The sequence below is a fragment of the Anaerotruncus colihominis genome, from assembly GCF_010206195.1.
In the GTDB taxonomy this organism is placed as follows: domain Bacteria; phylum Bacillota; class Clostridia; order Oscillospirales; family Ruminococcaceae; genus Anaerotruncus; species Anaerotruncus colihominis_A.
The window spans coordinates 1-57,671 of sequence record NZ_VIQT01000006.1 but is presented as its reverse complement, the minus strand read 5'-3'; the positions used below and the strand labels follow the sequence as shown (position 1 = coordinate 57,671).

Annotated in this window: 55 protein-coding genes and 1 pseudogene (1 of these 56 running past the window's edge); 44 read left to right on the top strand and 12 right to left on the bottom strand. The window is 57.5% G+C overall.

Annotated elements, in window-relative coordinates:
- The 11 genes and pseudogenes from FMM72_RS02700 to htpG all read right to left on the bottom strand — a co-directional run.
- Nucleotides 1–65: the beginning of a phosphoribosyltransferase domain-containing protein gene (locus tag FMM72_RS02700; RefSeq protein WP_162220505.1), read on the bottom strand. The gene continues 1,186 nt to the left of window position 1, outside the view; the window shows 65 of its 1,251 coding nt (coding positions 1–65); the start codon lies at nucleotides 63–65; its stop codon lies beyond the left edge, outside the window.
- On the bottom strand, nucleotides 62–1,195 hold the full coding sequence (locus tag FMM72_RS02695; RefSeq protein WP_162220504.1) for an HpcH/HpaI aldolase/citrate lyase family protein: 1,134 nt from the start codon (nucleotides 1,193–1,195) through the stop codon (nucleotides 62–64). Before FMM72_RS02695 ends, FMM72_RS02700 begins: the two co-directional genes overlap by 4 nt.
- Nucleotides 1,196–1,248: 53 nt before the next feature.
- Nucleotides 1,249–1,821 carry a TerD family protein gene (locus FMM72_RS02690; RefSeq protein ID WP_160209235.1) on the bottom strand — a complete coding sequence of 191 codons (573 nt, stop codon included), beginning with the start codon at nucleotides 1,819–1,821 and terminating at the stop codon, nucleotides 1,249–1,251.
- Nucleotides 1,822–1,844: 23 nt separating this feature from the next.
- Complete coding sequence (locus tag FMM72_RS02685) at nucleotides 1,845–2,453, bottom strand: TerD family protein (protein ID WP_160209234.1); 609 nt, start codon at nucleotides 2,451–2,453, stop codon at nucleotides 1,845–1,847.
- A 60-nt stretch (nucleotides 2,454–2,513) separates the two neighbouring features.
- Nucleotides 2,514–3,092, bottom strand: a complete 579-nt coding sequence (locus tag FMM72_RS02680) for a TerD family protein (protein ID WP_160209233.1) — start codon at nucleotides 3,090–3,092, stop codon at nucleotides 2,514–2,516.
- A 46-nt stretch (nucleotides 3,093–3,138) separates the two neighbouring features.
- Complete coding sequence (locus tag FMM72_RS02675; RefSeq protein WP_160209232.1) at nucleotides 3,139–4,254, bottom strand: toxic anion resistance protein; 1,116 nt, start codon at nucleotides 4,252–4,254, stop codon at nucleotides 3,139–3,141.
- Nucleotides 4,255–4,294: 40 nt separating this feature from the next.
- A complete protein-coding gene (locus FMM72_RS02670; protein ID WP_162220503.1) occupies nucleotides 4,295–6,565 on the bottom strand; it encodes a YceG family protein in 2,271 nt (756 codons plus the stop codon).
- Nucleotides 6,566–6,658: 93 nt separating this feature from the next.
- Nucleotides 6,659–7,822, bottom strand: coding sequence for a TerD family protein (locus FMM72_RS02665; protein WP_162220502.1), 1,164 nt, complete (start codon nucleotides 7,820–7,822; stop codon nucleotides 6,659–6,661).
- A 751-nt stretch (nucleotides 7,823–8,573) separates the two neighbouring features.
- A pseudogene (locus FMM72_RS17575) lies at nucleotides 8,574–8,879 on the bottom strand (hypothetical protein); the annotation flags it as partial.
- Between the two features lie 353 nt (nucleotides 8,880–9,232).
- Nucleotides 9,233–10,177 carry an L-lactate dehydrogenase gene (locus tag FMM72_RS02655; protein WP_162220501.1) on the bottom strand — a complete coding sequence of 315 codons (945 nt, stop codon included), beginning with the start codon at nucleotides 10,175–10,177 and terminating at the stop codon, nucleotides 9,233–9,235.
- A 229-nt stretch (nucleotides 10,178–10,406) separates the two neighbouring features.
- Nucleotides 10,407–12,317 (bottom strand): molecular chaperone HtpG, encoded by a 1,911-nt coding sequence (gene htpG, locus FMM72_RS02650; protein WP_162220500.1) that lies wholly within the window; start codon nucleotides 12,315–12,317, stop codon nucleotides 10,407–10,409.
- A 184-nt stretch (nucleotides 12,318–12,501) separates the two neighbouring features.
- On the opposite strand from htpG, the gene FMM72_RS02645 reads away from it, so the two are divergent.
- Complete coding sequence (locus FMM72_RS02645) at nucleotides 12,502–13,209, top strand: HAD hydrolase-like protein (protein ID WP_162220499.1); 708 nt, start codon at nucleotides 12,502–12,504, stop codon at nucleotides 13,207–13,209.
- 16 nt (nucleotides 13,210–13,225) lie between these two features.
- A complete protein-coding gene (locus tag FMM72_RS02640; RefSeq protein WP_160209225.1) occupies nucleotides 13,226–13,858 on the top strand; it encodes a lactate utilization protein in 633 nt (210 codons plus the stop codon).
- 62 nt (nucleotides 13,859–13,920) lie between these two features.
- On the opposite strand, the gene putP is transcribed toward FMM72_RS02640, so the two are convergent.
- Nucleotides 13,921–15,411 carry a sodium/proline symporter PutP gene (gene putP / locus FMM72_RS02635; protein ID WP_162220498.1) on the bottom strand — a complete coding sequence of 497 codons (1,491 nt, stop codon included), beginning with the start codon at nucleotides 15,409–15,411 and terminating at the stop codon, nucleotides 13,921–13,923.
- Nucleotides 15,412–15,767: 356 nt separating this feature from the next.
- Between putP and FMM72_RS02630 the strand changes: the two genes are divergently transcribed.
- The 42 genes from FMM72_RS02630 (at nucleotide 15,768) to FMM72_RS02425 (ending at nucleotide 57,611) form a co-directional block, all read left to right on the top strand.
- On the top strand, nucleotides 15,768–15,935 hold the full coding sequence (locus tag FMM72_RS02630) for a hypothetical protein (protein ID WP_162220497.1): 168 nt from the start codon (nucleotides 15,768–15,770) through the stop codon (nucleotides 15,933–15,935).
- A 201-nt stretch (nucleotides 15,936–16,136) separates the two neighbouring features.
- Nucleotides 16,137–16,340, top strand: a complete 204-nt coding sequence (locus tag FMM72_RS02625; RefSeq protein ID WP_006875919.1) for a hypothetical protein — start codon at nucleotides 16,137–16,139, stop codon at nucleotides 16,338–16,340.
- Nucleotides 16,341–16,530: 190 nt separating this feature from the next.
- The gene (locus FMM72_RS02620) at nucleotides 16,531–17,220 is read left to right on the top strand and encodes a P-loop NTPase (protein ID WP_257431287.1); all 690 of its coding nucleotides are present in this window, start codon (nucleotides 16,531–16,533) and stop codon (nucleotides 17,218–17,220) included.
- Between the two features lie 262 nt (nucleotides 17,221–17,482).
- Nucleotides 17,483–17,689 (top strand): 4Fe-4S binding protein, encoded by a 207-nt coding sequence (locus FMM72_RS02615; RefSeq protein WP_160209222.1) that lies wholly within the window; start codon nucleotides 17,483–17,485, stop codon nucleotides 17,687–17,689.
- Nucleotides 17,690–17,758: 69 nt separating this feature from the next.
- Nucleotides 17,759–18,823, top strand: a complete 1,065-nt coding sequence (locus FMM72_RS02610; RefSeq protein ID WP_160209304.1) for a 3-methyl-2-oxobutanoate dehydrogenase subunit VorB — start codon at nucleotides 17,759–17,761, stop codon at nucleotides 18,821–18,823.
- Complete coding sequence (locus FMM72_RS02605) at nucleotides 18,823–19,578, top strand: thiamine pyrophosphate-dependent enzyme (protein WP_160209221.1); 756 nt, start codon at nucleotides 18,823–18,825, stop codon at nucleotides 19,576–19,578. Before FMM72_RS02610 ends, FMM72_RS02605 begins: the two co-directional genes overlap by 1 nt.
- A complete protein-coding gene (locus tag FMM72_RS02600) occupies nucleotides 19,578–20,105 on the top strand; it encodes a 2-oxoacid:acceptor oxidoreductase family protein (RefSeq protein WP_160209303.1) in 528 nt (175 codons plus the stop codon). Before FMM72_RS02605 ends, FMM72_RS02600 begins: the two co-directional genes overlap by 1 nt.
- A 133-nt stretch (nucleotides 20,106–20,238) precedes the next feature.
- On the top strand, nucleotides 20,239–23,559 hold the full coding sequence (locus FMM72_RS02595; RefSeq protein WP_162220496.1) for a PD-(D/E)XK nuclease family protein: 3,321 nt from the start codon (nucleotides 20,239–20,241) through the stop codon (nucleotides 23,557–23,559).
- The gene (gene addA / locus FMM72_RS02590; RefSeq protein ID WP_160209219.1) at nucleotides 23,552–27,076 is read left to right on the top strand and encodes a helicase-exonuclease AddAB subunit AddA; all 3,525 of its coding nucleotides are present in this window, start codon (nucleotides 23,552–23,554) and stop codon (nucleotides 27,074–27,076) included. The genes FMM72_RS02595 and addA overlap by 8 nt, the downstream gene beginning before the upstream one ends.
- Before the next feature lie 13 nt (nucleotides 27,077–27,089).
- Nucleotides 27,090–27,773, top strand: a complete 684-nt coding sequence (locus FMM72_RS02585) for a hypothetical protein (RefSeq protein ID WP_162220495.1) — start codon at nucleotides 27,090–27,092, stop codon at nucleotides 27,771–27,773.
- A 185-nt stretch (nucleotides 27,774–27,958) separates the two neighbouring features.
- On the top strand, nucleotides 27,959–28,489 hold the full coding sequence (gene infC / locus FMM72_RS02580) for a translation initiation factor IF-3 (protein WP_243151578.1): 531 nt from the start codon (nucleotides 27,959–27,961) through the stop codon (nucleotides 28,487–28,489).
- Nucleotides 28,482–28,679 carry a 50S ribosomal protein L35 gene (gene rpmI / locus FMM72_RS02575; protein WP_006875909.1) on the top strand — a complete coding sequence of 66 codons (198 nt, stop codon included), beginning with the start codon at nucleotides 28,482–28,484 and terminating at the stop codon, nucleotides 28,677–28,679. The genes infC and rpmI overlap by 8 nt, the downstream gene beginning before the upstream one ends.
- Before the next feature lie 26 nt (nucleotides 28,680–28,705).
- Nucleotides 28,706–29,059 (top strand): 50S ribosomal protein L20, encoded by a 354-nt coding sequence (gene rplT / locus FMM72_RS02570; RefSeq protein WP_006875908.1) that lies wholly within the window; start codon nucleotides 28,706–28,708, stop codon nucleotides 29,057–29,059.
- 124 nt (nucleotides 29,060–29,183) lie between these two features.
- Entirely contained in the window at nucleotides 29,184–29,978 is a 795-nt protein-coding gene (locus tag FMM72_RS02565; protein WP_160209217.1) for a TrmH family RNA methyltransferase, read from the top strand.
- Between the two features lie 15 nt (nucleotides 29,979–29,993).
- A complete protein-coding gene (dprA, locus tag FMM72_RS02560; protein WP_162220494.1) occupies nucleotides 29,994–31,241 on the top strand; it encodes a DNA-processing protein DprA in 1,248 nt (415 codons plus the stop codon).
- A gap of 86 nt (nucleotides 31,242–31,327) precedes the next feature.
- Nucleotides 31,328–33,448, top strand: a complete 2,121-nt coding sequence (gene topA, locus FMM72_RS02555) for a type I DNA topoisomerase (RefSeq protein ID WP_162220493.1) — start codon at nucleotides 31,328–31,330, stop codon at nucleotides 33,446–33,448.
- Nucleotides 33,445–34,767, top strand: coding sequence for a methylenetetrahydrofolate--tRNA-(uracil(54)-C(5))-methyltransferase (FADH(2)-oxidizing) TrmFO (trmFO, locus tag FMM72_RS02550; protein ID WP_162220492.1), 1,323 nt, complete (start codon nucleotides 33,445–33,447; stop codon nucleotides 34,765–34,767). Before topA ends, trmFO begins: the two co-directional genes overlap by 4 nt.
- A complete protein-coding gene (gene plsX / locus FMM72_RS02545; protein ID WP_160209213.1) occupies nucleotides 34,764–35,777 on the top strand; it encodes a phosphate acyltransferase PlsX in 1,014 nt (337 codons plus the stop codon). The genes trmFO and plsX overlap by 4 nt, the downstream gene beginning before the upstream one ends.
- Complete coding sequence (gene rnc, locus FMM72_RS02540) at nucleotides 35,774–36,472, top strand: ribonuclease III (RefSeq protein ID WP_162220491.1); 699 nt, start codon at nucleotides 35,774–35,776, stop codon at nucleotides 36,470–36,472. Before plsX ends, rnc begins: the two co-directional genes overlap by 4 nt.
- On the top strand, nucleotides 36,469–37,467 hold the full coding sequence (locus tag FMM72_RS02535) for an elongator complex protein 3 (RefSeq protein ID WP_162220490.1): 999 nt from the start codon (nucleotides 36,469–36,471) through the stop codon (nucleotides 37,465–37,467). Before rnc ends, FMM72_RS02535 begins: the two co-directional genes overlap by 4 nt.
- A 1-nt stretch (nucleotide 37,468) precedes the next feature.
- The gene (gene smc, locus FMM72_RS02530) at nucleotides 37,469–41,038 is read left to right on the top strand and encodes a chromosome segregation protein SMC (RefSeq protein ID WP_162220489.1); all 3,570 of its coding nucleotides are present in this window, start codon (nucleotides 37,469–37,471) and stop codon (nucleotides 41,036–41,038) included.
- A 21-nt stretch (nucleotides 41,039–41,059) separates the two neighbouring features.
- Complete coding sequence (gene ftsY / locus FMM72_RS02525; protein WP_160209209.1) at nucleotides 41,060–41,989, top strand: signal recognition particle-docking protein FtsY; 930 nt, start codon at nucleotides 41,060–41,062, stop codon at nucleotides 41,987–41,989.
- Nucleotides 41,989–42,582 carry an RdgB/HAM1 family non-canonical purine NTP pyrophosphatase gene (gene rdgB / locus FMM72_RS02520; RefSeq protein ID WP_160209302.1) on the top strand — a complete coding sequence of 198 codons (594 nt, stop codon included), beginning with the start codon at nucleotides 41,989–41,991 and terminating at the stop codon, nucleotides 42,580–42,582. Before ftsY ends, rdgB begins: the two co-directional genes overlap by 1 nt.
- An 18-nt stretch (nucleotides 42,583–42,600) precedes the next feature.
- Complete coding sequence (gene yhbY, locus FMM72_RS02515; protein ID WP_162220488.1) at nucleotides 42,601–42,891, top strand: ribosome assembly RNA-binding protein YhbY; 291 nt, start codon at nucleotides 42,601–42,603, stop codon at nucleotides 42,889–42,891.
- Nucleotides 42,891–43,505 (top strand): nicotinate (nicotinamide) nucleotide adenylyltransferase, encoded by a 615-nt coding sequence (gene nadD, locus FMM72_RS02510; RefSeq protein WP_162220487.1) that lies wholly within the window; start codon nucleotides 42,891–42,893, stop codon nucleotides 43,503–43,505. Before yhbY ends, nadD begins: the two co-directional genes overlap by 1 nt.
- A 60-nt stretch (nucleotides 43,506–43,565) precedes the next feature.
- Nucleotides 43,566–44,132: a bis(5'-nucleosyl)-tetraphosphatase (symmetrical) YqeK gene (yqeK, locus tag FMM72_RS02505; protein ID WP_160209206.1), complete on the top strand. Its 567-nt coding sequence runs from the start codon at nucleotides 43,566–43,568 to the stop codon at nucleotides 44,130–44,132.
- A gap of 88 nt (nucleotides 44,133–44,220) precedes the next feature.
- Nucleotides 44,221–44,568 (top strand): ribosome silencing factor, encoded by a 348-nt coding sequence (gene rsfS, locus FMM72_RS02500; protein ID WP_160209205.1) that lies wholly within the window; start codon nucleotides 44,221–44,223, stop codon nucleotides 44,566–44,568.
- A gap of 95 nt (nucleotides 44,569–44,663) precedes the next feature.
- On the top strand, nucleotides 44,664–47,069 hold the full coding sequence (gene leuS / locus FMM72_RS02495) for a leucine--tRNA ligase (protein WP_162220563.1): 2,406 nt from the start codon (nucleotides 44,664–44,666) through the stop codon (nucleotides 47,067–47,069).
- A gap of 154 nt (nucleotides 47,070–47,223) precedes the next feature.
- Nucleotides 47,224–47,400, top strand: coding sequence for a 30S ribosomal protein S21 (gene rpsU / locus FMM72_RS02490; protein WP_006875892.1), 177 nt, complete (start codon nucleotides 47,224–47,226; stop codon nucleotides 47,398–47,400).
- 90 nt (nucleotides 47,401–47,490) lie between these two features.
- A complete protein-coding gene (locus tag FMM72_RS02485) occupies nucleotides 47,491–47,991 on the top strand; it encodes a YqeG family HAD IIIA-type phosphatase (RefSeq protein WP_162220486.1) in 501 nt (166 codons plus the stop codon).
- A 52-nt stretch (nucleotides 47,992–48,043) separates the two neighbouring features.
- Nucleotides 48,044–48,499 (top strand): type II 3-dehydroquinate dehydratase, encoded by a 456-nt coding sequence (gene aroQ, locus FMM72_RS02480; protein WP_162220485.1) that lies wholly within the window; start codon nucleotides 48,044–48,046, stop codon nucleotides 48,497–48,499.
- Nucleotides 48,483–49,556 (top strand): M24 family metallopeptidase, encoded by a 1,074-nt coding sequence (locus FMM72_RS02475; RefSeq protein ID WP_162220484.1) that lies wholly within the window; start codon nucleotides 48,483–48,485, stop codon nucleotides 49,554–49,556. Before aroQ ends, FMM72_RS02475 begins: the two co-directional genes overlap by 17 nt.
- Before the next feature lie 121 nt (nucleotides 49,557–49,677).
- Nucleotides 49,678–50,235, top strand: a complete 558-nt coding sequence (gene efp, locus FMM72_RS02470) for an elongation factor P (protein ID WP_006875888.1) — start codon at nucleotides 49,678–49,680, stop codon at nucleotides 50,233–50,235.
- Between the two features lie 46 nt (nucleotides 50,236–50,281).
- Entirely contained in the window at nucleotides 50,282–50,737 is a 456-nt protein-coding gene (locus tag FMM72_RS02465; RefSeq protein ID WP_160209200.1) for a CD1247 N-terminal domain-containing protein, read from the top strand.
- Nucleotides 50,738–50,832: 95 nt separating this feature from the next.
- A complete protein-coding gene (locus FMM72_RS02460; RefSeq protein ID WP_162220483.1) occupies nucleotides 50,833–51,948 on the top strand; it encodes an FAD:protein FMN transferase in 1,116 nt (371 codons plus the stop codon).
- Complete coding sequence (locus FMM72_RS02455) at nucleotides 51,945–52,445, top strand: Gx transporter family protein (protein ID WP_162220482.1); 501 nt, start codon at nucleotides 51,945–51,947, stop codon at nucleotides 52,443–52,445. Before FMM72_RS02460 ends, FMM72_RS02455 begins: the two co-directional genes overlap by 4 nt.
- Nucleotides 52,446–52,607: 162 nt before the next feature.
- Nucleotides 52,608–53,921, top strand: a complete 1,314-nt coding sequence (rsxC, locus tag FMM72_RS02450; RefSeq protein WP_160209197.1) for an electron transport complex subunit RsxC — start codon at nucleotides 52,608–52,610, stop codon at nucleotides 53,919–53,921.
- 33 nt (nucleotides 53,922–53,954) lie between these two features.
- Nucleotides 53,955–54,917 (top strand): RnfABCDGE type electron transport complex subunit D, encoded by a 963-nt coding sequence (locus FMM72_RS02445; RefSeq protein WP_160209301.1) that lies wholly within the window; start codon nucleotides 53,955–53,957, stop codon nucleotides 54,915–54,917.
- A gap of 14 nt (nucleotides 54,918–54,931) precedes the next feature.
- Nucleotides 54,932–55,486 carry an FMN-binding protein gene (locus tag FMM72_RS02440; protein WP_160209196.1) on the top strand — a complete coding sequence of 185 codons (555 nt, stop codon included), beginning with the start codon at nucleotides 54,932–54,934 and terminating at the stop codon, nucleotides 55,484–55,486.
- 3 nt (nucleotides 55,487–55,489) lie between these two features.
- The gene (gene rsxE, locus FMM72_RS02435) at nucleotides 55,490–56,182 is read left to right on the top strand and encodes an electron transport complex subunit RsxE (protein ID WP_162220481.1); all 693 of its coding nucleotides are present in this window, start codon (nucleotides 55,490–55,492) and stop codon (nucleotides 56,180–56,182) included.
- On the top strand, nucleotides 56,179–56,775 hold the full coding sequence (rsxA, locus tag FMM72_RS02430; protein ID WP_160209194.1) for an electron transport complex subunit RsxA: 597 nt from the start codon (nucleotides 56,179–56,181) through the stop codon (nucleotides 56,773–56,775). Before rsxE ends, rsxA begins: the two co-directional genes overlap by 4 nt.
- A gap of 11 nt (nucleotides 56,776–56,786) precedes the next feature.
- The gene (locus tag FMM72_RS02425; RefSeq protein WP_160209193.1) at nucleotides 56,787–57,611 is read left to right on the top strand and encodes an RnfABCDGE type electron transport complex subunit B; all 825 of its coding nucleotides are present in this window, start codon (nucleotides 56,787–56,789) and stop codon (nucleotides 57,609–57,611) included.
- Nucleotides 57,612–57,671: the final 60 nt, after the last annotated feature.

The following is a 57,671-nucleotide window of genomic DNA, read 5'->3' as shown; positions in this document are numbered from 1 at the left end:
AAGCGCGGTGTATCCAATTCCAGCGTAAGCTGGAGGTTATTTTCAAGTGTAAAAGAAGTAATCATGCTTTAAATTCTCCGCCATATACCGCACGCAGGAAGCCGGCGGCATCGGTGTTCTCCTGATAAACCCCATAGATATGCGCGCGCTGTAGCAGTTTGCGCGCCCAGAGCATATGGGGCTTGAGTTCATTCATCTTATTCTGCCGGACACTTGCCAACACGCCGGCAGCGCCCTGGTCACCGCCGAGAATGCCCAAGGCGTCCTGATATTGCTCATAGGGCACGGCATAACTTGCCTGCACAAGCGGAAGCTGTGTCGGATGGACGCAGGTCTTGCCGAGAATGCCGTTTTGCAGATCGAGCCGCACCTCGCGCAGAAGGCCGTCGATCTCATCGCTGCGGCGCAGCGCACAGGCGCGCGCGAAGGTGCTGAAATATTCCCATACCGGTCCGCTGACGGTATACCGGTCGTCGATAGCAAAAATACGCACGACATCCGCGATGACGCCGGCTGTCACAGCGATGCTGTAAATTGGCGTGTCCACACTGCGGCGGATACCGTAGAGTCCGCAGAGGTCTGTGGCGCCGATGCGGATATTCAGAATTTGATTACTGCCGTCCGCAGTTTTGCGCAGTTCGCGCAGAAACGCGATGCGGTCGTCGCGTTCCATCAGATCGCGCGACTCCAGGATCGGCATGACATAAAAGGGATCGGAGGCGCGCCGCCCGATATCCGCAGCCAACGCCAGCGCACGGCGTAGGGCGTCCGGCGATGCTTTAGGCAGGATGACACCGGTGATTAACCGGCTGTGTGAAGCAAAGAAATCAGCCAGATCCTCGAGCATGGCGCAGTCTTTCACGCGGATAAACAACAATGGGAGCCTGTTTTCAGGCAGGCTCCCATTGTCGAGCGCGGCGGCCAACTGCTCAAACTGCCTTTGCGTATTTTCCACACACATCACACGGTCGTCATCCCCGACAGAGTCCTCCAGGCAGACAGCCATTGAAGTAAGCTCTGGTATGTTCCCATTGATGATGGAACGGGCGATCTGACGGTTGGAGGCAGGGGTGTATAAAAGTCCGCCCACAGCCAACCGCAGCGTTTCACGTTCTGTAGTTTTAAAAAACGCTTCCGACGGTTTAAAGAACAGACTGTTCAAATCACAGTCGGACAGATAGTCGAAATACAGCATAAGTTTGTATCAGCCTTTTTGTGTAGTTTGTCAGCTGCTGGGGCGTTCATTCATCAGACGTTCAAGCCGTACTGCCTGCAAAGCGCCTCGAGTCCGCCGTTGAAGCCGGAACCAACTGCGGAGAATTTCCACTCGCCGTTGTGACGGTAGATTTCCGCAAATACGATCGCCGTTTCGGTCGAATAGTCCTCGCCCAAATCGAAGCGGAGCAGCTCGGAACCGGTCTGCTTGTCCACCAGACGGACGAACGCGTTTTGTACCTGGCCGAAATTCTGTCCGCGCGCAGGCGCATCATAGATCGTGACCGTGACGGCGATTTTCTGGATGTAGTCGGGGACCTTATCGAATTCGATGGTGATGGCCTCGTCGTCGCCGTCCCCTTCGCCGGTGCGGTTGTCGCCGGAATGCGTCACCCCATTGGCCGACAGGTTGTTATAGAAAATAAAATCGGATTCATGCGCGCATTTGCCATTTGCATCGAGCAGGAAGATGGAAGCGTCCAGATCGTAATCCGCGCCGCTGTCATACTGCTTGATATCCCATCCAAGCCCCACCAAGGCAACCTTCAGGTTGGGCGCTTCCTTGCTCAGGCTGATCTTTTGTCCTTTGGAAAGATTGATTGCCATGTTAAAACTCCTCTCATGCCCGCTTATCTGTATTTCGCAACGATTTCGCTCAAGCCCGGCTCATAACCGGGCTGGCCAACGGCGTTGAATTTCCATGCCCCGTCCTTGTGATAAATCTCGCCGACGATCATCGACGTTTTTCCGGAGTAGTCCTCAGTCAGATTATAGCTGGCGATCGTCTCCTGCGAACCCTGGTCGACGATACGGATATACGCGTTTTCGACCATACCGAAATGCTGCTTGCGTTTGACGCAGTCGTAGATGTTGACAACAAAAACAATCCGTTCAATGCCCTGCGGTACTTTGGTCAGATCGACCTGGATCTGTTCGGAATCGTCCATACCGCCCATTTTGCCGCCGACAAGGTTGTCGCCGCAGTGGTGGATGCAGCCGGCCGCATGATCCTTGTGGTTAAAGAAAATGACCTCCTCGGGGCTTGGGATTTTGCCGCTCGCATCGAGCATCAGGACAGACGCGTCGATATCGACGTCGACCTTCTGCTTAAACAGGCCAAACAAGCCGCCGCTCGCCTGAACTTCCTTCCAGCCAAGACCGACAAGGATATTGGTAAGCTGTGAGCCGTCCGCCTTGCTCAGATTGATCTTTTGACCCTTTGCCAGTGATATCGCCATATTTGATGGCCTCGCTTTCCGTTATGAGTTATGCGGCAATACGGCCGCGACAGGGTGGGATCAGACGCTCAGACCAAAGTTGCGGCACAGAGCCTCAAGCCCGCCCTGGAAGCCGGAACCGATGGCCGCAAATTTCCATTCACCGCCGTGACGGTACAGCTCGGCCACGACAATAGCCGTCTCAATCGAATAGTCCTCGCCGAGGTCGTAGCGGAGAAGCTCCTCATTTTTAGCTGTATCGACGATGCGGATGTACGCGTTTGACACCTGTCCGAAGTTCTGTCCGCGCGCCTGCGCCTCATGGATCGTGACGGTGAAGGAAATTTTGGCAACATTGGCCGGAACCTTGCTGAGCGTGATATTGGCCGTTTCATCATCGCCCTCACCCTCGCCGGTACGGTTGTCGCCGGAATAGACGACGCTGCCCGCCGCGTCCCTGGGGTTATTATAGAATACAAAGTTGGTGTCGGTATCTACCTTTCCCTGTTCGTTTGTCATAAAAACGGAAACGTCAAGGTCAAAGTCGTGACCGCCGTCGTAACGGTTGGTATCCCACCCAAGACCGGCAAGGATGCTGTCAAGACCAGGATTTCCTTTGGTCAGATCTACTTTTTGTCCTTTGGAAAGATTGATCGGCATTCAAATACACTCCTTTATATAATAGGTATTTTGCCATGGGGTTCAATCACTGGTGCAGGCGATTTTGAAAATCCTGCTTGAGGGCTTCCAGCTTGACCGCGTCCTCGCGGCGTTTCACGCTGGCTTCATCCTGGATACGGCGTGTTTGCTCAATTCCCTCAACAATCGTGTGCCAGGTCTGTTCAAGCGTTTCCACCTTGATAGAGCTTGAGGAAGCAAGCTGTGCGGTCAGCTTGGCCTGCTCGGCTGTGTTGCGGGCATTTTTGAGGAGCATCTCATTTGTACGCTCGTCAAGCGCCTGCATCGCCTCGGCCTGAATCTTCTGACGTTTGAGCAGGACAGCCTGTGTCAAAGCCTGCTTAAAGACCGGAAGCGTGATGATAAACGCCGAATTGATTTTGCGGATCAGGTTGAGGTTGCTGAACTGCATCGACTGGAGCATCGGGATCGACTGCATAGCTACGTTTTCTGCGATGCGCAGGTCCTGGATGCGCTGTTCAAGGATCGTGCGCGCCTGCTGCATGGCGCTAAAATCGAGCTGGAGCATATGGTCGCCCGGACGCGCGGCGATATCGGCCTGCATCTGGGAAAGGTACTGGTCCATCTCCGCAAGTCCCTGCTCGCCAGCCAGGATGTATTTGATCAGGTCCTGATAAAAGCCCACATTGGCCGTAAAGATCGCCTGAAGCTTTTTGTTCGATTCATCGATCTCCGCCTCGTATTTTTTCAGCTCGATATAGATCTTGTCGACTTCTTCGCCCATGGTGTGATACTTGGCAAGGATCTGATCAAGCTGCTTTTGCATCCCGCCGAAAATCTTTGCAAGCACGCCCTTTTTCTCGTCGGAGGCAATTTCCTCTATGTCAAATTTATCCATGATTTTACCGAGAGTTGTAAGCAGCGCCCCCGATTCGTTGATCTGGTTCATGTTGATGCTGTTCAGAATTGTGTCGGAGCATTTTGCAATTTCCGCTGCGACCTCACCGCCAAAAGTGACAATTGTTTGCGGGTCATGCACGGCGATCTGACTGACAAGCCGGTCGATCTCCTGCGAACCCTTGAGCGTGAGGGCCAGCTCCTCGCGCTTTGCGGCGGCGTCATAGACCTGCGGCGCGCCGCCATCCTGCGGGGCGCTCTGCTGCGGGGTGAACTGTAGGGCCATGGGATACTCCTCCTTTTTAGATGCGGTGCGAACCGCCGTTTTATGATGATTTGCCCGGGCCGAACAAACGGCCTAAAAGCGTGTCGGACCTCTGCAGCTTTGGAACCGTGAGGTTGAATTCATACTCGCCGGCAATCAGCGTGTCAAAGCAGTCCGCACGCAAATGATGTTCAATATTTTTGTAGCCGGTTGGGGTGAAGATTGCAATATCGAAGCCGACGAGGTTTAAAAACGCCAAAACAATACAGTTGCTCAGCGAAAACATTTTTTCGTCGACATCAACGGAGACGACCTTCGGAATCTCACGTGTGAAATCAAAATTCTGGATCAGCCGTACCAGTTCCACATTGATCCCGGAAAGAACGGATACAATGTTGGCGGGCAGATTGCTCTGACCGCCGGCAAGCATCTGAAAGTCGATCAGGTCCTGGATTTTTTCCAGAATATAATCCTGTAAATCGTCCGGCAAATGGCTGTACGCATAAGCAGATTCCTTTTTGACCGCGACCGGGTCCAGCTTATCCCCATGCAGGCAACGCTTTTGCACGTCGTCTGCCGGTATCCCGGAGGATTTGTCAGCGGCGATATCCGTCAACAGGTAGGTATCCTCGCCGACCAGGCCGCGGATCTGCCTCCAATAGGCGTTGATATCGCCCCTTTCCACACCGCAGATCTTTACAAACAGGTTTGGAACATATACAACGCCGTCCTTCGCCTCAAACGACGGGCGAAACTGTGCGTTTTCGTGCCAGAGCTGCCACACCTCGTCGTAGGTGGCGCGCAGCGTAACAGCGCGCGAACGGGTAAACTGCCGGTCGCGGAACATGCCGGTATCGTTGTAAAGAAGCTGGTCCAGCTCACGGGAGGCGTTGTATGCCGCCGTTGAGGCGCGCACACGTTCCTCACGCGTCGGAAACGGCTCAACCGGAAGGCGGCTTTTGAACAGAGTCTCTGTCCAGATGATGGGCAAAAATGCACTGGTAAATACATCCCGGACAGACGGATCGGGAAAGAAGCAGAGCACATCGATTCCAGCCTGCGCCAGCACCCAGAAAAGGGGAAGCTCCGTTTCCGTGATGCTGCCATAACGGACGACAGCGGGCGTTTCATCCGGGGTTTTGCCGGCGCAGAGCCTGTCCATATAACGTGTGATCCAGCAGGCCAGCCGCACGCCGTAATTAAAAAGACGAACAAGGTCCTGGATGGGAACGCGCTCCATAGCCTGCGCAAAAGCGCGCTGCACAGACAGACGCCGTACCTGCCCGCAGGAGGGCGCGAGTCGCTCAGCCAGTCTGCGGATCAAATCGCCGCGCGCGCCGCGCTTATCGATACCGCGAAAGGGCGCCGTTTCCTCGACAGACGGCGCGGACAAATTCTGATCAAGCAGCAGCCATTGTTTGGCAGAGCCGTCAAGCGCGGCTTTCAGATGAAACAGCCGGTTGCGGTATTCGGCGCGCTCGTCGGCGCCAAACCAGACTGCAAAGAGGCTGTACAGCCCGCCGCCACGCCGTGAGGCGGGACGCATGACAGCTTCCGTCGGGGGCGTGCCGCCGGCCCATGTGTTGACACACGGCTGATCGGCCATATGCTCCCACGGACACGGCTCGCTTTTGGGCGGCTCTGGCCTTTGACGCGCAGAGGGCGGGGCGTTCCCGCCTGCACAGGCGGCAAAATGAAGCGGGGGCATGGACAAAATCGCGCCGCGTACCAGTTCGGAATATGTGCCGGTGGGGTCGGCCTTTTGATAGGACGCGTCTGAACAGAAGTCGACATAAACGACATCGCAGCCGGCAAGATGCAACGCGTGCAGCAGCAGCGCTTCGTATTTGGAAATATCTCCCTCAAACAGAATTTTGGGCGGGGAGGGTTTGCCGATCTTGATGAGCACTGGGCCGAAGCGGGACCGCAGCCAGCACATGAACTTGATATAGGCGTTTCTGATGATGTTGTCGTTGCTGCCCTGTTTTTTGAGCAGCGACAAAGACTCTGCCAGCGCCGCGGCCAGGAGGTCGCGCTGCGCGGGACGCACCTGACCAAGCCACATGGTAATGTGACGTGAAATAAATTCTCTGGTGAAAGCAAACCGCTCCCCCACGGTGCTGTAAAAGCGGGTGATCTCGCTTTCAACGGGATTGTCAATCCCGTCGGGTATATAAAGCCCTTCGCTGCGGGTCAGTTGATAAAAGGCTTGCAGGTCCGCGAGTACGGCGCCCCCGGCGTCACGCCCGATCACACAATAGAACCGGGCCGACTGGGGGACGCGCTGCTCAACAGGCAAAAAACACTGGCCCAAAGGATGGCTGCTGCTCATAGATTACGAACTCCCATTCACTGGATTTGTATGAAAAAATATGATCTTACTTTTTCAAACAGCCTCCAAGCTTGCAGATCATCGACCGGCGCATTATTTGCGTCCGGCGACCCATCGGAATCCAAAACGGTAGAAATCGTCTACTTCCTTGTGTCCCTGGAAAAAGCGTTCCTCGCGCTTTACCTCCAGCTCGCCGCTTTTTCCCGACAGGCTGGCAAAAACGCAGAAACGGTTTCGACTGTCAGGGCTGTCGATCTGGATTTCTATATCGGGCGCGCCTGACTGCTTGATCGTAACGGATGCATTCGTACCACGCCAATTTGGCGTACCTTCATAAATAAATGCGAACACGACAGCGAAATCGATCAGCTCGGGCCGCTTAAAGTACATATTCTCCCCGTTGGCGCTTGTCCCGGAACGGTCGTCCTGATCCAGCAGGATAAACGGGATCTGCGTGGCGCTGCCAAACGAATTGCCAAGCGCCTGGATAACGCCCTGTTCACCCGATTTCAAGCGGAACATGCAGGCAAGGTCGAGATCGATCGCGCCGCCGCCTCCAAACAGCTTTTTACGTCCCGTGTTCCAGTTCAGATTGACGTGCAATTCACCGCTGTTCTTGGACAAATTGATCCTGTGGCTGTCGCCGCTCTTTTTCAGGCTGATCTTGCTCAGGTTAACTTTGGGAACGGGCGCAGGCACGGGGGAGGGAGCAGGCGCAGGAGACGGAGCGGGAGCGGTCTGCTGCGGATTGGCAACCTGTCCGCCGAAATGTGTGAGGAGCGCGTCCAGGCCGCCGTTAAAACCGCTGGAAACAACCGTATAACGCCAAATTCCGTCCTTGCGGTACAGCTCGCAGAGGATCAAAGCGCGTTCCTGGCTGAAGCTCTGCCCGGAGAAACGGTAATCGGCCGAATTGCCGCCGCTGCGCAATGAAATAAGCCCCTCGGAAACGTCACGGATCAGGCCGCCGTCGGTTGAAACAGCGATGACCAGCTTTTGAATCTGCTCCGGCAGACGATCCGTTTGCACAGTAAAGGCGGTCTGCGCGCCGGATGTCATGACAATGGCGTTGTCGGGGGAGCTGTTTTGATTATAGAAGATGAAGTAGCGGTCGTCTGAAATTTTGCCGGCGGCGTCCACACCAAAGCAGGTGAAATCCGCCTCGCCCGCGCCGATTTGCGCGGACACAACGATTTCAACCTGTGTGGAGGATGAAAAATCGGACAGCTTTAGCTTTTGTCCCTTTTGCAGTTCCATACGTTCCTTTTCTCCTTTCGAGGACGCTGACAAAACAGCTTTCGTTTGCTGGGGGATGTTTGTCAACGCTCCTCTTTTGACCTTGTTGAGCGCGGTTGAAATCGTTTCAGGCGGCCGTTTTTTTAGATTGGCCTATGTACTTGTAACAATCAACAGTCTCTGAAAGGGCCATTATACTTATCAACTATAATACATCCATATTTCGACAAATGCAATGCAAATTTGTGAACAAATGGTGTAAAATTACGATCATTTTATGGAAATAAAACAAATCGATAAAAACCCGGCGGTTGTTCCCGCCGGGTTCGCCAAAAGATATTTACCCAATCTGAAAAACTGTCATCGACGCATTGCACGCCTGTAGCGGAGACGCTGGAAGCAGCACCGTTTTTGGCGAATATACGCCCAAAAAAATTTGCTCCCCTTCTTTAAAAGGATATAGAAAGCTCCCGCTCACACAGGCCTCATTGATCAGCATCGGCTTTACAGAACCCGTAATGGCCGAAGGCACGGCGCCGTTTTGCAGGAGAACGCCAACACCGGCGTTGGTATTGGTTCCGTTGATTGGCGTGATGGAGTAGACGACTGCGTAAAATCCCGTCCGCAGAAGTGTGACCGTATGCCCATCGTTTTCCAATCTCATATAATAGGGCGCGTCCGTCTGGATCTGTATGGGGGTAAAATATCCAGTGGGGTCCAGGCTTTGAGCCGTGCGGGAATAAAAATTGCCGGATGCGGGGAAGGGGAGCGTTCCGCAGGCGCCGGTGGGACCAGTGGCTCCAGTCGGACCAGTTGCGCCAGTCGGACCAGTTGCTCCAGGGATTCCGGCTGGTCCGGTCGCGCCCGCCTGACCGATTGGTCCCTGTGGTCCCTGCGGCCCAACAACCCCTTGCGGTCCGACCGGACCGGTTGCGCCGGTCGCGCCAGCGGCGCCCGCCGGACCTTGAATTCCAGCCTGCCCCATGGGGCCCATCGGTCCGGTCGGCCCCGCTGGTCCTTGGATTCCGGCAGGCCCGGTCGGCCCCACCGGTCCCGGAATCGGGACGACGCAGCAGCAACCCGGCGGACAGCAGGGCGGCCTGGGCACAAAGCGTTGGTCGTTCATGGATATAACCTCCCGTTTCAAGAGAATGTGAACTGAAAATGTGCGCTTTCGGTTTCGATGAATTTCCGCTTTGACCGGCGGCCGGTTCAGCTGTGGGATAGGCGGCGGCCGGGAAGATGCGGTTCCCTATCAATTATTTTATGGCTGAATGTGAAAAAGCGTTCTTTTTTGCGGTGAAACATTACAATTTCTCATATGAAACGGGGCACATAAGCAATATGCGCGCCGGAATTTTCCAGCGCGCATACTGCTTCGATATCCTGTTGGAAAGAGATTATGCATCCAGGTTTTTACTGGGGAGATTTTTATAAATCCTTGACATAGCTGCGGATCACATCGGTGGAGGCGTGGAACCTTGCCTGTTCCTGCTCTGTTAAGGGGAGCTGAACAATCTCCTTGACGCCGCTGCGTCCGATGATGGCTGGCACGCCGCAAAAGACGCCGTGTTCCCCGTATTCGCCCTCAAGCAGTGTGGAAACGGGAATGATGCGGTTTTCATCGTGCAGGATACACTTGATGATGCAGGTTACAGTTGTGGCGATGCCGTAGTAGGTGGTTCCCTTGCGGCGCAGGATTTCCCAGCCGGCCTTGACCGTGTCGTGCGCGAGCTTGTCGAGGTCGACCCCTTCGAAGCGGCCGGGATTGTCGCGCAGAACCTCCGCAAAGGTTTTGCCGCCCACCGTAACGCGTGACCAGGGGACGGTCTGGCTGTCGCCGTGCTCGCCGAGCGCATAGGCGTGAACGCTGCGCGGGTCGATGCCGACAAGTTCGCCAATCATCGCCTTGAGCCGCGCGGAATCGAGCGCCGTACCGGTTCCAAGGACCTGATTTTTTGGCAGGCCGGACAGCTTCCAGACATATTGCGCGATGATGTCAACCGGATTGGAGATGATCAGGAACACCCCGGAAAAACCGGCGTCCATGATCGGGCCGACGAGAGAATCGATGATTTTTTTGGAAAGATCAAGCGAATCGAGACGCGTCTGCCCCTCCTTCGGCGGCGGACCGGCAGTAATCACGATGATGTCGGCGTCGCCGCAGTCCTTGTAATCGCCGACGGAAACCTTTACGTTGCGGCCCAGATAGTCGATGCCATCGCGCAGATCCATCATCTCGCCGTGCGCGCGTTCCTGATTGATGTCGACCAGCAGAATTTCATCGCAGACGCCCTGCGTCAGCAGGCTGAACGCGGTGGACGATCCGACCAATCCCGCCCCAATGACAGCGACCTTGCTTGCATTCATTCTCATAAGGCTGCCTCCCTTTGTTTTCGAACAAGTCCTAATAGTATTTCCGCGCTGCTGCATCAAAATCCAGCCAGCGTGGATCGCTTACCAAAAGGCGGACGGCAAACCTGCCGCCCGCCTTTTGGTGTGGTTTCATAATGGAAATGTTACACCAAAAATGCAAGTGCTTTTTGGATTATGATTTTAGGGGCTGTTTGAAAAATCAAAATACCCGTCTTTTTTCAAGCAAGCCCTAGTTTTCCTCTGCCATCAGGCTGCATACAGAATTTGAAAAGGCAACCGGATCGTCAATCGACATGCCCTCGATCAGAAGCGCCTGCGCATACAAAAGCGATGCGTATTCCTTCAGACGGTCGCGCTTGTTTTCATCGGCATACAGCTTTTGGATTGCGGTAAACACAGGGTGTGACGCGTTGATCTCCAGCACGCGCTCCGCCTTGACCTTGTTGTCGTTCGGCATGGCGTTGAGCACGCGCTCCATTTCCAGCGAGAGCATCCCGTCGCTGGCCAGACAGACCGGATGCGATTTTAAGCGTCCGGACAGACGCACCTCCTTGACCTTACCGCCGAGCGATTCGCATAAAAAGGCCAGCAGATCATTATTTTCCTCGTTTTGCTTCTTCGTTTCCTCCTGTTCGGCCGTATCCTCCAACCCGAGGTCCTTATCCGATACGGACTTGAACTGCTTTTCCTGGAAACTGTAAAGCATCTTGAGCGCGAATTCGTCCACGTCGTCCGTCAGATACAGAATTTCATATCCCTGGTCGCGCAGAAGCTCCGTCTGCGGCAGCAGGCCGATCTTGTCGACAGTTTCGCCGCAGGCATAATAGATATATTTCTGCGATTCCTTCATACGGCCCACATACTCCTCGAGCGTGACCATCTTCTGTTCGCTCGATGAATAAAAGAGCAGCAAATCCTGTAGCAAATCCTTCTTCGCGCCATAAGCGTCGTAAACGCCGTATTTAAGCTGGAGTCCGAAATTTTTAAAGAAGGCTTCGTACTGTTCGCGCTTATTGCGCAGCATCGAAAGCAGCTCGGAATGGATTTTTTTCTCCAGCCGTCCGGCGATCAGCTTGAGCTGGCGGTCGTGCTGGAGCATCTCGCGCGAGATATTGAGGGAGAGGTCCTGCGAATCGACTAGGCCGCGCACAAAGCTGAAACAGTCCGGCAGCAAATCGGCGCATCTATCCATGATGAGCACGCCGCTTGCATAGAGCTGAAGCCCTTTTTCATAGTCGCGGCTGTAATAGTTAAAGGGCGCGCGCGCCGGGATAAACAGCAGCGCGTTATAGGTCGCGGACCCTTCGGTATTGCTGTGGATAACAAGCGCGGGGTCCTCGAAATCGCCGAATTTTTCCTTGTAAAAACTGTTGTAATCCTCATCCGTCAGCTCGGAACGATTTTTGCGCCAGATCGGGACCATGCTGTTGAGCGTTTCGTTTTCGGTATAATCTTCATATTCCGGCTTGTCCTCCGGGCAGCCTTCCTTCAGGCGGCGTTTGGGCATATCCATGCGGATCGGATAGCGGATATAGTCGGAGTAGCGGCGCACAAGCGCGGCGATGCGGTGCGCGTCGAGAAATTCGTCGTAATTGTCCTCGCCCTCGTTGTCCTTGATGCGCAGGACAATTTTTGTTCCGCGCTCGGACATGTCGCACGGCTCGATCGTGTAGCCTTCGACGCCGCGGCTTTCCCACTTCCAGGCTTCGCCGGCGCCATGCTGACGGCTGTAAACGGTGACGCAGGAGCTGACCATGAACGCTGAATAGAACCCGACGCCAAACTGCCCGATGATATCGATGTCGTCCTTATGTTCGCCGGTTTCCTCCTGCTTGAAGGCGAGCGACCCGCTTTTTGCGATCGTACCGAGATTGCTTTCAAGCTCGTCGCGGCTCATGCCGATACCGTTGTCAACGACTGTCAGCGTGCGGTTTTCCTGATCGATGGACAGATTGATCGCGAAATCGTCGCGCGACAGGCCCGTGATATTTTCGTTGAGCGAGTGGTAGTAAAGCTTATCGATCGCGTCGGAGGCGTTTGAGATCAATTCGCGCAGGAAAATTTCCCGGTGCGTATAAATGGAGTGGATCATCATCTCCAGCAGGCGCTTCGATTCCGCCTTGAATTGCTTTGTTTTCATGGCATCAGAACTCCTTTTATATGAATGTTTTAAATCCAATGAAATTAGCACTCTTTTTGTATGAGTGCTAACCATACTATAATATACCTGTCCTGAAAAATCAAGTATAAATTGTGAACAATTTGGGATCGGCCTGTGCGCAGGCGCGGTTGAATCGCTTTTATGCATGTGGTATACTGTTATCATGAGTTATCAAAAATCCGAAGGCTTGGTGAGGGACATGCGCTACAAGGTTGTACTGTGGGATTTCGACGGGACGCTCGTCGATACGTCGGAGGGGATTTTTCGTTCGCTGGAATATGCGTTCAGACAGCTTGGGGTGCCGGCGCCAGGCCGTGAGGTGCTGCGCAGGTTCATCGGGCCGCCGCTGCTTTATTCATTTCAGACCTATATTGGCATGTCTTATGAGGAAGCCCAGCGCGCCGTGCTTGTGTTCCGGGACGATTACGAGGCGGGCGGCATGTATCGTTCGCGCGTCTACGACGGCTTGCCGGAGCTGATTGGGCGTCTGCGCCAAAACGGCGTCAAGACGGCCGTTGCGACGCTCAAGCCGGAGGAGACGGCCAAACAGCTTTTGCATCATTTCGGCATAGAGAGCCTCTTTGACGCCTGTACCGGCAATACGCCAGATGAAAACGACCAGACAACCAAGGCCGACATCATCAGAAGGACGATGCGCCGCCTTGATTGGGCGGACCGTTCGTCGATGGTGATGATCGGCGATTCTGTCTATGACGCGCAGGGCGCTCAGGAGGTCGGAATCGATTTTATCGCGGCGGCCTATGGCTTTGGGATCGGCTCCAGGGAACGCGCCGCGCTCGACTGCCGCTTTGTAGCCGAAACGCCGCGCGATTTGGACACTCTTTTTTTGCAGGATAAATGTGGTGTATGAAAAGGAGGGGAAATGGTTGGATCGCAATTTGATGGCGGTGGTTGAAAAACGCATTGACCGCACGATCGGGAATCTGAAAAACAACAAGATGGACGCCTATTACGCTAAAACATGCGCCGATGCGGTGGCGCTGATCCGACAGCTCTGTCCCGAGGGACAGACTGTTTCATGCGGCGGCTCGGTTACGCTGGAAGAATGCGGCGTCAAGGATCTGTTGCGCTCCGGGGGATATACGTTCCTTGACCGCGAGGCGAAAGGCGCCGAGCCAGAGGACATATACCGCCAGACGTTTGGCTGCGACACGTTCTTTTGCAGCAGCAACGCGATTACGGAGGCGGGTGAGCTTTACAACGTCGATGGGCGCGGCAACCGCGTCGCGGCGATGATCTATGGGCCGAAAAGCGTGATTGTTGTGGCCGGCTACAACAAGATTGTGCCTGACCTGGAGGCGGCGCGCGCCCGTCTGCGCGATACGGCGGCGCCTGCGAACGCCATCCGCCTGAGCACGCGCACGCCCTGCGCTGTACTCGGCGCATGCCGGGACTGCCACAGCGACGACCGCATTTGCTGCAATTATGTCGTGATGGGACAGCAGCTTGTCAAGGGGCGCGTCAAGGTGATTATTGTGGGCGAGACGCTCGGATTTTAGCACATATTCAAAAAAGCCAAAAAGGCCCCCGGAGCCATGCCTCCGGGGGCCTTTTGTACAGGTCAGATATTGACGGAACGCGCGCGGTCAAACAGCTCCTGAACCTCTCTGGAAGGCTCCTTATCAGTCAGCGAAACGATGACGATCACCGCCAGAGCGATCACAAAGCCAGGAGCGAGCGAATAAAGGCCGGTGGCCGCGAGCGCGGGAATATTTTCCCACAGCACGACGGTCAGGCCGCCGACAACCATGCCGGCGACACACCCCTTCATGGTCAGGCGCTTCCAGAACAGCGAGAGCAGGATGACCGGTCCGAAGGACGAGCCGAAGCCGGCCCAGGCATAGGAGACAAGGCCCATGACGCTGCTGTTCGGGTCGAGCGCGAGCAGATAGGCGATGACCGCGATAACCATCACAGCGGCGCGCGACACCCACATCAGCTCCTTATTGGAGGCGTTGCGGCGGAAAAGCGCCTTGTAAAAATCATTGGAAACAGCGGACGCGGCGACAAGCAACTGCGAATCGGCTGTACTCATGGCAGCTGCAAGGATGGCTGAGAGCAGCACGCCGGCGATAAAGCCCGGGAACAGGCGCGTGACAAGGTCCATGAAAATGACCTCGGCGGCGCCCGCATCCGCGTAATAGCCGTGATTTCCAAGGAAAGCCAGACCAATCACACCGACGCAGACAGCGGCGATGAGCGTAATCGAAACCCAGATCATCGCGATGATGCGGCTCTTTTTGATCATGGCGCTGTCCTTGATTGCCATAAAGCGAATCAGGATATGCGGCATACCGAAATATCCAAGCCCCCAGACAAGGCCGGAAATAATCGTTACAAGCGCGACTTTTCCGCTGGCGTCGGCGAACAAGTTTAGGAAATTATCGCCGCCGAGGCTCACGATGAAGTCGGATGAAAGGCCGGGCGTATTGAACGCGGCCGCAATCGGTACAATCACAAGCGCCGCGAACATCAGCATACCCTGGATAAAATCGGTCCAACATGCGGCGAGGAAGCCGCCGAGGAAGGTGTATGCGATGATAATAATTGAGCCGATTGTCAGTGCCGTAACATAATCGAGATGGAATACATACTGGAACAGCTTGGCGCCTGTGCTGAATGCAGAAGCCGTATAAACCAGGAAAAATACGAAAATGATGATCGCGCATACGCTGCGGATCGCCGTGGATTTGCTCATAAAGCGGTTTTGCAGGTACTGCGGGATGGTGATGGAATCATCGGCGACAGCCGTGAATTTGCGCAGCCGCACAGCAACAAGCTTCCAGTTGAGATAAGTGCCGATTCCCAACCCAATAGCGATCCATGCGGCGGAAAGCCCGGACCAGAACGCCGCGGCGGGCAGCCCAAGCAGCAGCCAGCCGGACATGTCCGACGCCTGCGCGCTGAGCGCCGTCACCCAACTGCCAAGCTGGCGTCCGCCGAGAAAGTAGTCGGAAATGTTTTTTGATTTCCTGTAGAAGTAGATGCCGATGGCGAGCATCAGACCGAAATAAAGGACAAATGCGATCAGAATGCTGGTGTCAATCTGCATATGAAATCCCTCCTTAAATTTTGCCGCAGCCGTTTACCTCTTTGCTTGCTTTTTATATATAGACACTATTATACATAATACAGTTTTTTTTGCAAGAGCGGATTGCTGCGCTGCATATTTCAAAGGGGACGACCGGAGGCTGGAGGGATGATGAATCTCGGCATGAAGCGGACGCTGGCTCAGTGCGCCGGACCAATCGGCGCGCTGCTGATTTTATATCTGCTTTGCAGATATCTGTTTTTTGACTTGCATGATATGAAATCGTTTCCAGTTTACCTGCTGTGCGCCGGCATTGCTATGCCGGCTGCCGCGGCGTTTTTTCACGCGGGGATCTTGCCCTCTGCAGCGGCGGTGGGATGCATTGCCGTTTTTTCGGTATGGCGTTCGGCAGTGGGGAAACCGAGCTAGGCGGCGGCCGTACCGACGGCGGACGGCTGATTTGCGGAGGAATTTTTCTCGTCTGCCTGCTGATCGGGGCGGTTTTGCAGCTTGTGCGGCGCGGCGGCCGAAGGCTTGACGAATAGGATGAACAGGCGCGTTTGGGGCAAGCGCGGATGGTTCGGCTCAAGTGTGGACGGCCGATGAAAAATATCCACGGGTGACAATTTTTATTGACAGAAGGCTTGGAGCTGTTATAATAGGAATATATTGTCGAAGTATGGCGGAGCGGTGAAGAACCGCTTGACGCTGTGGGCATTTATATAACATTAGGAGGAACTTGGGTGATGTTTGGTAAACGCGGCAAACATTTGATTTCGGTTATGATGACGCTGCTTTGCGCGGCTTTTCTTGGTATGCCTGTATTTGCTGGCATTCCTTCCACGGGCGATGGCAGCGGTATGCTTCTGCCGATTATGGGCGGATTGCTGGTCGTATCCATTATTCTGATTGTCGTATATGTTATTCTCTCCAAGAAGAAAAAACGGTAGCAGTTTGGGGCAGCCGGCCTCCCTGAATTGCGGGGAGGCGTTTTTATTTATTCATCACTTTATCTGGACAATGTGTGAAAGTGCAAGAAATCGCTGGAATCGCTCCCATCCTATTGTACGCGGCCGGGCGCGGTGATATAATTATTTATGATTGCGGCCGCCGCGCCGCGCAAGATGAGAAAACGCAGGGGTGAATGACTTGCTTGAGCAGCTTAACCGGATTGTGATTGTAACAGGTCATTACGGCAGCGGAAAAACGAATCTGTCGGTGAATTTGGCTATGAGCCTGCGCGCCGCCGGGGAGGAAGTTGCGCTTGTCGATCTTGATATTGTGAATCCGTATTTTCGCAGCGCCGATTTCGCGGCGCTGGCGGAGGAAAACGGCATCCGTCTGATCGCGCCTGTTTATGCGCGTTCCAATCTTGACATCCCAGCGCTCGACGGACGGCTTGACGCGGAACTTGACGGCGGCCGGCGCATCGTGATCGATGTCGGCGGCGACGACGCGGGCGCGGCCGCGCTTGGACGCTATAGCGCGCATATTATGGAGAGCGGCGGATGCGACATGCTGTATGTTGTCAATGCCTACCGTTATCTGACACGTACAAGCGGCGAAGCCGCGCAGATTCTCGGTGAAATTGAGCGCGCGGCGCGTCTGACGGCGACGGCTGTCGTCAATAATTCAAATCTTGCGGAGATTACAACGGCGGAGGATATTGCGCGTTCGGTGGCATATGCCCGGGAAACCGCACTGAAATATCAAATCCCGCTTTTATTTACGGCCGCGCGTGAGGATTTGGCGGACGCCGTGCGTGCGTATGCGCCCGGCCAGCCGGTTTATCCGGTGCGGCTTTATGTCAAAAAGCCGTGGGAGGCTTAGGGCTTGTTTGAAAATAGAGAAATTGCCGAATTTTTCGCAAGCGGCAGGAGAACGCAAGGCAAAAAACGCAGGAATCCTTCCGGATTCCGAGGCTTTTCAACGCGGCGTTCGCCGCTGTTTGTAGAAAAAGATGGGTATTTTGATTTTTCAAACAGCCCCCAGGGGCTTGTTTGAAAAAATTCGGAAATCCGTCTGTTTTCAGACAAGCCCAAAAGCCGCCCACGTTCCATAAAGCATGTTTCAATGAAGGAGGTGTTGAGGTATGGCGAAAATGACAGTGAATCGGGACACGTGCAAAGGCTGCGGACTTTGCGTGCAGGTCTGCCCTAAGAAAATTATTTCTCTTGACAAAAAGGCGCTAAACCAGAAGGGGTATCATCCCGCCTGCGTCGAGGACATGAGCAAGTGCATCGGGTGTGCGATGTGCGCTCAGATGTGTCCGGACTGCGCGATTATGGTTGAGAAATAGAACGGGCGCCGCCGGGGCGCAGCGCGCCGGGGCGGACAGTATGCAAGGAAAGGCAGTGAAAACATGGCTTTGACCGAAAAGGTTTTGATGAAGGGAAACGAGGCGCTCGCCGAAGCGGCGATCCGGGCGGGCTGCCGCCATTTTTTCGGATATCCGATCACGCCGCAAACGGAAGTCGCCGCGTATATGGCCAAGCAAATGCCAAAGATCGGCGGTACATATTTGCAGGCTGAATCAGAGGTTGCGGCGATCAACATGGTCTATGGCGCCGCGTCGGCCGGCGTGCGCGCGATGACCTCGTCGTCCTCGCCGGGTATTTCGCTCAAGTCCGAGGGGATTTCCTACATGGCGGGCGCGGACCTGCCGTGCCTGATTATCAATGTGCAGCGCGGCAGCCCGGGGCTTGGCGGGATCCAGCCGTCCCAGGCCGATTACTGGCAGGCGACGCGCGCGCCTGGTCACGGCGACCTGCATGTGCTCGTATTCGCGCCGTCGTCCATCCAGGAGATGGTCGACATGGTGTTTGATGCGTTTGATCTGGCCGACTGTTACCGTGTGCCCGCGATGATTCTCGCGGACGGTATGCTCGGACAGATGATGGAGCCGGTCGTTTTCCCGGAGCGCACGGTCAAGCAGTATGACAAGGGTTCCTGGGCGACCAACGGCCACCAGAATCAGCGTGCGCATAACATTGTCAACTCCCTGTACCTCCAGCCGGACGAGCTGGAAAGCCGCATCCTTGAGCGGTTTGAACGGTATGAGCAGATCAAACAGAAGCATACGCGCAGCGAGGAATATCTGGTTGACGATGCGGATTATATCGTCGTCGCATACGGCGCGACCTCGCGCATTGTGCGCAGCGCCGTCAATACGGCGCGCGACAAGGGGATCAAGGTCGGCATGATCCGCCCGATGACGCTTTGGCCGTTCCCAGCGGAGCCGATTGAGAAGGCGGCCGGACATGCAAAGGCGTTTCTCAGCGTGGAGATGAGCATGGGACAGATGGTCGACGACGTGCGCCTGGCGGTCAACGGCAAGGCGCCGGTCGGTTTCTTCGGACGCACCGGCGGCGTAATCCCAACGCCGGCGGAGGTCCTTTCAGAAATTGAAAAAATGGCGGGAGGTGACAAGTAATGGAAGTTGTTTATCAAAGGCCGCACGCCCTTTTGGACGTGCCCACGCACTATTGCCCCGGCTGTACGCACGGCGTGATCCATAAGCTTGTCGCACAGGCGATTGACGAGCTTGGCTGCGAGGGGCGCACCGTCGGCATCGCGCCTGTCGGCTGTTCGGTTATGGCGTACAATTATTTTGGCTGCGATATGATTGAAGCTGCACATGGGCGCGCGCCTGCGATTGCGACGGGGGTCAAGCGGTCCTTGCCGGACAGCGTCGTATTCACTTACCAGGGCGATGGAGACCTGGCAGCCATTGGCACCGCCGAAACGGTTCACTCTGCGACGCGTGGAGAGAATATTACAGTCATTTTTGTCAACAACGCCATCTACGGCATGACTGGCGGACAGATGGCTCCGACCACCCTGCCGGGCCAGGTGACGCAGACAACGCCGACCGGACGCGACGTCGCTTACGCAGGATTCCCGGTGCGCGTGTGCGAAATGCTCTCAACGCTTTCCGGCGTTGCATACGCCGAGCGCGTGGCGGTCGACAGCGTGCCGAATATCCGCAAGGCTGCCGCCGCAATCAAGAAAGCGTTCACCTGCCAGATCGAAAAGAAGGGCTTTTCAATCGTCGAGATTCTGTCCACCTGTCCGACTAACTGGGGACTTACGCCCGTTGAGGCGCTCCAGTGGCTTCGCGACAATCTGATGCCGTATTATCCGCTCGGCGTCTATGCCGACAAAACGGAAAAGGGGGTCAGGGATTGATGCTGAGTGTGCTTTTAGCCGGCTTCGGCGGCCAGGGAGTCCTGTTCGCCGGGAAAATCATGGCCTATGCCGGTTTGATTGAGGAAAAATATGTTTCCTGGCTGCCATCCTACGGCCCTGAGATGCGCGGCGGTACGGCCAACTGTTCCGTGTGCCTGTCCGACGAGCCGATCGGCTCTCCGCTTGTGCTGAACCCTGATGTACTCGTAGCGATGAATCTGCCATCGTATGATAAATTCATCAATCAAGTGGCTCCGGGCGGCATTGCGGTGATCGACAGCTCGCTGATCTCAAAAAGGAGCGACCGGACCGATATCCGCTGTTTTTATGTCCCAGCGGCTGAAAAGGCGGACACGGAGGGGCTTTCCGGCCTTTCGAACAATATCCTGCTTGGAAAGGCCCTCCAGGAAGCGCGCTTTGCTTCCTTTGAGGCGGTGGAGCAGGCTGTGGCCAAATGCGTGCCGCCTAAAAAGCAGCACCTTTTGGAACCAAATATCCGCGCGATCAAATTGGGCATGAGCCTTTAATGCGGTTGCGCACCATGAAGCGCGGCGCCCCCTGCGTCAAAAACGCAGAGGGGCGCCGCGCTTGTATATTCAGCAGCGATTGGATATAATCAAAAGCATACAGTCAAGCAGCCTTGGAAAGGAGGAAGCGGCGATGCTGCATTTGATTTTTGGCATGGCCGGCGCCGGCAAGACGACGCTGCTGCATGAACGCATCGCCGATTGTGTATCGGGCGGCGGCAGGGCGATCCTGCTGGTGCCGGAGCAGTATTCGTTTGAGAGCGAAAAGGCGCTCTACCGGCGATTGGGCGCGCGCGGCGCTTTACAGGTGGAGGTGCTCAGCTTTACGCGCCTTTGCGACCGGATTTTGCGGGAATATGGCGGGCTTGCGGGCGTGCATTTAGAGGACGCCGCGAAATATCTTTTGATGAGCGTGGCGCTCGGCGAGGTGGGCGGCGCGCTCAAGGCCTATGGAAAAAACGCGGCGAACGCCGCGTTTGCGGCCTCGATGTGCGAACAGATCAGCGAGCTGAAGGCAGCCGGAGCATCTTCTGAGGATCTGCGCGGCGCGGCGCAGGATTTGGGCGGCGCGTTTGGGGACAAGCTTTCAGATATCGCGCTTATTTTTGACGCGTATCAGGCGGTGATCGAACGTGGCTACAGCGATCCGGACGATTGCCTCACACGCGCTTGCAAACGCCTGGAGGGACGAAATTTTTTTGCGGGATATGATGTGTTTATCGATGGCTTTATGGCCTTTATGGGTGCGGAATGGAAGCTTTTGAAATTTGTGCTGGCAGACAGCCCGCATGTATGGGCCGCGCTGACCTGTATGGGCCTTTGGCAGGGCGACGGGACCGGCGCGCTCGCCTGCGCGGCGCATACGGCGGCGCGCCTTGTGCGCGCCGCGCGGGAGGCGGGCGCGGCTGTGGCCGCGCCCGTTTTGCTGGAAACACCGCGCCGCTTCGCATCCGGCGCGCTCGCATGGATTGCGCAGGCGTATCCGCAGGAGACGCCTGCGCCATACGACGGCGCGCCGGACGGCGTGCGGATTGCGGCATGTGAGGACGCATACGACGAAATCGAATATATTGCCGGGGAAATCTGCGCGCTTGTCCGCGAGAAGGGATACCGCTATCGCGACATTGCGCTGATCGGGCGCGGTTTGGAACCGTATCTTGTTCCGCTGGAAACGGTATTCGGCCGGTATGATATTCCATATTTTGCTGACCGCCGCGTTGATATACAGGTCCATCCGCTCGTAAACGGGATCTTCTGCGCACTTGACGCGGCGCGCGGCCGTTTTGACAGCGAGGCGGTGCTTGCGCTTGCAAAAACATGCATTTCCGGGGTTGACGCCGTGGATGCAGGGCTGTTGGAAAATTACTGCTTTACCTGGGGCGTATCCGGTGCAGCGTGGGCCGCGTCGTTTGAAAATAATCCCGACGGCATGGAGGGTGCGTTTTCCGACGAGCAGCGCGAACGCCTTTTGCGGATCAACGCCGCGCGCGCCGCGCTGATCGAGCCGCTGGAACGGCTGGCGGACAGCCTGCGCGGCTGCGATGGGCGCGGCTTTGCGCGCGCAATCTATTCCTATTTGGAACAGGTTGACGCTGCGCGCCGTTTGCAGGACTATGCCGGGGAAATGGAAGAGGGGGAAGCGCGACGTTTTCTCGATTTAAGCGCGCAGGTCTGGGACGCGGTGATCGGTCTGCTCGATGTGTTCGGCGGTGCGCTCGCCGGCGTTTCGCTGCCACTTGCCCGGCTGACAGACCTGCTGCGTTTGGGCGTATCCACGGTTGATATCGGTTCGCTGCCCCAGACAATCGACCAGGTGATCGCCGGTACAGCCGACCGTATCCGTCCGAACGCGCCGCGCGCAGTCTTTGTCATCGGGCTGAACGAGGGCACGTTCCCGCTGTGGAGCAGTCCGTCCGGCATTTTTTCAGCCGCTGAGCGTGAGCGCCTGCGCACACAGGGGGTTGACCTGCTGCGCACACCGGAGCAGACGGCGTTTTTTGAACGGTATTATGTCTATTTTGCCCTGACGCAGGCGTCCGATGCGCTTTGGCTGACCTATCCGCTGCGCGATGCGGCGGGGGCCGCGCGCGCGGCCTCGTCCGCTGTGGACGAGGTGCGCGCCCTTGTGGGCGCGCCGGCGCGCGGCTCTACCGGCGGCGCGCTGGCGCGCGCCGCCGGCGAACGCTCCGCCTTTGACGCAATGATGCGCCATTGGCGCGACGATACGCCGGAAACGGCGGTACTATGCAGCTATTTTGCACAGCGGGACCCGGCGCGTATGCGCATGCTCCAGGCGCTGGGCGCGCCGCGCTCTTTCAGCCTGGAAAGCCGCGGCGCGGCGCGTGCACTGTTCGGAACGCGTATGCGTATCTCTCCGTCGCGTGCTGAATTGTATTATGAGTGTCCGTTTTCCTATTTCTGCCGGGTCGGTCTGCGTCTGCGCCCGCGCCGCCGCGCGGAATTTAATCCGATTGAATCCGGCTCGCTGATTCATCTGGTGCTTGAAAAAATTGTGAAGAAATACGGCGGCCGCGGCCTTTCCCAGCTCGACGGCGACCTGCTGCGCAGCGAGATTACAGCGATCATCGACGCGGATTTAAAGGCGCGCATCGCCAATTACGACGAGATGCCTGCGCGCTTTAAATATCTGTTCCGCCGCCTGGTCGGCACGCTTCAGCGTTTGATTGAGCGGCTGGCGCTTGAGTTTGGCCAAAGCGCGTTTGAACCTGTGGCGTTTGAGCTTCCCATTGGGCTTGACGCGCCGGTGCAGCCGCTCGACCTGCGCGCGCCGGATGGGACGCGTGTGATCGTCGAAGGGATTGTGGACCGCGTCGACGTGCTCGAACAGGATGGGAACAAATATGTGCGTGTCGTCGATTATAAATCGGGCGCGAAAACATTCAGCCTTTCCGATATCTGCTATGGACTGAATATGCAGATGCTGATCTATCTCTTTTCCATCTGTGAGGCAGACGGCGCCGTGCCGGCCGGTGTGCTCTACATGCCCGCGCGCGACAGCGTTATACCAGCAGAGAGAAACGCGTCCGGTGAGGAAATTCAGGCGCAGCGGCTCAAACGGCTGCGGATGAACGGCATTCTGCTGGAGGAGCGCTCTGTGCTCTCGGCCATGGAGCCGAATCTCGCGGGCGTGTTTATCCCGGTCAAAACAAAGAAGGACGGCAGCTTTGACGCGCGCAGTTCTCTGGCGTCGCTGGAACAGATGGGGCTGATCCGGCGCGAGGTGGAACGCCATTTGATCGGGATCGCACAGGGGCTTGCCGATGGGAAAATCGGCGCGGAGCCGGTCGAAGGGCTTTCCGATTACAGGCCGTGCGACTGGTGCGACTATCACGCTGTCTGCGGCCACGAGGACGGCGACGCGGTGCGCCGCCTCGCGGAGCTTGACCGCGCTGAAGCGATGAAACGAATGGAGGAGGGGACGGGCGATGGCTGAACGCCAATGGACGCCGCAGCAGGCGGATGCAATCGCCGCGCGCGGCGGAACCGTGCTTGTGTCGGCCGCGGCGGGAAGCGGCAAAACAGCCGTGCTGGTTGAGCGCGTCGTCGGACGCATCCTCGACGAAAACAATCCGGTCGATGCGGACCGTCTGCTGGTCGTTACGTTTTCAAATGCGGCGGCGCTTGAGATGAAACAGCGCATCATGGCGCGCATGTCCGAGCTGATCGCGGCGCATCCGGAGGACCGCCGCCTGCGCCGGCAGCAGCTTCTGCTTGGGCGCGCACAGATCAGTACGATCCATTCCTTCTGCCTGGAGCTGATCCGCAGCAATTTCCAGGCGCTCGGCATCGCGTCGAACACGCGCGCCGCCGACGAGCGCGAACTGGAAATTATGCGGCGCGACTGCGCGCGCGCGTGTATCGAACAATTTCTGTCCGGCGACGAGGGTGGCAGGTTTTCTCAGCTTGTGGAGCTATTAAGCGCGGGCCGCGACGACCGCCGAGTGTTTGATACGCTGTTTTCACTCTATGATTTTGTGCGCGCGCATCCATTCTATAACGATTGGCTGGACGATAAGCTCGCCTATTACGGCGAAGGTGTGCGCGCGGCCGATTCCATCTGGGGGCGCTGTATTCTCGACTATGCGAAAGGCGCGCTGGCACATGCGACGTCCCTGCTGCGCCGCGCGCTCGCGCTGGCTGCGCAGGACGAGGCTGTACAGGCGGCGTATGGCGCCGCGCTTTCCAGCGATCTGTTGCAGCTTGAACAAACTTTTGCCGCCGTGTCGGCGCGCGACTGGGACCGCGTGCAGGAACGGCTGCGCCTGTTCATATTTGAAAAGCTGCGTCCGCTGCGCGGCGATAGCCCGCAGAAAAGCGCCGTGCAGGCGCTTCGCAAAAGCGTGCGCGCCATTGTGGAGGAGCTGCGCGACCGCCAGTTTTGCGCTTCGTCGGCCGAGTTTTTGGACGATGTGGCGTTTTTACGGCCAATGGTATCGCTGCTGTTTGATCTGACGCGCGCCTTTGACCGCCTGTTCACGGAGCAGAAGCAGCAAAAATATCTGATGGACTTTTCCGATATGGAACAGTATGCAATTTTGCTGCTTGTGAAAAAAGCCGGTCCGGGCTATGCAAAGACGGAGCTTGCGCGGGCGGCGGGCACGCTTTATGACGAGGTGCTCATCGATGAATTTCAGGACACGAACGCCGCGCAGGAGATCATTTTCCGCGCCGTATCGCAGAATGAAAGCAACCTGTTTATGGTCGGCGACGTCAAGCAGAGCATCTACCGGTTCCGGCAGGCGATGCCGGAACTGTTTATGGAAAAGAAGAAACGCTTCGCGCCATACGACGGAACGACGTTCCCGGCCAAAATCGTGCTGGGGAAAAATTTCCGCAGTGCGCCGGCCGTGACCGGCTGCGTCAATTTTTTCTTTTCACAGCTCATGAGCAGTGAAATCGGCGAGGTGGATTATAATCAGGAGGAGGCGCTCTCGCCGGGCGCGTCTTTTCCGGAGGAAATCGAGGCGGGCTGTACGCTGCGCCTAATTGATGCGTCGCAGTATGCCGGGGAGCTGGACCGCACGCAGCTTGAGGCGCGGGATGTCGCGGAACAGATCGCCGGGATGCTGGAGCGCGGCGACCTTGTTGCGGACGGCGGCGTGACAAGGCGCGTGCGGCCGTCGGATATCTGTGTACTTCTGCGTTCGCCCGCACAGAAGGCGCAGGCGTATTTCGACGCGCTCACACGCCGCGGCGTGCCGGTTTGGGCGGAGCCGAAAAGCGGGTTTCTGACGTCGCGTGAAATCGCGCCGGTCATTGCGCTGCTGCGTGTGCTCAGCAATCCGACACTCGATATTGATCTTGCCTCGGCGCTGTTGTCGCCGCTGTTCGGCCTGACAGCCGACGAGCTGACGCAGATCCGCCTGGCAGACCGGCGCGCGCCGCTTTACATCGCGGCCGCAAGGGCCGCCGGGGCAGGCGATCCGCGCGCGGCGAACGCGGTCGATACGATCGCGCGGCTGCGCCGTTTTGCAGCCAACGCCACAGCCGATGCTGTAATCCGCAAAATCTATGAGGAATGCGATTATATGGGCAAGGTGCAGGCGATGCGTATGGGGCAGGCGCGGCGTGCGAATCTGCTGCTGCTTGTCCAATATGCGTGTGATTATCATGCGGGCGGTTACAGGGGATTGAGCGGCTTTGTCGGCTTTGTGGACCGCCTGATCGACCGCGGCGGCGATTTTGCCCCAGCGGCGAGTATGTCCGAGCAGGCCGACGTAGTGCGCGTCATGAGCATCCACCGGTCGAAGGGGTTGGAATTTCCGATCGTATTCCTTTGCGATACGGCCAAGCGGTTTAACCGCGAGGATTTAAACGGCAGCACACTGCTGCATTCGGAGCTTGGGTTTGCATGTGTGCGGCGCGACTTTGAGATGATGAAGCAGTACACAACCGTACCGATGCAGGCGTTGCGTTTGGAGCTTGAGCGGTCGATGCTTTCGGAGGAGCTGCGTGTATTGTATGTGGCGCTCACGCGCGCCAAGCAGCGCATCGTCATCACGGGCGTGGTGACGAAACTGGAGGAACGGCTGTGCGCGCTTGCGTCTGAGAGCGGGATTGAAAGGAAACTGCCGCCATATCAGGTGCGCGGCGCAGCCGCTTACCTTGACTGGATTTTGATGGCGGCGGCGCGCCATCCCGTATTGGCCGCGCGCTTCGATCTGACAGGCGCGCTGGCGGAGGTATCCGGGGCGCCGCTTGCATTCGAGCTGAAAGCGGCGGCCGATGGCGGACCGGAGGCGGAAAAAACCGGCGAAACAAGGTTGGCCGTGCCGGACGGGCCGGCGCTGGAGGCGCTGCGGCGCCAGTTGGCGTTTCGTTATCCGTTTGAGGCGCAGACAAAAATTCCGACAAAGATGGCTGTTTCACAGCTTGCGGGCGGCGCGTATGCGGCGTCCTACCGTTTTCAGGCGCGGCCAACGTTTTTGCAGGGCGACGGGCTGACTGGCGCGCAGCGGGGAAACGCACTGCACAAATTTATGCAGTTCTCCGATTATCATGCCGCCGCGCGTGATGCTTCGGGCGAGATCGCGCGCATGGCGCAGGAGGGATTTCTTTCGCAGCAGGAGGCGGATTCGATCCGCGCGGATCGCGTGCGCGCGTTCTTTTCCTCGCGGCTGGCCGCGCGCATTTTTTCGGCCAAGCAGGTCTGGCGGGAGCTGCGCTTTCTGGTGGAAGCCGGCGAGCGGGAGCTTGGCGCGTACAGCGCGCTGTTTACAAACGGCGGCGAAACAGCGATCCAGGGCGTCGCTGACTGCGTGTTCCTGGAGGAGGACGGCGCGGTCGTCGTCGATTATAAAACGGACCGCGTCAAAACGCCTGACGAGCTGCGCGAGCGGTATCATGTGCAGCTCGCCCTCTATCGAAACGCGCTGACAGAGGCGCTCGGCGTGCCGATTAAGGAATGCGTGCTGTATTCGTTTGCGCTGTCCTGTGAGATCGTATTGTGAAAGGGGAATCGCCATGCAGAGCCAACAACCCGGCGTGCTTGGGCCGGCCATGCCGCAAGCCGGAAGACAAACCCTGAGCCGCGCGGACGCGGCGATGTTTGCAGACGGGTTCCCGAAACAGCTGCGCGCGTCCGTCTGCTGTGTCTGCGGCCGAATCCCAATGCGCACCTATCATAATGCCGGTTCGGCGGCGAGTGAGGAGCCGTTTTCCTGGCTGCTGCCGGACGGGCAGGCGATTGCCTTTCCGTACCGCCTGTATATTCTTGACAGCGTGCCGGCCAGCGTTTTCACACCTGTGCAGCAAACGATTTACCACTGCCTGTTTTCAAGAAGCTGCGATGGCTTTGTCCGGGAACGCCATATTGGCGCGCTTTTGGAGGGGGAACCGCCGCTGTGGGCCATACCTTATATTCTAAAGGTATGCGATGAGTACGTCGTCGAAATTTTGGAGCTGATCTATAGCCGCCTTGCCCAAAGGGATACAAAATGGTACCGGCAGTTGTTCAGCTTAAATCCGCGCGCGCTCCTGTCAGGCTACAGCAGGATGATCAGCTATTGGAATGAGTATTACAGGGAACGTTGGAGCAGCTACCGGCAGTATGTGAGATACCGGCTTTACAGGGAATGCTTCGGGTATACAGACGCCCTGGCCGGAGGGTGCAAAACAGGACTTGACAGGCGGGAACCGGCGTGCTAAAATAGACCAGTAAAGAAAGTGGAGCAGGATCCTGTTCTCACCTCGCCGCCAGCGGGCGGCTGGTCAATACAGCTTGCCGGTTGCGGCAAGGTATGTTTGATTGTTGAGCGTGGGGAAGGTATGCCCCGCGCTTAATTTATTTGTTTGAATCGGTTTTGGAGGTGTTTCGTATTAGCAGCAAGGATTTGCTCATCAACGAGGAGATCAGAGACAAGGAGGTCCGTCTGGTCGGCACGCAGGGCGAGCAGCTCGGCATTGTGCCGTTGGCAACTGCGCAGAACATGGCCATTGAGAAAAATATGGACCTTGTGAAGATTGCTCCTCAGGCCACGCCGCCCGTCTGCAAGATTATGGACTACGGCAAGTTCAAATTCGAGCAGGCCAAGCGCGAGAAGGAAGCCCGCAAAAATCAGAAGGTGATCGAGATCAAGGAGATTCGCCTCTCCTTAAATATCGATACAAACGATTTTAACACCAAGGTCAACCGTGCCATCAAGTTCTTGGAGGGCGGCGACAAGGTAAAGGCTGCCCTGCGCTTCCGCGGACGTGAGATGGCGCATCCGGAGCTGGGTACAAACATTATGAAACGCTTTACCGAGGCTGTAGCCGAGTACGGCAATGTGGAAAAGCTGCCGAAAATGGAAGGCCGCAGCATGGTGATGTTCATTTCGCCCAAGCCCGTAACAACCACCAAGGGAGGAAATAAAAATGCCTAAGCTGAAAACTCATACCGGTGCGAAAAAACGCTTCAAGCTGACCAAAAACGGAAAGGTCAAGCGCGCCCACGCCTATAAGTCCCACATCCTCACCAAGAAGGACACCAAGCGTACACGCCGCCTGCGCCATTCCACCTATGCGGACAAGACGAATGTGGCGACAATCAAACTGCTCGTTCCTTATAAATAATCGGAAGTTGACGGAGGTATACGGATATGGCACGTGTTAAGGGCGCAATGATGACCCGTAAAAGAAGGAAAAAGACACTGAGGCTTGCCAAGGGCTATTTTGGCGCCAAGAGCAAGCTTTTTAAAATGGCAAAACAGCAGGTTATGAAATCCGGAAATTACGCTTTTATCGGCCGCAAGCAGAAAAAGCGCAATTTCCGTAGCCTGTGGATCACCAGGATTTCGGCGGCCTGCCGCACGAACGGCATCAATTACAGCTCGTTCATGAATGGTTTGAAGAAAGCCGGCGTGGAGCTGAACCGGAAGATGCTGTCCGAAATCGCCATCCATGACGCCGCCGCGTTTACGGCGCTTGTTGAAAAGGCAAAGGCCGCCCTTTAATCTTTTAACGCCCGCGTTTTGACCGCGGGCGTGTTTTTATAGCTTTCCCTCCGGCCCGCTCGTGGACGGAGGACAGCGCAATTGTGTGCGCGTTGCTTTTACATGCAAAAAGGGGGGGGGCTGTATGCGCGGGCAGACGATTACTTCGCGTGAAAATCCGGCGGTAAAACAGTATACGGCGCTTGCGTCTTCACGCCGGCGCCGGTACGAGGACGGCTGCTTCACGACCGAAGGCATCAAGCTGACGCTTGAGGCGTTCACAGCGGGTTATACGCCCGAGGCGCTTTTTCTTACACAGGATTTGACGGACAGTGTCAGGCAGCGGCTGGCGCCCGCCGTGTCGGCGTGCCGGCGCATTTATGAGATTTCGCCGTCAGTTGCCGCCAAGCTTGCCGGAGCGGTCAGCCCGCAGGGCGTTTTCGGCGTGTTTGTGATGCTTGACAACAGGGCGCAACCTGTTAAAATAGGCAGTAACGGAAAATATCTCCTGCTTTCCTCGCTACAGGACCCCGGCAACGTGGGGACAATCCTGCGCACCGCGGCCGCGTTTGGGACGGACGGCGTCATTTTGTCGGCGGACTGTCCCGACCTTTACGCGCCCAAGGTGCTGCGCGCATCCATGGGCGGCGTGTTCCGAGCCAGGGCTTGCGTTTCGGACGACCTGGCCGCTTCGATTGCCGCGCTGCGCGCGGCCGGCGTGCCGGTCTGGGCGGCAATGCCGGCGGAAGGCTCTGTTTCGTTGCGGGATGTTTCACTGTATGGCGGCGGCGCAGTTGTCGTTGGAAACGAGGGCGGCGGCATCGCGCCGGAACTTGCGGCGCTCTGCGACGGCGCGCTTACCATCCCGATGGAGCCGGGCTGCGAGTCGCTCAACGCTGCGATGGCCGCCGGTGTGATTCTGTGGGAGATGTACCGTTAGAAAGGAAGGCGCGGTATGACGGACGTGGTTTTCTGGGCTTGGCTACAGGAGGCGATCGGACTTGGCAGCGCCAGGGCGGATAGGGTTATCCGGGAACTTGGTTCACCCGAGGCGCTCTATGGAAAAAGCGCCCGCGAGCTGGAGTCCTTGGAGATGTTCGCGCCAAAGGAGATTGAGCGTCTGCGCGGCACTGCGCTCGACCGGGCGCGGGAGCAGATCAAGACGGCCGAGCGGTTCGGATGTATGGCGATTGGGCCGGATCATCCTGACTATCCCGAAGCTTTGACAAATATCGACGCCATGCCGTGTATATTATATGTTAAGGGTTCTCTGTCCGGCCTTTCGGACGAGCTGGTGATCACAATGGTCGGCACGCGCAGCGCGACCGAATACGGGCTTGCGAGCGCGTATCGCCTTTCCCATGATCTGGCCGCGGCCGGCTGTACGGTTGTGAGCGGCTTGGCGACCGGTATCGACACGGCGTGCCATACGGGCGCTTTGCAGGCGTCTGGACGCACAATCGGGCTGCTGGCCTGCGGGCTTGACGTCGATTATCCGTCAGCCAGCGGCGAACTCAAGCGGCGTATCCTGGACGCGGGCGGCGCGCTTGTCACAGAGTTTCCCTTCGGGACCGGCGTTAACCGCGGCAGCTTCAGCATTCGAAACCGCCTGCTTTCCGGCATCGCCGCGGGTGTTGTGGTGGTCCAGGCCCCGGAACGAAGCGGGGCGCTCATTACGGCGCGTTATGCCCTGCAGCAAAACCGCGATGTATTTGCAGTGCCAGGCGAGATTTTTGATCCGTCGATGGCCGGGTGCAATAAGCTTGCGCGCGATGGCGCCAAGGTGGTTGTCAACGTATACAGCATTCTGGAGGAATATATCGGCCGTTTTCCAAAGCGGATTGACGCGCGCACGGTCGCCGCAAAGATCAAAAGCGCGGACAGGGCCGCCGCGAGGTCGCCGCAAAACGCACCGCGCCGGATAAAAGGCGTCAAGGTCCGCGCGAAGCTGGCCGCCGCGCCAAAGCGGATGGAACCGCCGCGTATGGATGACGGCGAGCTTGCGCAGCAGGGCGTCACCCCGCAGGCGCGCGCCGTTTACGCGCAGCTTGGCGCGCGTGCGCTGGAGCGGGACGAATTGGCCGCGCTGGCTGGTCTGGGCGCGGCTGAGATACTGGCGGCGCTTACAGAGCTGGAATTGGCCGGGTTTGCGCGCGCTGTGGCTGGCGGACGGTATGTTCCGTCAATACCAGACGGCGTTTAAAAAGAATTGAGAAGATACGCGTGTGAGCGCATCATGAATAGAGCGTATTGTTCTGCGGGCGGCTGTTTGCGCGGCCCGGGAAAGGAATGGTTTGTTTGTCCAATCTTGTCATCGTGGAGTCGCCCGCCAAGGCAAAAACGATTAAAAAATACCTAGGCAAGGATTTTGAGGTCGTTGCGTCGATGGGCCATGTCCGCGATCTGCCCAAAAGTAAATTCGGCGTCGATGTCGACCATGATTTTGCGCCGATGTATGTTGATATCAAGGGCAAGGAGGATCTGATCAAGGACCTCAAAAAGGCCGCCAAAAAAAGTGACGCGATTTTTCTTGCAACGGACCCCGACCGCGAAGGCGAGGCGATTTCGTGGCATCTGGCGCAGATGCTTGGCGTCGATATGAACCAGCCTAACCGCGTGACGTTCAACGAGATTACAAAGTCGGGCGTCAAATATGGGATGGATCATCCGCGCACAATCGACGTCAAGCTTGTCGACGCGCAGCAGGCGCGCCGGGTGCTCGACCGGATTGTCGGCTATAAGATCAGCCCGTTTTTGTGGCGCAAGGTGCGAAAGGGCCTGTCAGCCGGGCGCGTGCAGTCTGTGGCGGTGCGCATCATTATGGACCGCGAGGAGGAAATCCGCGCGTTTAAGCAGCAGGAATACTGGAGCATCGACGCAAAACTTGCGGCGAAGGGCCATGCTAAAAAGCCCTTTCCGGCAAAGCTTTACGCCATCGACGGCAAAAAGCTCGAGCTGACGGCGATTCCGGATGAGAAGCGCGCCAGGGAGATTGTCGAGTCGCTTGATGGAGCGGACTATATTGTCAGCAATGTCAAAAAGGGCGTGCGCCGTAAAAGCCCGGCGCCGCCGTTTATCACGTCTACGCTTCAGCAGGAGGCGTCGCGCCGCCTGGGCTACCAGTCGCGGCGCACGATGAAGGTCGCGCAGGAGTTGTACGAGGGCGTCGAGATCGAGGGCATCGGTGCGACGGGCCTGATCACTTATATGCGTACCGATTCGCTGCGTATCTCCGACGAGGCGGCCGAACAGGCGAAAACGTATATAACCGACACATACGGCAAGGAGTACCTGCCTGCGACGCGCCGCGTTTTTAAGACGAAGAAAAACGCGCAGGACGCACACGAGGCGATCCGCCCGTCCGATCCGTCGCTGACGCCCGACCGCGTCAAGAAGGATTTGACGGCCGAACAGTATAAGCTTTATAAGCTGATCTGGGAGCGTTTCATCGCCAGCCAGATGGCCAACGCCTTGCTCGACACGGTGGCGGTCGATATCGAAGCGGCCAATTGTTTGTTTAAAGCGTCCGGCTTCACGGTGAAATTTGACGGCTTTACGGTTCTTTATGAGGAGTCGAAGGACACCGACGATGAAAATACGGCTTCACTGCCGCCGCTGGAGACAGGCAATGCGCTGACGCTCAAGGAGCTGACTCCGAACCAGCACTTCACGCAGCCGCCCGCGCGCTACACGGAGGCGTCGCTGATCAAGACGCTCGAGGAAAACGGCATCGGCCGTCCAAGCACCTATGCGCCGACGATTACGACGATTCTGGCGCGCGGTTATGTTGAGCGCGAAAACAAGTCGCTCAAGCCGACGGCGCTCGGAGAGGTCACAACGAAGCTCATGGAGGAGCAGTTTGCCAAGATCGTCGACGTGACCTTCACCGCGAATATGGAAAAGACGCTCGACGAGGTTGAGGAGGGGAACGTCGATTACCCCAAAATGCTCAGCGGCTTTTACGGCGACTTTATGACGACACTGGAGCAGGCCGAAAAGAATATGGACGGCACGCGCGTCAAGGTGCCCGACGAGGAGACGGACATCGTCTGCGAGCTGTGCGGGCGCAAAATGGTTATCAAGACAGGTCGCTTCGGAAAATTTTTGGCGTGTCCCGGATTTCCCGAGTGCCGCAATACAAAAAAGATCGTCAAGGAAACGGGCGGCCTGTGCCCGGTCTGCGGCGGCAAGGTGCTTGCCAAAAAGTCGAAGAACGGCAAGGGCTACTATGGGTGCGAACACAATCCCCAGTGCCAGTTTATGACATGGGATAAGCCGCTCTCAGAAACGTGTCCAAAGTGCGGGGCCACGCTGTTCCAAAAGACGGGGCGCGGCGCCTTGATCCACTGCCTCAAGGAAGGCTGCGACTATGCGCGTCCGGTCAAACCAAAGAAGGAATCGGACGAATGACGGTCCATGTGATCGGGGCCGGACTGGCCGGGTGCGAAGCCGCGTGGGCGCTGGCAAACCAGGGGATCCGGGTGCGCCTTTACGAGATGAAGCCGCAGCGGTTTTCGCCCGCGCACCACAGTGAACAGTTCGCCGAGCTTGTGTGCTCAAATTCGCTCAAGGCGCGCCGGCTCGGCTCGGCTGCCGGTATGCTCAAGGAGGAAATGCGTATACTCGGCTCGCTGACGGTCGCCTGCGCCGAAGCGACGGGCGTCGCGGCCGGCGGGGCGCTCGCAGTGGACCGCGACGCGTTTTCGGCGCTTGTGACAAAGCATATCCGCGCCCATGCTTTGATCGAGGTTGTGCCCGGCGAAGTGACGGATATCCCGCTCGATCGCCTGACGGTGATCGCGACCGGGCCGCTCACATCGGACGCGCTCGCGGCGCGCATCTGTGAATTGTGCGGCGGGACGCTCAGCTTTTACGACGCGGCCGCGCCGATCGTGACGTATGAATCGCTTGATCTGGACAGGGTGTTTTTCGCCGCGCGCTATGGCCGCGGAGACGACGATTATATCAACTGCCCCTTTAATAAAGAGGAGTACGAGGCGTTTTATGAGGCGCTGCGTACAGCCGAGCCTGCGCCGCTGCACGACTTTGACCAGGCTGAAAAACGTGTGTACGAGGGCTGTATGCCGATTGAAATCATGGCGCGGCGTGGCCCGGATACGATCCGCTACGGCCCGCTCAAGCCGGTCGGCCTGCGCGACCCGCGCACAGGCCATCGCCCGTGGGCAGTTGTGCAGCTGCGCCGCGAGAACAGCGCAGGCACGCTCTATAATCTTGTCGGGTTTCAGACGAACCTGCGCTTTGGCGAGCAAAAGCGCGTCTTTTCCATGATCCCCGGCCTTGCGCACGCGGAATTTATGCGTTACGGCGTGATGCACCGCAATACGTTTATCGGGTCGCCGTGGCTGCTTGATGAAACGATGCGGATGCGCGAGCATGACCGGATTTATTTTGCCGGGCAGATCACCGGCGTGGAGGGATACATGGAATCGGCGATGTCGGGCATCCTAACAGGCAGACAGATTGCGCGGCGCTTACAGGGAAAAGAGCCTCTGAAGCTGCCGCTTGACTGTATGTGCGGCGCGCTGTTGCGGTATGTTTCCGGGCCGGCCTGCGCCGATTTCCAGCCGATGGGCGCGAATATGGGGCTTCTGCCGCCGCTTGACGAGCGGATGAAGGACAAGCAGCAGCGATATTTGCTGATCGCACAGCGGGGGCTTGCTCATCTCAGGCAGACACTGGTTGACAGTCAGGAGGTTATAACGGTATGAGGGTGATTGTGGACGCCTTCGGCGGCGACAACGCGCCGCTTGAAATTTTAAAGGGCTGCGCGATGGCTGTACAGGAGTATGGGGTTGATATCATCGCGTGCGGAAGCGAGCGCGTGATCCGCGATGTATGTGAAAAGAATAAGATTTCGCTCGACCGCATTTCGATCGCTGATGTGGAAAAGGTCATCCCGGTCGAGGTTGAGTCGACGGAGATTGTCAAATCATACGACGACTGTACAATGGCGGTCGGGCTGAAGATGCTTGCCAACGGCGAGGGCGACGCGTTTGTTTCCGCGGGCAGCACCGGGGCGATCGTCGTCGGCGCGTCGCTGTTTGTCAAGCGCATCAAGGGCATCAAGCGCGCGGCGCTTGCGACGGTCATTCCGTCGCAGAACGGCTGTTATATGCTGCTTGACATGGGCGCGAACACGGAATGCCGTCCGGAGATGCTTGTGCAGTTCGGCATTATGGGGAGCGCGTATATGGAGCATGTCATGGGCGTTAAAAATCCGCGCGTCGGCCTGATCAACATCGGCGCGGAGGAAACGAAGGGTATGGAGCTGCAGGTGCAGGCGCATCAGCAGTTTCAAAACGCGCCGGTCAATTTCATCGGGAACATCGAGCCGCGCGACCTTCCGTTTACACGCTGCGACGTAGCGGTGGCCGACGGCTTTACAGGCAACATCGTCCTCAAGCTCACGGAGGGGCTTGGCTCGTGGTTCGCGAAGGAATTGAAGGACGTATTGTTTCGGAATTTTGTTTCAAAAATTGGAACGCTGTTTGTAGCCAAAGGCGTTGTGGCGTTCAAAAAGAAGATGGACTATACCGAATACGGCGGCGCGCCGCTTATGGGCATTACACGACCGGTCATCAAGGCGCACGGCAGTTCGAACGCCAAGGCGTTTAAAAACGCCATCCGCCAGGCCAAGGAATACACCGAGCGTGGCGTAATCACGGAGATCGTCGGTTCGCTCGCGCAGCTCAAGGCGCGCGGGGGCGCCAGCCTGTGAGGCCCGGGCAGGAGGGCGCGTCTGCAAGCGCCTTAGAGGGCCGTATCGGTTATACGTTTCAAAATGGGCGGTATCTCGATATTGCCCTGACGCATTCTTCGTATGCCAATGAAGTAAAAAAGAATATTTCCAGCAACGAGCGGCAGGAATTTTTGGGCGACGCAGTGCTTTCGATCGTCGTGTCGGACTACCTGTTCCACACATATCATCTGGCGGAGGGCGATTTGACGAAGCTGCGCGCCGCACTCGTCTGTGAAAAATCGCTGTGGGAATTTTCACAGGCGCTCGGTCTCGGCGATTTTCTCAAACTCGGCCGCGGCGAGGAGATGATGGGCGGACGGACCCGGCCATCGATTCTGGCCGACGCGTTTGAGGCGCTGATCGCAGCGATTTATCTCGACGGCGGTATCGAGCCTGCGCGCAGGTTTGTGCTGGGCTATATCGTCGACGCGCTGGAAAACCGCGACGATCTGGCGTTCAGCGACTATAAGACGATGCTTCAGGAGATCATCCAGAAAAATCCGGAGGAGAGGCTCTCCTATGTGCTTGTCAACGAGTCGGGACCCGATCACAACAAAAAGTTTATGGTCGAGGTGCGTCTTAACAGCAACGTGATCGGCGTTGGCTGCGGCGGCAGCAAAAAAAGCGCCGAGCAGGCGGCCGCGCGCGAGGCGCTCAAGCTGATGGGCCGATGAAGCATGCCAACGTTTCGGTGTTCGTGCCGCACGCGGGCTGTCCGCATCAATGCAGCTTCTGCGATCAGCGCGCTATTTCAGGCGCGCGGGACGCGCCTGACGGCGCGGCCGTGGCCGCGCTGTGCGCACGTGCCGAAAGGGAGCTTGCGCAGAAGGGCCGCACGGCGCAGATCGCGTTTTTCGGCGGCAGTTTTACGGCAGTCTCACGCCCATATATGATCGAGCTGCTTGAAGCGGCGCGGCCGTTTCTTGGGCGGGGCGTGTTCACGGGCGTGCGCGTTTCCACGCGTCCAGACTGCATCGACGATGAAACGCTTGACACGCTCACGCGTTACGGCGTTACGGCTGTCGAGCTTGGCGCGCAGAGCATGGACGACGCGGTGCTTTCCAAAAACGGGCGCGGCCACACGGCAGACGATACAAATCGCGCGTCCGCGCTTGTGCGGGCGCACGGGCTGGAACTGGGCCTTCAGATGATGACGGGGCTTTACGGCGCAAACGAGGTGTCCGATTTGATGTCCGCGCGTCTGATTGCGGCGCTTATGCCGGCGACGGTGCGCGTCTATCCGACGCTTGTGCTGGAGGGGACACGGCTCGCGGCGCTTTGGCGCGCGGGCCTTTACCGCCCACAGACGCATGAGGAGGCTGCGGCGCTCGGCGCGCGTTTGCTCGAATTTTTCGAGGCGTGCGGCGTGCGGGTCATCCGCATGGGGCTGCACGCACAGCCGTCGCTTGCCGAACATTTGCTCGCCGGGCCGTATCATCCGGCGTTCCGGGAGCTGTGCGAGGGCGCGCTCCTGTACGGATGTGCCGAACGCCTGTTAAGCGGGCGGCCGCCGGGACGGTACCGCCTGCATATCGCGCCGAAAAGCGTATCAAAGCTGTGCGGGCATGGCGCGCGGCCGGCCCAGCGGCTGCGCGCGATGGGATACGATATTATAATCAGGCCGGACGCCGGGGTGTGCGGCCTGGATGTCAAAGTGGAGGATGTGTAGTTTGCGGCTTCGCGGTTTGGAGATACAGGGATTTAAATCGTTCCCGGACAAAACAAGGCTGACCTTTCACGATGGGATCACCGCTGTGGTCGGCCCGAACGGAAGCGGCAAGAGCAATATTGCCGATGCGGTGCGGTGGGTTCTCGGCGAGCAGTCGACAAAAACGCTGCGCGGCGGCAGGATGGAGGACGTGATTTTCGGCGGCACGCAGATGCGCAAGCCACAGGGCTACGCCCATGTGCAGCTTACGATTGAAAATGTAGACGGCGCACTGCCCTATGACAGCGCCGAGGTGAGCGTTTCGCGCCGTCTGTACCGGTCGGGTGAGAGCGAATACCGCATCAACGGCACGAATGTGCGCCTTAGGGATGTACATGAGCTTTTTATGGATACGGGGCTTGGGCGCGACGGATATTCGATCATCGGACAGGGCCGCATTGCGGAGATTGTGAGCGCCAAAAGCACACAGCGCCGTGAAATTTTTGAAGAAGCGGCCGGTATTTCAAAATACCGCTACCGCCGTCAGGAGGCGCAGCGCCGCCTGGAGGCCGCCGAGGAAAACCTTCTGCGCCTGCGCGATATCCTCGCGGAACTTGAAGCGCGCGTTGGTCCCCTTCAGGCGCAGGCGGAAAAGGCGCGCCGGTTTTTAACGCTGGCGGAGGAAAAAAAGACGTTGGAGCTGTCGCTTTGGATCGCGACGCTCGACCGTTCGCGGGCGCTTCTGCGGGAACAGGAGGACAAAATCCTACTCTGCAAGGACGACCATGACCGCATTCAGGCAGAGATGGACGCGGTGGAGCAGCGGATCAACGCCCTGTATGCGGATATGCAGGCGCTTTCCGTCGAAATTGATGAGCGGCGGGCGCAGGCGCGGACGCTTGAGGAGGAAAATGCGAACAGCAGCGCGGATATCGCGGTGATGCAGAACGATCTGGCGCATAACCGCGCTTCAATCGAACAGATCGGTGCGGAGCTGCGGCAGGCGGATGCTGACGGCGGTGGACTTGACGAGCAAATCCGTACATATGAAACGGAGATTGCGGACAAACAGGCGTCGCTGGAGAAGCTGCATTGCAAACAGACTGAGACGCAAGAGGAGATTGCGCGTCTGACGGCCGCCCGTGAGGACTGCCGGACGCGCGCGGACGCGCTCAAGGAACGGCGCTTTGGGCTTACACAGAGTATTCAGGAGGCGAAGCTGTCGTCGGCGTCGAGCGGATCGCTGATTGACGAGACGATCGCGCGGCTTGAGACGCTCCGGAACACGGCGTCTGCCGGCGATGAAAACGCTGCGCAGATTGAGCGGGAGCTTGCGGACTGCAAGGGACTGCTTGCCGAGTTGCTTGCGGCGTCTGAATCGCTGCAAAACACGCGCCGCGGCTATCTGCTGCGTGCCCAGGGGCGTGGCGAGAAGCTCGACGCGCTTAAAAAGCAGCACGCCGCGCTCGATGAACAGGCGCGCGGCTTTTTGCAGAAAGCACGGCTGCTCACCGATATGGAAAACAGCCTGGAGGGCTTTCAGAGCAGCGTCAAATATGTTGTCTCACAGGCGCGCCGGGGCGCGCTGTCCGGCGTGTGCGGCCCTGTTTCAAAGCTGATTGAAGTCGACGGGGATCATGCGCTGGCCATTGAGATCGCGCTTGGCGCGGCGATGCAGAATATTGTCGTTGAGGATGAGACGGCCGCCAAGCGCGCGATTGCGATGCTGCGCTCGAGCAAAACAGGGCGCGCGACGTTTTTGCCGCTGACAACGGTGCGCGGCGGACGGCTCTCGGAGGGATGGCTCTCATCCGCCGATGGATTTGTAGGCGTCGCGGCCGATCTGGTGCAGTGCGACAGCCGCTATAACGGTGTTGTGGCGCAGCTTCTTGGGCGTATCGCCATTGTACGCGACATCGACTGCGCAGTCGCGCTGGCGCGGCGCGCCGGCTATAAATTTCGCATTGTGACACTCGACGGGCAGGTTGTCAACGCGGGCGGCTCGATGACCGGCGGCTGGACGGCGCGCAGCGCGGGAATCCTCAGCCGCGCGCAGGAGATTGAATCGCTGCGCGCGCAGGCAAAGGCCTGCACGGGGCGGTTGGAACAACTCGACGGCGAGATCAGGGCCGTTCAAGAGGAGCTTTCCGCCGCGCAGGCGGCGATTTCGGGCGTTGACGGAGAGCTTGCCACAGCGCAGGAGGATCGCATCCGGTGCGAATCGGAGCAGAAACGTTTACTGGCGGCGCAGGCGGATGCCGCGCGCGCCCGCGAGCAGGCCGCCAGGGAGTATGAAGCGCTTGAAACCCGGCTGCGCGAGCTGCGCGCCGCCGGCGTATCAGCCGACGGGCTGATACAGGAGCTTTCAGGCCAGCTTGACGAGGTGGCGCAGCAGCTTGGAGAAGTAAACGAGGGGCGCGACGCGTATGCGTCGCGGCTTGAACAGGCGTCGGAGGCGCTCGCGCAGGTTAACGTCGCCGCGGCGGCGCTTGAAAAGGAGATCGACGGGGCGCGTCTGATGATGGGACAGCTTGCCGGACAGAAGGAGCACCGCCGGGAGCAGGAACGCGCGTTGAAAGAGCGCGCCGCGCGCCTTGAGGAGGAAAACGCAGCGATCCGGCAGCGTGTTGACGATTTGGATACCGCGCGCAGGGAGCGCGCCGCGCGGATTGAAACAATCGGGACGGAGATTGCAGAGCGCACAGCCCGGCGCAACGAGTGCGAATCCGGTACCGCCGCGCTGCGCGCGGACGAAAAGGAGATCGCTGCGCGGCGTGAGACAGCCGCGCGGGAGCTGGCGCGCCTGGAAGAAAAAAAGGCGGCAATGCAGGGCGAATACGACGCGATCATCGCGCGTATGTGGGATGAATACGAGGTGACGCGTTCGCAGGCAGCTGAGCTGTCGCGGCCGGTGGAGGATACGCCGGCTGCGCAAAGGCGCTTGGGGGAACTGAAGGGTAAGATCAAGGCGCTTGGCAGCGTAAATCTGGGCGCGATCGAGGAATATGACGAGGTGTCGGAGCGGTATACATTTCTTAAAACGCAGACAGAGGACGCCGAGCAGTCGCGCGCCGAATTGCTGCGGCTGATTGAGCGGCTCACATGCGATATGCGCGCGATTTTTTCAGAGAACTTCACTAAAATTGCCGCAAATTTTTCTATAGTTTTTACAGAGCTATTCGATGGGGGCAAGGCGTCCCTGTCGCTGGCGGATCCAACGGACGTGCTGGAATCAGGCATCGACATTTTTGTACAGCCGCCTGGCAAGATCATTAAGAACCTGTCGGCGCTTTCGGGCGGCGAGCAGGCGTTTGTGGCGATTGCAATCTATTTTGCGATCCTCAAGGTGCGGCCGTCGCCGTTTTGCCTGCTTGACGAGATCGAGGCGGCGCTTGATGATGTGAATGTCGTCAAATACGCGCAATATTTACGCACGCTCTGCAACAAAACGCAGTTCATTACAATTACCCACCGCCGCGGAACCATGGAGGAGGCCGATGTGCTCTACGGCGTAACGATGCAGGAGGAAGGCGTTTCCAAGCTGCTGGAGCTGAATGTCGGGGAAATCGAGGGCAAACTCGGTATTCAATAATACAAGACCGGGAGGGACAATATGGGATTTTTCGGGAGACTGGCCGAGGGGCTGAAAAAAACGCGCGAATCGATGGCACGCAGGGTTGACGCGATTGTCAATTCGTTTGCAAAGATCGACGAGGAGCTGTTTGAGGAGCTGGAGGAGACGCTGATCATGTCGGATGTCGGCGTTGCGACCTCCGCAGAAATCTGCCGTAGGCTGCGCGCGGCCGTCAAGCAGCGCGGCGTCACGGACGCCGCGGAGGTCAGAGAACTGATCAAGGAGATCATCGCGGACATGCTCGCTGGCGGCGAGGCGCTCTCGATTTCAACAAAGCCGTCGATCGTGCTTGTGATCGGCGTCAACGGTGTGGGCAAGACGACGACCATCGGCAAACTGGCGGCCAGCCTCAAAGCACAGGGCAAGCGGGTGCTGCTCGGCGCGGCTGACACGTTCCGCGCGGCGGCGATCGACCAGCTCCAGGTCTGGGCGGACCGCGCCGGCGTCGAGATGGTGCGCCAGTCGGAAGGCGCCGATCCGGCCGCCGTCGTGTTCGACGCGATCACCGCCGGCCGCGCGCGCGGCGCGGACGTAATCATCTGTGATACGGCCGGCCGGCTGCACAACAAGAAAAATCTGATGGACGAGCTGTCGAAAATTTCGCGTGTAATCCAGCGCGAGGCGCCCGGCTGCGATGTTGAGGTACTGCTTGTGCTCGACGCGACGACCGGACAGAACGCGCTCAATCAGGCGCGCCAGTTCAAGGAGGCTGCAGGTATCACGGGCATCATCCTGACAAAGCTCGACGGCACGGCGCGCGGCGGCGTTGTCATCGGCATCAGGCAGGAGCTTGAGGTGCCGGTCAAATATATCGGCGTCGGCGAACAGGTCGACGACCTGCGGCCATTTAACGCGGCCGATTTTGTCGACGCGCTGTTCGGCGGCCGGGAAACGGAGGCGGACGATTGATGCAGGTGATCGCCGCGACGGGAAACCGTCATAAGCTTAAGGAGTTTGAACGGATTTTCGCGCCGCTCGGCATTGAGATCGCGGCGCAGAGCGATGTGTGCCCCGCGCTCGCGGTGGAGGAGACCGGCGAAACCTTTGCCGAAAACGCTTTCCTCAAGGCGCAGGCTGTCCACAGGCTGACCGGGAAGGCTGCTGTCGCAGACGATTCAGGTCTGTGCGTCGATGCGCTCGGCGGCGCGCCGGGCGTCTATTCGGCGCGTTACGGCGGAGAGGATCTGCCGCACAGCGAGAAGATCAAGCTGCTGCTCGAGGAGATTGCGCAGGCGCCGGATGAAAAACGCACGGCGCGCTTTGTCGCGCATATCTGCTATATCGGCGCGGACGGGACGCGCATCGACGCGGAGGAATGCTGCGAGGGCGTCATCGGCCATGCGCCGCGCGGGGAAGGCGGTTTTGGCTACGACCCGATTTTCATGGTCGGGGACAGAAGCTTCGCGGAGCTTTCCGATGCGGAAAAGGACGCGGTATCCCACAGAGGAAAGGCCCTGCGCGCATTTGCAGAGAAGCTTTCGCAGGGATGCGGGAATCAATAAAGAAATGAGGAGACCAGTATGCTGACAAGCAAACAGCGCGCGAAGCTGCGCGGGCTGGCAAGCACGGAGGACACCATTTTACAGGTGGGCAAGGGCGGCGTCGCAGACACATTGGTCAAGCAGGTCGACGACGCGTTAACGGCGCGCGAGCTGATTAAGCTGCGCGTGCTGGAAACCTGTCCGGAGTCGGTGCGTGAAGCGGCTGAACGGCTGGCTGCCGCCGTAGGCGCCGAGGTTGTCCAGGTGATTGGCGGTAAATTTGTCCTGTACCGCAGAAACGACAAAAAACCGCGGATTGAGCTTGACTGATGCGCACGGGCGTGTTCGGCGGTACGTTTAACCCAATCCATTGCGGCCATGTCCTGCTGGCGCGGACATACGCCGCTGCGCTCCATTTGGACCGGGTTCTGGTGATCCCGACCTATCTGCCGCCGCATAAGGCGGGTGGCCAGCTTGCGGACGGTTGTCACCGTCTGAATATGTGCAGGCTCGCGTTTGAGGGCGACCCGGTCTGCCGCGTCTGCGATATCGAGCTTCGCCGCGGCGGCAAAAGTTACACCGTCGATACGCTCATGCAGCTTGCGCGAGAAAATCCCGGCGATGCGTTTTACCTGATTATGGGAAGCGATATGTTTTTATCGCTGACGCAATGGTATGACTGGCGGCGGATTATTGCGGACGCGGTGATCTGCGCGGGCGCGCGCAGCCCGGGACAGATGCAGGCGCTGCGCGCCGAGGCCGCCCGGCTTGAGCGGCTTGGCGCGCGAATCGAGCTGGTCGCGCTCGAACCTCTGCCGTTTTCATCGACACAGGTGCGCGCGCGTGTGCAGGCAGGCGAAAGCCTTGCGGGATTTGTTCCGCCGGAGGTGGCGGATTATATCATGGAAAACAGGCTGTATCAATCATCCAAGGGGCTGTTTTAACGCTCCCGTTACGGGACAAAATGCAGCCCCCGATTCTCAATGAAAGCGGGGCGCGTCGTGATGGATTATGATTTGAAAAAGCTGGACAAACTTGCGAAAAAGACACTTTCAGCAAAGCGGTATTTCCATACGCAGTGTGTTGTCAGGCAGGCGCAGAAACTCGCGCGGCTGTACGGCTGCGACGAACAAAAGGCGATGGTTGCCGGCTGGATGCATGACATCTGCAAGGAGATGCCGCGCGATGAGCAGTTGCATTGGCTCGAAAAGTATGGTATCATTCTTGACAGCGTACAGAGGACGCAGCCAAAGACCTGGCACGGTATGGCGGCGTGCGGTTATATCCGGGAGACGCTCGGGATCGACGACGCCGAGATCCTTCACGCCGTCTGCTACCATACAACCGCGTGCGGCGCGATGACCGCGCTTGACGAGGTGGTATATCTGGCCGATCTGACAAGCGAAGACCGCGATTATCCGGATATTCTGCCGATGCGCGCGTTGGCTGAAACGGCGCTTCGCCCCGCGATGAAGGAAGCGATGCGCTTTGCCCTGCGCGATCTGGTAGAACGCTCGCTTGGCGTCAGCCGGGATACATTCGAGGCTTATAACGCTTATATGACGGATTAGGGCTTGTTTGAAAATAGAGGAATTGCTGAATTTTTTGCAAACAGCCCCTGGCCGGCTGACATGAAACGTCCGTCTGGAGGTGAAACGGATGACATCCAATGAGATGGTTATGAAGATTGCGCGCTTTCTTTCAGAAAAGAAGGCGAAGGATATTATGGCGCTTGAAATCCGCGAATTGACGACGATCGGCGATTATTTCGTCATCGCGTCCGGCGGTTCGGACACGCAGGTCAAGGCGCTGTCGGACGCCGTGGAGGAGGGCCTTTCCGCGCTCGGCGAGGAACCGCGGCGTATTGAAGGCTATCAGTCAGGTATGTGGATTGTGCTCGATTATTACGATGTGATCGTCCATATATTCCACGAGCAGGCGAGAGAATTTTATGGGCTTGAACGCCTTTGGGCGGACGCGCCCAGAGTGGAGCTTGCGCCCGGTTGAGCGCGCCTTTGACGATCGGATGACCGGGGCCGCTTGCGGCCGCGGATGCAATAGAATTTGCCGCGGGCGTTTTGCGGCGGCGGGGAGTGTACAAATTGAAGTACGATTTCGCATCGATTGAAAAGAAGTGGCAGGACATCTGGGAGGCGCAGGGCACGTTTGCGGCCTCGGACGACTACACAAAGCCAAAGTATTACGCGCTTGTGGAGTTTCCGTATCCTTCGGGACAGGGGCTGCATGTGGGCCATCCGCGCTCCTATACGGCGCTCGATATTGTGGCGCGCAAGCGCCGCCTTGAGGGCTACAATGTTCTGTATCCGATGGGCTGGGACGCCTTTGGGCTGCCCACTGAAAATTACGCGATTAAAAATCACATCCACCCGGAAAAGGTGACGCACGACAATGTACAGCGGTTCAAGGCGCAGCTCAAAAGCCTGGGACTGAGCTTTGACTGGTCGCGCGAAATCAATACGACTGATCCGTCCTATTATAAGTGGACGCAGTGGATTTTCCTCCAGCTTTTTAAACGCGGGCTGGCGTATAAGAAGGAGATGTCGGTCAACTGGTGCACCGGCTGCAAGGTCGTGCTGGCCAACGAGGAGGTCGTAAACGGCGTCTGCGAGCGGTGCGGCAGCGAGGTTGTCCACAAGGTCAAAAGCCAGTGGATGCTCAAGATTACAGAATACGCGCAGCGGCTTCTGGACGATCTCGACACGGTCAATTATATCGACCGCGTCAAGATTTCGCAGCGCAACTGGATTGGCCGTTCGACGGGCGCGCAGGTCCATTTCGGCACGACGGCCGGCGATACGCTGACTGTTTATACGACGCGCCCGGACACGCTGTTCGGCGCGACGTATATGGTCATTTCGCCCGAGCATCCGTATATCGAAAAATGGGCGGACCGCATCGGCAATCTGGACGCGGTGCGCGCCTATCAGCGGGAGTCGGCCAAAAAATCTGACTTTGAACGCACCGAGCTTGTCAAGGATAAAACAGGCGTCCGCCTGGAGGGCGTCTGCGGCGTCAATCCTGTCAACGGGACCGAGATTCCGATTTTTATTTCCGATTATGTTCTGATGTCGTATGGCACCGGCGCGATTATGGCAGTCCCGGCGCATGATACGCGCGACTGGGAGTTCGCCAAAAAGTTTGGGCTGCCAATCGTTGAGGTCGTGCAGGGCGGCAATGTTGAGCAGGAGGCGTATACCAACTGCGACACGGGCGTCATGGTCAATTCCGGGATGCTCGACGGCCTTTTGGTCGAGGAGGCGAAAAAGAAGATCATCGGCTGGCTCTCTGAAAATGGAAAGGGCGAGCCGAAGGTCAACTTCAAGCTGCGCGACTGGGTCTTTTCGCGCCAGCGGTACTGGGGCGAGCCGATCCCGATCATCCATTGCGACCACTGCGGATATGTGCCGCTCGATGAAAGCGAGCTGCCGCTGCGTCTGCCGGAGGTCGAAAGCTACGAGCCGACCGGCGACGGCGATTCGCCTCTGGCCGCGATCGACAGTTGGGTCAACGTCAAGTGCCCGAAATGCGGCGCTCCGGCCAGGCGCGAGACGGACACAATGCCCCAGTGGGCCGGATCGTCGTGGTATTTCCTGCGCTACTGCGACCCGCACAACGATAAGGAGCTGGCTTCCAAAGAGGCGCTCGACTATTGGATGCCTGTCGACTGGTATAATGGCGGCATGGAGCATACGACGCTGCATCTGCTCTATTCACGCTTCTGGCACAAGTTTTTGTATGATATCGGCATCGTGTCAACGCCCGAGCCTTATGCCAAGCGGACAAGCCACGGCATGATTTTGGGCGAGAACGGCGAAAAGATGAGCAAATCGCGCGGCAACGTCGTCAATCCTGACGATATCGTGCGCGATTACGGCGCGGATACGCTGCGCCTTTATGAGATGTTTATCGGCGATTTTGAAAAGAGCGCGCCATGGTCGCAGAGTTCAATCAAGGGCTGTAAACGCTTCTTGGAGCGTGTGTTTGGGCTGCTTGACTGCCTGGAGCCGGGCGAAGCCTATTCCGCCGCGCTTGAACCGGCGCTGCATAAAACGATCAAAAAGGTGACGGAGGACATCGAATCGCTCAAGTTCAACACAGCGATCGCGGCGATGATGTCCCTGCTCAACGATATCTATGACCATGGGAAGATCAATGCCACGGAGCTGAAAACGCTGCTGCTCCTGCTCAACCCGTTCGCACCGCACATGACCGAGGAGATGTGGGAGCAGGCTGGTTTTGACGGGATGTTAAGCGGCCGGAAATGGCCCGTGTTCGACCCGGACAAATGCCGTGACGCGCAGGTGGAGATCGCGGTGCAGGTATGCGGCAAGATCAAAGCGCGCGTCATGGTCGGCGCCGATTGCAGCGACGATCAGGCGCTTGCTGCGGCGAAGGCGTGTTCGGAGATCGCGCGCGCAATAGAGGGCAAGACAATCGTAAAGGAAATTGTCGTCAGCGGCAAGCTCGTGAACATTGTGGCGCGATAAACTTTTTGTATAATTTTGTTGAAAAACCACAATAGAACATGGAGCAAATTGCTTGACAAAGGATACCTCGTCATAGTATAATAAAAGCTGTTATCCAACCACAACGGAAGGATTGACAGAGTCAGGCCAGACGGCGTGGGGAGGGAATTGGTAAATGTCAGAAATCAGAATCAAGGACAATGAGTCTTTGGACAGCGCTCTGAGGCGTTTTAAACGCTCCTGCGCCCGCTCCGGCGTTCTTGCTGAAGTCCGCAAGAGAGAGCACTACGAGAAGCCTTCTGTAAAGCGCAAAAAGAAATCTGAGGCTGCCCGTAAACGCAAGTTCAAATAATCAAGCGATAAAAACGGATGGGGCGCGTCCCCATCCGTTTTGTTCGTTGCAGGTTGGCTGCGCCGCAGCCGGAAATAGAGGGGGGAAACCATGCGCCTGTTTTGGCCGGAATACAGGTTTGAGCGCGCCTGGCAGATCACGCCCGAATGGCTTGCCCAGCATGGGCTGACTGTGCTGCTGCTCGATGTCGACAACACGCTGACAACGCATGACAATCCCGATATCGGACCTGAAGCGCGCGCGTGGATTGAACGGATGCAGCAGGCGGGCGTGCGGCTTCTGGTCCTTTCAAACAATAAGCCGGCGCGTGTTGAACCATTCGCTGAACTGATCGGGCTTGGCTGCATTGCCAATGCGAAAAAGCCGCTTGGCGGCGGCGTGCGCCGTGCGCTTGCGCGTCTGGGCGCGAAAAAAAGCGAACTGGCGATCGTAGGCGATCAGATCTTTACGGACGTGCTATGCGCGCGCCTGGCGGGCGTGACATCGGTGATGGTCGACCCGATCGAGCTGGAGACCTTCCCGTTTTTCCGCTTCAAGCGTGCGCTTGAACGCCTGATCCTGCGCGGCGGCGCGTCCGGCGCGCGGCGTTAGGGCGTGTGCCGGACGGCGATTTTTAACCGATGGGACATAAAGGGGTGTCATCATGGAAAAACTGCTTGTGATCAATGGACCAAACCTGAATATGCTGGGCATCCGGGAACCGGGCGTCTATGGAATGACCGGACTGGAGGCGATCAGCGCAGAGCTGAGGGAGTATGCCGCCGGGCGCGGCGTCCATTGTGAATTTTTCCAGTCAAATCACGAGGGGGATATTGTCGATCAGCTACAGAAGGCGCACGCAGGTTTTGACGGCGTTGTGCTCAATGCGGGCGCATACACGCATTACAGCATCGCCATCCGTGACGCGATCGCCGCTATCCGCACGCCGGTTGTTGAAGTACATCTGTCCAATATCCATGCGCGTGAGCCGTTCCGCCACACCTCGGTGATTGCGCCGGTATGCGTCGGGGGCGTCTATGGCTTCGGGAAAAACGTCTACAGGCTTGCGGTCGACGCGCTGCTCGCTATGGAGGAGGATCACAATGGAAAACAGGACTGAGGCGCTGCTTGAACGGCTTCCGGAGGAAATCGAAGGCGTACTGATCACATCTGAGGTCGGCCGCCGCTATTTGACGGGGATGCAGTCGTCAGCTGGTACATTGCTGGTTCTGCGCGGCCTGGGAGCGTATTTTATCATCGATTTCCGCTACTTTGAAAAGGCGCGTGCCATTTGCTCCGGCTGCGAGGTGATTTTACAGGACAAGCTTTACAGGCAGATCGGAGAATTGCTCAAACGGCACGGCGTCCGGCGGCTGGCGGTTGAAAGCGATTATATGACGCTCGCGGAGTACGCGCGGTGGAAGGAGCGGCTGACGGATGTCGAGCTGTTTTCTGACACACGCGCCGGCGAGGCGTTGCGCGCCCTGCGGGCGGTCAAATCGCCGCGGGAGCTTACGTCCATCCGCGCCGCACAGAAGATCACCGACGACGCGTTTACGCACATCTGCGGCTATATCAGGGCAGGGATGACCGACCGGCAGATCGCGGGGGAGCTGCTCGATTACACCTACCGGCATGGGTCGGAGCGCCCGGCATTCGACTATATCGTCGTATCGGGCGCGCATTCCTCCATGCCGCACGGTGTGCCGACGGACAAGGCGGTTGAGAAAGGCGATTTCGTCACAATGGATTTCGGTTGCGTTGTAGACGGATATTGCTCGGATATGACGCGTACAGTGGCCGTCGGAGCTGTGAGCGAGGAGCAGCGCCGCGTTTACGACATTGTCTTGCAGGCGCAGAAAGCGGCGATCGCCGCAGTGCGGCCAGGCGCTGTCTGCGGCGATGTGGACGCGGCGGCGCGCGGGGTCATCGCGCAGGCAGGTTATGGCGGCGCGTTTGGACATGGTACGGGTCACTCGCTCGGCCTGGAGATTCATGAGACGCCCGCTTTCGCGCCGGAAAACGCCCATGTCTGCGCGCCAGGTATGGTGATTACCGTTGAGCCGGGGATCTACCTGGAGGGGCGGTTTGGCGTGCGCACAGAGAATATGGTGCTTGTGACGCAGGACGGCTGTGAGGATTTGACAGCATCTGACAGGGATTTGTTGGTATTATAGCAAGAATTATGTGAGAAAGGGGCTTGCATTCAGCATCTTTTTCATATAGAATTAGAGTGTTAAACAGGGTGATGCGCCGCGGCCTGCGGGCAGGCGTGTCAGAACATTTGGAGGTAACTATATGATTTCTGCCGGCGATTTCAGAAACGGCGTAACGTTCGAGATGGACGGGAACGTTGTACAGATTATTGAATTCCAGCATGTAAAGCCTGGAAAGGGCGCGGCGTTTGTCCGCACCAAGATCCGCAATGTGATCTCGGGCGCTGTGACGGAGAAAACGTTCAACCCGACGGACAAGTATCCGACTGCTTTCGTCGAGCGCAAGGACATGCAGTATCTTTACAGGGATGGCGACCTGTATTACTTTATGGATAACGAGACATATGAGAATATCCCGATTTCGGCTTCCACGCTTGGAGATAACTTCAAGTTTGTGAAAGAAAATATGGACGTGAAGGTTTTGTCGTATAAGGGCAACGTGTTCGGCGTCGAGCCGCCGTTCTTTATCGAGCTTGAGGTCACACAGACCGATCCGGGCTTCAAGGGCGACACGGCCACCAACGCCACAAAGCCCGCGACGCTTGAGACAGGCGCGGAAATCCGCGTGCCGCTGTTTATCAACGAGGGCGACCACATCAAGGTGGATACCCGCACCGGCGAGTATATGGAGCGTGCGTAAGCGCCGCTTTTCCATAAACATTTGAAACGAATGGAGGTTGACAGCCATGACGATTACGGAGAGAGCTGCGTATATCAAGGGTCTTGCGGAAGGACTGGGCATCGACGATTCCACCAAGGAGGGAAAGGTCATCAATGCGTTGGTCAACGCATTTGACGACATGGCGCTGACCGTTTCCGACCTTGAGGCTCAAATCGACGAACTCAGCGAACAGGTTGATACGATCGACGAGGATCTCGGTTCGCTTGAGCAGGATTTTTACGAACTGGATGACGACGACTGCGGCTGTGATGATTGCGGCTGCGGCTGTGACGACGAGGATTGCGCAGACGGCGACATTTATGAGGTCTGCTGCCCGACATGCGGCGATATCGTATGTATTGATTCCGATATGCTTGAGGAAGGCCAGACGACTTGCCCCAATTGCGGCGAGCTTCTGGAATTCGACCTCGACGACGAGGAAGATGGGGACAAGGCGTCGTCCGAGCAGGACGGCAAGTGATTGCTGTCTGTATATCAAGCGTTTGGCTTTGAACCAGAAGACACCCCGCCTCCCGCGGGGTGTCTTCGATTGATTCACTGAAAGGATTTTTAGGCTTGTCGAAGCGTGAAAAACTGGGCAGGACGGCCGCCGGCCTTCTGATCGCAGCGGTCCTGTTGGCCGGCCTGGCGGGGCTTGCTGCCAGGGCGTTGGCGCAGCGGCGGGCCTCTGAGCGCGAACGCATGGTAACAACCGGCGTGGCTTTTATCATGGATACGTTCATTGAATATGAATTTTTCGGCGAGAACGGACCGCAAGCCAAGGATGCGGTTGACGCTGCCCTGCGCGACATCGAAAACAGGATGTCGATGTACATAGATAATTCGGAGATCGCCGCGCTCAACCAAAATGCAGGAAAGGCGTTTGTTCCGCTTTCCGAGGATACATATGAGCTGCTGGAACGCTGCGCGGCGTATGGGGCGGAAACGGACGGCGTTTTTGATGTGACCATTGCGCCGGTGGCGCGGGTCTGGGGGATCACCCGCGGCCGCGCTTATATTCCAGACAGTGCGGAAATCGCCAGCCAGTTGGAACTGGTTAACTACCGCGATATCCTGCTCGAGCCTGAGACGCGCTCTGCAATGCTGCGGCGGGAGGGACAATCTGTCGATCTCGGCGGGATCGCAAAGGGGTTTGCGTGCAGCGCAGCCGATCGCATCGCGCGGGAAAACGGTATTGAATCAGGCTTTATTTCAATCGGCGGCAACATTATGACAATCGGCCAAAAGCCGGTCGCGGATCAGACCGGCAGGACAGTGAGACAGCCGTTCCGGTTTGGGTTGCGCGACCCGCGCGGCAGTGAAAACGATTATATTGCCGCGGTCCTCCTGGAGGACGCCACGATGGCCACATCCGGTGATTACGAACGCTATTTTATGAACGATAACGTGCGTTATCACCACATCCTGGACCCTGCGACGGGTTATCCGGCCCGGACGGATCTGATGTCTGTTTCCGTTGTTTCGCAGGACGGCGCGTTTGCTGATTTCATGTCCACATGGCTGTTTATAAAGGGCCGGTCGTTTGTGCTGGAGAGGCTCAACAGCCTTGGCTGCGGCTTGATCGTGGTCGATCAGGACAAGAATGTTTATATTACGGAAAACCTGCGTGAGCGTGTTGTTCCGGCCGACAAGAGCGGCACATATACATTTATATCCGGGGGCACGACATGAAGTACCGGGCCTCGCGCGCGGCGGCCATGGGGCTTCTGTTTGCGCTTTCGATTGTTTTAAGTTTTGCGGAGTCGGCCTTGCTCCCTCCTTTGCCGGTTCCAGGGCTAAAAATAGGGCTTTCCAACATTGTTGCGATGTACTGCCTGTTTTGCCTGGGACGGCGCGAGGCGTATACGATCGCTGTGCTGAAAAGCATGTTTGTGCTGCTTACACGCGGCGCTGTCGGCGCCGCGATGAGCCTTGCAGGCGGGCTGGCGTCCGTGACGGTGATGCTGCTGCTCGGCGCGGCGCGTGAAAAGCGCAGTTATCTTTTTATAAGCATCTGCGGCGGCTTGGCGCACAATGCCGGACAGCTGTTCATGGCCGCGGTTGTACTGAAAAGTACGATGGTGTTTTATTATTTTCCGGCGCTTATCCTGTTTGGAATCGCCATGGGCGTATTGACAGGAGTACTTTTGCGTGGCCTGATGCCGCATTTTAATCGGATCTTCTTTTGACGCCATATGGGGTCAACTGACGATAAAGCCCGTATCAAAGCGGCCTTTGAGCGGTCCGTCTGCTTGTTGTGTGGGCAGGGCGGAAATCAAAGGCCAGTTTACGGGAGGAAGCTGCCATGGTATGGCGGTTTCTGAAATCTCTAGAGGAGGCAATATGGGAAAATGAGTGTTTTGCAGAAAACGCTGAAGGGCGCGCATGTCGCGCACTTCAAGAACACGGAAAATTGTCCGGGCGTTGAGCTGCCGCTTCCCAAGGAAGTATGCATTTCAATGTCGCAGCACATGGGTCCGCCCTGCAAGCCGATCGTGGCCAAGGGCGACACTGTGAAGGTCGGGACAAAGATCGGCGACAGCGACGCGTTTTTAAGCGCGCCGATCCATTCCAGCGTATCGGGGACCGTTTCGGCGATCGAGGAGATCGTCACATCGAACGGCGGACGCAGCCAGGTGGTGATCATCCAGACGGACGGCGAACAGACGGTCGATGAAAATGTAAAGCCCCCAGTGATCTCAAATCATCCCGAATTTGTACAGGCGATCAAAGAGTCCGGTCTGGTTGGCCTGGGCGGCGCCGGTTTCCCCACGCACATCAAGCTGAACCCCAAGAATCTGTCCGAGGTGGATACGCTCGTTGTCAACGCGGCTGAATGCGAGCCGTACATAACGTCCGACTACCGCACGATTATCGAGCGCCCGCAGGATGTGCTCGATGGTATTGAGGCGATCAAAAAATATGTCGGTATTACACAGGTTAAGATCGCCATTGAGGACAATAAACCCCAGGCGATCGAGATGCTGCGCCGCCTGGCAAAGGACGACAGCAGCATTGAGGTGTGCAGCCTGCACGCGATTTATCCAAAGGGCGCTGAAAAGGTCGCGGCCTATGAGACGACCGGACGCGTCATCAAAGAGGGGATGCTCCCGGCCGACGCGGGCATCATCATTCAAAACATCACAACAACTGCCTTTATCGGCCAGTATCTGCGCACAGGTATGCCGCTCATCACTAAAATGCTGACGGTTGACGGCGGTGCGATCGCTGAGCCGAAAAACGTCATCGCCCCGATCGGCGCGCATTTTTCCGATGTGATTGCTTTCTGCGGCGGCTACAAGCGTCCTGCCAAAAAGCTGATCATGGGCGGCCCGATGATGGGAACGCTCGTGTTTGACGCCGCGTATCCTGTCCTGAAAAACAACAACGCCCTGCTTGCGTTCGACGAGTCGCAAACCGTCGTGGAGCCGGAACACCCATGCATCCGTTGCGGCCGCTGCATGCAGAATTGTCCGTACCACCTGCTGCCGCGCCAGATCGAAAAGGCGTATGAGAGTGAGAACATCGCGATGCTCCAAAAGCTCAAGGTGATGCTGTGCATGGAGTGCGGCTGCTGCTCGTTTGTCTGCCCCGCAAAGCGCAATTTGACCTTCACCAACAAGATGGCCAAGCAAATGCTACGCGCGGCGACCGCGAAAAAGTAAGGATAGGAGGGTATTGTTTTGGCTACGAATGTAATGGAAAACCAGGAGCAGACGCAGGAACAGTCGAAGCTCATGATCACCCCGTCCCCGCATGTAAAGGACAGTATCTCGACACGCAAAATCATGCTCACCGTTTCGGTGGCCCTGATGCCGTCGATGATTGCGGCGATCTACTTCTTCGGTCTGCGCGCGCTGGCGTTGACGGCCGTCTGCGTTGTATTCAGCGTTCTGTTTGAGTATCTGTTTAATAAGGTGACAAAGCGCGAACAGACCATCGGTGATTGTAGCGCTGTTGTCACAGGCATTATTCTTTCGTTCAATCTGCCGGTTACGCTTCCGTTCTGGATGGCGGCATTCGGCTCCTTTATGGCGATTGTTGTCGTTAAATGCCTGTTCGGCGGCATCGGCTGCAACTTTGCCAACCCGGCGGCGACGGCGCGCGTGTTTTTACTTGTGTCGTTTGGCGGCCAGATGACAACATGGGTAGCTCCGCGCGGCGTTGACGCGTTGGCGACAGCAACGCCGCTCACACTGATTTCGGCTGGTCAGACAGACGCGCTCCCTTCGCTTTGGCAGATGTTGATCGGCCAGCGCGGCGGTTCGATGGGTGAAACCTGTGTGATCGCGCTGGTTATTGGCGGCGCGTTTTTGATCTGGAGGGGCGTTATCGGATGGGAGATTCCTGTAACGCTGATTGCGAGTATTTTCGTGTTTGCGCTGCTGTTCGGCCAGGATCCGTTTTATGCGATCCTCTCCGGCGGCGTCATGATCGCCGCGTTCTTCATGGCGACCGACTATTCGACCAGTCCGGTTACGACAAAGGGCCAGGTCATCTTCGCGATCGGCATCGGGTTTATCACAATGGTCATTCGTTCCTTCTGTAACTATCCGGAAGGCATGTCCTTCGCGATCCTCCTGATGAATATCCTGACGCCGCATATCGACAGCCTGACGATCACCAAGCCGTTCGGCGCTGTCTTTGAGCAGAAACAGTAAGGGGGCGCGTGTATATGAAACTTATAAAACCAGTTATTGTTCTGACCATTATCTGTATTGTTTCCTCCGCGTTGCTCGGCGCAACCTACACGATGACGAAGGATACAATTGATGCGGCCACCAAGGCGGCCACGGATGCGGCCATGGCGGCGGTTCTGCCGGGCGCCGGAAGTTTTGAGGAGATCACGGTCGACGGTGTCGAGGGCGTTCTGCTCGCGGCCAAAGAATCCGGCGGGCTTGGCTACGCGTTTCAGGTGCAGGATAAGGGCTTCGGCGGCGCGTATGTTGTGATGGTTGGCATCGGAGCCGACGGCAAAATCACTGGGACACAGCTGCTTGACAACAGTGAAACGCCGGGACTCGGTTCCAAGACGGGCGATGCTGCCTTCACCGGCCAGTTTATCGGTAAAGATTCCGCCCTTGAGGGTGTCGAGACGATTACAGGCGCGACGATTTCCTCAAATGCGTTTATCCGCTGTGTTGGAACCGCCTATCAGGCGTATGGAGCTGTGACTGGCCAGGCTGTTGATTCAGTGGCCGGTGCGACAACGGCAGAGGAGGAGGCGTGAACCATGTCTGATAAACCAAAGACAAATTATTGGAAGATTCTTACCAACGGTATTCTGAAAGAAAATCCCGCGCTCGTGTTGATCCTCGGTACCTGTCCGACTCTGGCCGTTACAACCCAGGCGGTAAACGGTATCGGCATGGGTATTGCGGCGATGGTCGTTTTGATCGGTTCGAACATCGTTATTTCGCTTTTGAAAAAGGTCATCCCGGATTCTGTACGCATCCCATGTTACATTGTCGTCATCGCGGCGTTTGTTACGATCGTGCAGTTTCTTGTCAAGGCATATGCACCGTCACTCGATAAGGCGCTCGGCGTTTATCTGCCGCTGATCGTCGTTAACTGCATCATCCTTGGCCGCGCCGAGATGTTCGCCAATAAGAACACCGTTCTCGCCTCGGCGCTCGACGGCGTGGGCATGGGCCTTGGCTTTACGCTGGCGCTGTTCTGCATGGGTTCCATCCGCGAGCTGATCGGAAACGGCACCTGGATGGGCGTCACGCTGACGGCCAACCTGTGGGATCCGATTATCGTATTCCTGTTGGCTCCCGGCGGTTTCCTCGTATTTGGATTTTTAATCGCGGCCGTCAATCATTTGACGCACGGTAAGGCGATCAAGAAAAAGGAATTCGGCTGCACAGGCTGTCCGGCAGCTTCCGCATGCGCCGCTGTCCGGGAAGGGGGTGCTGATCAGTGAAGCAATATTTGATTATCATTGTCAGCGCGGTTTTGGTCAACAACTATGTCCTTGCAAAGTTCCTCGGCATCTGCCCGTTTTTGGGCGTCAGCAAAAAGTTGGATTCCGCGTTCGGCATGAGTGTTGCCGTTACCTTCGTTATGGCGCTTGCAACAGCCGCCACATGGCCGATCTACACATATCTGCTCGTTCCGAACGGGCTGGATTATTTGCAGACGATTGCATTTATCCTGATCATTGCGGCGCTCGTCCAGTTCATTGAGATCGTGATGAAAAAATACATTCCCGCGCTGCATAAGGCGCTCGGTATTTATTTGCCGCTGATCACAACAAACTGTGCCGTGCTTGGCGTTACAATCCTCAACCTCGACGAGGGTTACAACTTCCTTGAATCAATGGTCAACTCGATCGGTTCCGGCCTTGGTTTTATGCTGGCCATGGTGATTTTCTCGGGTGTGCGTTCCCGTGTGGACGCTGCGGCCGAAAGCATCCCCAAGGCGTATCAGGGCATCCCGATCACACTGACGGCGGCTGCGATCTGCTCTGTCAGCTTTATGGGCTTCAGCGGGATCGTTGACGGCCTGTTCAAATAATGGGAGGTTTCATGATGGCTTCGATAATGTTCCCAGTGGTCATCGTAGGCGGTATCGGCCTGATCTGCGCGATTGTGTTGGTTGTCGCAGCTAAGGTAATGGCGCTGCCCGCCGATGAACTCTTTGACAGCGTCCGTGCCGAGCTGCCCGGCGCCAACTGCGGCGCCTGCGGATATGCCGGATGCGACGATTACGCCAAGGCCGTCGCTCACGACGGCGCAAAGACAAATCTGTGCGTGCCTGGCGGCGCAGGCGTTGCTGCTAGCGTAAGCGCGGCTATGGGTGTTGCGGCCGAAAGCGTGGAAGCGAAATATGCTGTTGTGCGCTGTTCCGGCAACTGCTATGCAACCGACAGTGTGATGGATTATGAGGGGAAACAGAGCTGTGCGGCCTGCAATTTCTTTTATCAGGGCAAGGGCAGTTGTTCGCATGGCTGCCTCGGCTACGGGGATTGCATTAATGTGTGCCAGTACGGAGCGATTTCGATTGTCGACGGTATCGCTGTGATCGACAAGGCCGCCTGTGTCGGCTGCGGCATGTGTGCAAAGGCCTGCCCCAACCACCTGATCACAGTTATCCCGGCTTCCAGCACGGTCTATGTTGGATGCAGCTCGCACGATAAAGGCGCGTTTACGCGCAAGGTCTGCAAGAACGGCTGCATTGGCTGTAAAAAATGCGAGCGTACCTGCGAGCATGGTGCAATCACCGTTACAGACAACCTGGCTTCGATCGATCCGGAGAAATGCGTCAACTGCGGCAACTGCGTGACCGCTTGCCCAACCGGCGCGATTGTCACCTGCGAATCCCGCTGTGAGGCGATCGTCAAGGGCGCGTAATCTCCAGCGTTCTGGAGCTTGAAAAATATTAAATAAGGGACGGCGCCGCTAAAGCGGCGC

Coding starts and splice junctions, on each gene's coding strand:
- FMM72_RS02695 (WP_162220504.1), bottom strand. CDS start 1,195: ATGCTGTATTTCGACTATCTGTCCGACTGTGATTTGAACAGTCTGTTC.
- FMM72_RS02690 (WP_160209235.1), bottom strand. CDS start 1,821: ATGGCAATCAATCTTTCCAAAGGACAAAAGATCAGCCTGAGCAAGGAA.
- FMM72_RS02685 (WP_160209234.1), bottom strand. CDS start 2,453: ATGGCGATATCACTGGCAAAGGGTCAAAAGATCAATCTGAGCAAGGCG.
- FMM72_RS02680 (WP_160209233.1), bottom strand. CDS start 3,092: ATGCCGATCAATCTTTCCAAAGGACAAAAAGTAGATCTGACCAAAGGA.
- FMM72_RS02675 (WP_160209232.1), bottom strand. CDS start 4,254: ATGGCCCTACAGTTCACCCCGCAGCAGAGCGCCCCGCAGGATGGCGGC.
- FMM72_RS02670 (WP_162220503.1), bottom strand. CDS start 6,565: ATGAGCAGCAGCCATCCTTTGGGCCAGTGTTTTTTGCCTGTTGAGCAG.
- FMM72_RS02665 (WP_162220502.1), bottom strand. CDS start 7,822: ATGGAACTGCAAAAGGGACAAAAGCTAAAGCTGTCCGATTTTTCATCC.
- FMM72_RS02655 (WP_162220501.1), bottom strand. CDS start 10,177: ATGAGAATGAATGCAAGCAAGGTCGCTGTCATTGGGGCGGGATTGGTC.
- htpG (WP_162220500.1), bottom strand. CDS start 12,317: ATGAAAACAAAGCAATTCAAGGCGGAATCGAAGCGCCTGCTGGAGATG.
- FMM72_RS02645 (WP_162220499.1), top strand. CDS start 12,502: ATGAGTTATCAAAAATCCGAAGGCTTGGTGAGGGACATGCGCTACAAG.
- putP (WP_162220498.1), bottom strand. CDS start 15,411: ATGCAGATTGACACCAGCATTCTGATCGCATTTGTCCTTTATTTCGGT.
- FMM72_RS02630 (WP_162220497.1), top strand. CDS start 15,768: ATGCATTGCCGTTTTTTCGGTATGGCGTTCGGCAGTGGGGAAACCGAG.
- FMM72_RS02625 (WP_006875919.1), top strand. CDS start 16,137: ATGTTTGGTAAACGCGGCAAACATTTGATTTCGGTTATGATGACGCTG.
- FMM72_RS02615 (WP_160209222.1), top strand. CDS start 17,483: ATGGCGAAAATGACAGTGAATCGGGACACGTGCAAAGGCTGCGGACTT.
- FMM72_RS02605 (WP_160209221.1), top strand. CDS start 18,823: ATGGAAGTTGTTTATCAAAGGCCGCACGCCCTTTTGGACGTGCCCACG.
- FMM72_RS02600 (WP_160209303.1), top strand. CDS start 19,578: ATGCTGAGTGTGCTTTTAGCCGGCTTCGGCGGCCAGGGAGTCCTGTTC.
- FMM72_RS02595 (WP_162220496.1), top strand. CDS start 20,239: ATGCTGCATTTGATTTTTGGCATGGCCGGCGCCGGCAAGACGACGCTG.
- addA (WP_160209219.1), top strand. CDS start 23,552: ATGGCTGAACGCCAATGGACGCCGCAGCAGGCGGATGCAATCGCCGCG.
- FMM72_RS02585 (WP_162220495.1), top strand. CDS start 27,090: ATGCAGAGCCAACAACCCGGCGTGCTTGGGCCGGCCATGCCGCAAGCC.
- rpmI (WP_006875909.1), top strand. CDS start 28,482: ATGCCTAAGCTGAAAACTCATACCGGTGCGAAAAAACGCTTCAAGCTG.
- rplT (WP_006875908.1), top strand. CDS start 28,706: ATGGCACGTGTTAAGGGCGCAATGATGACCCGTAAAAGAAGGAAAAAG.
- FMM72_RS02565 (WP_160209217.1), top strand. CDS start 29,184: ATGCGCGGGCAGACGATTACTTCGCGTGAAAATCCGGCGGTAAAACAG.
- dprA (WP_162220494.1), top strand. CDS start 29,994: ATGACGGACGTGGTTTTCTGGGCTTGGCTACAGGAGGCGATCGGACTT.
- topA (WP_162220493.1), top strand. CDS start 31,328: ATGGTTTGTTTGTCCAATCTTGTCATCGTGGAGTCGCCCGCCAAGGCA.
- trmFO (WP_162220492.1), top strand. CDS start 33,445: ATGACGGTCCATGTGATCGGGGCCGGACTGGCCGGGTGCGAAGCCGCG.
- plsX (WP_160209213.1), top strand. CDS start 34,764: ATGAGGGTGATTGTGGACGCCTTCGGCGGCGACAACGCGCCGCTTGAA.
- FMM72_RS02535 (WP_162220490.1), top strand. CDS start 36,469: ATGAAGCATGCCAACGTTTCGGTGTTCGTGCCGCACGCGGGCTGTCCG.
- ftsY (WP_160209209.1), top strand. CDS start 41,060: ATGGGATTTTTCGGGAGACTGGCCGAGGGGCTGAAAAAAACGCGCGAA.
- rdgB (WP_160209302.1), top strand. CDS start 41,989: ATGCAGGTGATCGCCGCGACGGGAAACCGTCATAAGCTTAAGGAGTTT.
- yhbY (WP_162220488.1), top strand. CDS start 42,601: ATGCTGACAAGCAAACAGCGCGCGAAGCTGCGCGGGCTGGCAAGCACG.
- nadD (WP_162220487.1), top strand. CDS start 42,891: ATGCGCACGGGCGTGTTCGGCGGTACGTTTAACCCAATCCATTGCGGC.
- yqeK (WP_160209206.1), top strand. CDS start 43,566: ATGGATTATGATTTGAAAAAGCTGGACAAACTTGCGAAAAAGACACTT.
- rsfS (WP_160209205.1), top strand. CDS start 44,221: ATGACATCCAATGAGATGGTTATGAAGATTGCGCGCTTTCTTTCAGAA.
- rpsU (WP_006875892.1), top strand. CDS start 47,224: ATGTCAGAAATCAGAATCAAGGACAATGAGTCTTTGGACAGCGCTCTG.
- FMM72_RS02485 (WP_162220486.1), top strand. CDS start 47,491: ATGCGCCTGTTTTGGCCGGAATACAGGTTTGAGCGCGCCTGGCAGATC.
- aroQ (WP_162220485.1), top strand. CDS start 48,044: ATGGAAAAACTGCTTGTGATCAATGGACCAAACCTGAATATGCTGGGC.
- FMM72_RS02475 (WP_162220484.1), top strand. CDS start 48,483: ATGGAAAACAGGACTGAGGCGCTGCTTGAACGGCTTCCGGAGGAAATC.
- efp (WP_006875888.1), top strand. CDS start 49,678: ATGATTTCTGCCGGCGATTTCAGAAACGGCGTAACGTTCGAGATGGAC.
- FMM72_RS02465 (WP_160209200.1), top strand. CDS start 50,282: ATGACGATTACGGAGAGAGCTGCGTATATCAAGGGTCTTGCGGAAGGA.
- FMM72_RS02455 (WP_162220482.1), top strand. CDS start 51,945: ATGAAGTACCGGGCCTCGCGCGCGGCGGCCATGGGGCTTCTGTTTGCG.
- rsxC (WP_160209197.1), top strand. CDS start 52,608: ATGAGTGTTTTGCAGAAAACGCTGAAGGGCGCGCATGTCGCGCACTTC.
- FMM72_RS02445 (WP_160209301.1), top strand. CDS start 53,955: ATGGAAAACCAGGAGCAGACGCAGGAACAGTCGAAGCTCATGATCACC.
- FMM72_RS02440 (WP_160209196.1), top strand. CDS start 54,932: ATGAAACTTATAAAACCAGTTATTGTTCTGACCATTATCTGTATTGTT.
- rsxE (WP_162220481.1), top strand. CDS start 55,490: ATGTCTGATAAACCAAAGACAAATTATTGGAAGATTCTTACCAACGGT.
- FMM72_RS02425 (WP_160209193.1), top strand. CDS start 56,787: ATGATGGCTTCGATAATGTTCCCAGTGGTCATCGTAGGCGGTATCGGC.